Origin of the sequence: Paenibacillus cymbidii, assembly GCF_004764705.1 — a bacterium.
GTDB lineage: Bacteria > Bacillota > Bacilli > Paenibacillales > NBRC-103111 > Paenibacillus_AN > Paenibacillus_AN cymbidii.
Genome location: NZ_SHLX01000002.1, coordinates 461,370 through 519,040 on the forward strand (window position 1 = coordinate 461,370; position 57,671 = coordinate 519,040).

The 57,671-nt window shown below is 50.0% G+C and carries 47 protein-coding genes, 4 pseudogenes and 1 riboswitch (1 of these 52 only partly in view); of the genes and pseudogenes, 9 read left to right on the forward strand and 42 right to left on the reverse strand.

Going from position 1 to position 57,671, the window contains the following annotated elements:
- The 12 genes and pseudogenes from EXY20_RS05120 to EXY20_RS05175 form a co-directional block, all read right to left on the reverse strand.
- Window positions 1–1,660: the start of an S-layer homology domain-containing protein gene (locus tag EXY20_RS05120; protein WP_167858998.1), read on the reverse strand. 2,642 nt of this gene lie to the left of the window's left edge; the window shows 1,660 of its 4,302 coding nt (coding positions 1–1,660); the start codon lies at window positions 1,658–1,660; the stop codon falls past the left edge of the window.
- 161 nt (window positions 1,661–1,821) lie between these two features.
- The gene (locus EXY20_RS05125) at window positions 1,822–2,787 is read right to left on the reverse strand and encodes an alpha-L-fucosidase (RefSeq protein ID WP_135548323.1); all 966 of its coding nucleotides are present in this window, start codon (window positions 2,785–2,787) and stop codon (window positions 1,822–1,824) included.
- A gap of 20 nt (window positions 2,788–2,807) precedes the next feature.
- Entirely contained in the window at window positions 2,808–4,925 is a 2,118-nt protein-coding gene (locus EXY20_RS05130) for a hypothetical protein (protein ID WP_135548325.1), read from the reverse strand.
- A gap of 83 nt (window positions 4,926–5,008) precedes the next feature.
- Entirely contained in the window at window positions 5,009–6,727 is a 1,719-nt protein-coding gene (locus EXY20_RS05135; RefSeq protein ID WP_135548328.1) for a type 2 periplasmic-binding domain-containing protein, read from the reverse strand.
- 73 nt (window positions 6,728–6,800) lie between these two features.
- Complete coding sequence (locus EXY20_RS05140; RefSeq protein ID WP_235885359.1) at window positions 6,801–7,694, reverse strand: carbohydrate ABC transporter permease; 894 nt, start codon at window positions 7,692–7,694, stop codon at window positions 6,801–6,803.
- A gap of 35 nt (window positions 7,695–7,729) precedes the next feature.
- Window positions 7,730–8,641, reverse strand: coding sequence for an ABC transporter permease subunit (locus tag EXY20_RS05145; protein WP_135548332.1), 912 nt, complete (start codon window positions 8,639–8,641; stop codon window positions 7,730–7,732).
- Window positions 8,642–8,840: 199 nt separating this feature from the next.
- Window positions 8,841–11,000, reverse strand: coding sequence for a hypothetical protein (locus EXY20_RS05150; RefSeq protein ID WP_135548334.1), 2,160 nt, complete (start codon window positions 10,998–11,000; stop codon window positions 8,841–8,843).
- A 15-nt stretch (window positions 11,001–11,015) separates the two neighbouring features.
- Complete coding sequence (locus EXY20_RS05155) at window positions 11,016–12,590, reverse strand: helix-turn-helix domain-containing protein (protein WP_135548336.1); 1,575 nt, start codon at window positions 12,588–12,590, stop codon at window positions 11,016–11,018.
- Between the two features lie 25 nt (window positions 12,591–12,615).
- Window positions 12,616–14,277, reverse strand: a complete 1,662-nt coding sequence (locus EXY20_RS05160; protein WP_135548338.1) for an extracellular solute-binding protein — start codon at window positions 14,275–14,277, stop codon at window positions 12,616–12,618.
- Between the two features lie 299 nt (window positions 14,278–14,576).
- Complete coding sequence (locus EXY20_RS05165; RefSeq protein ID WP_135548340.1) at window positions 14,577–16,388, reverse strand: cache domain-containing sensor histidine kinase; 1,812 nt, start codon at window positions 16,386–16,388, stop codon at window positions 14,577–14,579.
- The gene (locus EXY20_RS05170) at window positions 16,385–17,893 is read right to left on the reverse strand and encodes a helix-turn-helix domain-containing protein (protein WP_235885369.1); all 1,509 of its coding nucleotides are present in this window, start codon (window positions 17,891–17,893) and stop codon (window positions 16,385–16,387) included. The genes EXY20_RS05165 and EXY20_RS05170 overlap by 4 nt, the downstream gene beginning before the upstream one ends.
- Window positions 17,894–18,380: 487 nt before the next feature.
- A pseudogene (locus EXY20_RS05175) lies at window positions 18,381–18,932 on the reverse strand (IS4 family transposase); the annotation flags it as partial.
- A gap of 59 nt (window positions 18,933–18,991) precedes the next feature.
- On the opposite strand from EXY20_RS05175, the gene EXY20_RS05180 reads away from it, so the two are divergent.
- Window positions 18,992–19,189: a hypothetical protein gene (locus tag EXY20_RS05180; RefSeq protein WP_135548345.1), complete on the forward strand. Its 198-nt coding sequence runs from the start codon at window positions 18,992–18,994 to the stop codon at window positions 19,187–19,189.
- Window positions 19,190–19,480: 291 nt separating this feature from the next.
- A complete protein-coding gene (locus EXY20_RS38790) occupies window positions 19,481–19,651 on the forward strand; it encodes a hypothetical protein (protein WP_167858999.1) in 171 nt (56 codons plus the stop codon).
- Between the two features lie 375 nt (window positions 19,652–20,026).
- A riboswitch (cyclic di-GMP riboswitch) is annotated at window positions 20,027–20,082 on the reverse strand.
- A 123-nt stretch (window positions 20,083–20,205) separates the two neighbouring features.
- On the opposite strand, the gene EXY20_RS05185 is transcribed toward EXY20_RS38790, so the two are convergent.
- The 9 genes and pseudogenes from EXY20_RS05185 to fni form a co-directional block, all read right to left on the reverse strand.
- Entirely contained in the window at window positions 20,206–22,428 is a 2,223-nt protein-coding gene (locus tag EXY20_RS05185; RefSeq protein ID WP_135548347.1) for an MMPL family transporter, read from the reverse strand.
- 20 nt (window positions 22,429–22,448) lie between these two features.
- Complete coding sequence (locus EXY20_RS05190) at window positions 22,449–23,564, reverse strand: glycosyltransferase family A protein (RefSeq protein WP_135548349.1); 1,116 nt, start codon at window positions 23,562–23,564, stop codon at window positions 22,449–22,451.
- Between the two features lie 46 nt (window positions 23,565–23,610).
- The gene (locus tag EXY20_RS05195) at window positions 23,611–25,137 is read right to left on the reverse strand and encodes a phytoene desaturase family protein (RefSeq protein ID WP_135548351.1); all 1,527 of its coding nucleotides are present in this window, start codon (window positions 25,135–25,137) and stop codon (window positions 23,611–23,613) included.
- Between the two features lie 17 nt (window positions 25,138–25,154).
- A complete protein-coding gene (locus EXY20_RS05200) occupies window positions 25,155–25,640 on the reverse strand; it encodes a glycosyl-4,4'-diaponeurosporenoate acyltransferase CrtO family protein (RefSeq protein ID WP_235885360.1) in 486 nt (161 codons plus the stop codon).
- 34 nt (window positions 25,641–25,674) lie between these two features.
- Complete coding sequence (locus EXY20_RS05205) at window positions 25,675–27,072, reverse strand: aldehyde dehydrogenase family protein (protein ID WP_135548353.1); 1,398 nt, start codon at window positions 27,070–27,072, stop codon at window positions 25,675–25,677.
- Window positions 27,065–28,561, reverse strand: a complete 1,497-nt coding sequence (locus EXY20_RS05210) for a phytoene desaturase family protein (RefSeq protein WP_135548355.1) — start codon at window positions 28,559–28,561, stop codon at window positions 27,065–27,067. The genes EXY20_RS05205 and EXY20_RS05210 overlap by 8 nt, the downstream gene beginning before the upstream one ends.
- Window positions 28,562–28,584: 23 nt before the next feature.
- Window positions 28,585–29,445: a phytoene/squalene synthase family protein gene (locus tag EXY20_RS05215; protein WP_135548463.1), complete on the reverse strand. Its 861-nt coding sequence runs from the start codon at window positions 29,443–29,445 to the stop codon at window positions 28,585–28,587.
- 48 nt (window positions 29,446–29,493) lie between these two features.
- Window positions 29,494–29,865 (reverse strand): annotated as a pseudogene (locus EXY20_RS05220) (TIGR02328 family protein); the annotation flags it as partial.
- 2 nt (window positions 29,866–29,867) lie between these two features.
- Window positions 29,868–30,935 (reverse strand): type 2 isopentenyl-diphosphate Delta-isomerase, encoded by a 1,068-nt coding sequence (fni, locus tag EXY20_RS05225; protein ID WP_135548357.1) that lies wholly within the window; start codon window positions 30,933–30,935, stop codon window positions 29,868–29,870.
- A gap of 257 nt (window positions 30,936–31,192) precedes the next feature.
- Here fni and EXY20_RS05230 point away from each other — a divergent pair, with 257 nt between their 5' ends.
- The 4 genes from EXY20_RS05230 to EXY20_RS05240 all read left to right on the forward strand — a co-directional run bounded on the left by EXY20_RS05230 (window position 31,193) and on the right by EXY20_RS05240 (window position 33,677).
- Window positions 31,193–31,780: a hypothetical protein gene (locus EXY20_RS05230; RefSeq protein ID WP_135548359.1), complete on the forward strand. Its 588-nt coding sequence runs from the start codon at window positions 31,193–31,195 to the stop codon at window positions 31,778–31,780.
- 193 nt (window positions 31,781–31,973) lie between these two features.
- On the forward strand, window positions 31,974–32,219 hold the full coding sequence (locus tag EXY20_RS38795) for a hypothetical protein (protein WP_167859000.1): 246 nt from the start codon (window positions 31,974–31,976) through the stop codon (window positions 32,217–32,219).
- A 43-nt stretch (window positions 32,220–32,262) separates the two neighbouring features.
- Window positions 32,263–32,640 carry a DMT family transporter gene (locus EXY20_RS05235; RefSeq protein ID WP_135548361.1) on the forward strand — a complete coding sequence of 126 codons (378 nt, stop codon included), beginning with the start codon at window positions 32,263–32,265 and terminating at the stop codon, window positions 32,638–32,640.
- 131 nt (window positions 32,641–32,771) lie between these two features.
- The gene (locus tag EXY20_RS05240) at window positions 32,772–33,677 is read left to right on the forward strand and encodes a MerR family transcriptional regulator (RefSeq protein WP_135548363.1); all 906 of its coding nucleotides are present in this window, start codon (window positions 32,772–32,774) and stop codon (window positions 33,675–33,677) included.
- A gap of 66 nt (window positions 33,678–33,743) precedes the next feature.
- Here the strand turns inward: EXY20_RS05240 and EXY20_RS05245 are convergent, their stop codons facing one another.
- The gene (locus tag EXY20_RS05245; protein WP_407944893.1) at window positions 33,744–34,250 is read right to left on the reverse strand and encodes a TspO/MBR family protein; all 507 of its coding nucleotides are present in this window, start codon (window positions 34,248–34,250) and stop codon (window positions 33,744–33,746) included.
- Window positions 34,251–34,394: 144 nt separating this feature from the next.
- On the reverse strand, window positions 34,395–34,988 hold the full coding sequence (locus tag EXY20_RS05250; protein WP_135548367.1) for a sensor domain-containing diguanylate cyclase: 594 nt from the start codon (window positions 34,986–34,988) through the stop codon (window positions 34,395–34,397).
- A gap of 39 nt (window positions 34,989–35,027) precedes the next feature.
- Here EXY20_RS05250 and EXY20_RS05255 point away from each other — a divergent pair, with 39 nt between their 5' ends.
- The gene (locus EXY20_RS05255) at window positions 35,028–35,408 is read left to right on the forward strand and encodes a hypothetical protein (protein WP_135548369.1); all 381 of its coding nucleotides are present in this window, start codon (window positions 35,028–35,030) and stop codon (window positions 35,406–35,408) included.
- Here the strand turns inward: EXY20_RS05255 and EXY20_RS05260 are convergent.
- The 16 genes from EXY20_RS05260 to EXY20_RS05335 all read right to left on the reverse strand — a co-directional run bounded on the left by EXY20_RS05260 (window position 35,362) and on the right by EXY20_RS05335 (window position 53,349).
- Window positions 35,362–36,147 carry an enoyl-CoA hydratase-related protein gene (locus EXY20_RS05260; RefSeq protein WP_135548371.1) on the reverse strand — a complete coding sequence of 262 codons (786 nt, stop codon included), beginning with the start codon at window positions 36,145–36,147 and terminating at the stop codon, window positions 35,362–35,364. The genes EXY20_RS05255 and EXY20_RS05260 overlap by 47 nt on opposite strands.
- Before the next feature lie 33 nt (window positions 36,148–36,180).
- Window positions 36,181–37,362: an acetyl-CoA C-acyltransferase gene (locus EXY20_RS05265; protein WP_135548373.1), complete on the reverse strand. Its 1,182-nt coding sequence runs from the start codon at window positions 37,360–37,362 to the stop codon at window positions 36,181–36,183.
- A 43-nt stretch (window positions 37,363–37,405) separates the two neighbouring features.
- A complete protein-coding gene (locus tag EXY20_RS05270; protein WP_135548375.1) occupies window positions 37,406–38,995 on the reverse strand; it encodes a class I adenylate-forming enzyme family protein in 1,590 nt (529 codons plus the stop codon).
- Between the two features lie 11 nt (window positions 38,996–39,006).
- Window positions 39,007–39,849, reverse strand: coding sequence for a 3-hydroxyacyl-CoA dehydrogenase family protein (locus EXY20_RS05275; protein WP_135548377.1), 843 nt, complete (start codon window positions 39,847–39,849; stop codon window positions 39,007–39,009).
- Window positions 39,850–39,871: 22 nt separating this feature from the next.
- Entirely contained in the window at window positions 39,872–40,636 is a 765-nt protein-coding gene (locus tag EXY20_RS05280; protein ID WP_135548379.1) for an SDR family NAD(P)-dependent oxidoreductase, read from the reverse strand.
- A complete protein-coding gene (locus tag EXY20_RS05285; protein WP_135548381.1) occupies window positions 40,633–42,099 on the reverse strand; it encodes a 4-hydroxyphenylacetate 3-hydroxylase family protein in 1,467 nt (488 codons plus the stop codon). Before EXY20_RS05285 ends, EXY20_RS05280 begins: the two co-directional genes overlap by 4 nt.
- Window positions 42,096–43,019: a methylisocitrate lyase gene (gene prpB, locus EXY20_RS05290; protein ID WP_135548382.1), complete on the reverse strand. Its 924-nt coding sequence runs from the start codon at window positions 43,017–43,019 to the stop codon at window positions 42,096–42,098. Before prpB ends, EXY20_RS05285 begins: the two co-directional genes overlap by 4 nt.
- Before the next feature lie 32 nt (window positions 43,020–43,051).
- Window positions 43,052–44,497, reverse strand: a complete 1,446-nt coding sequence (locus EXY20_RS05295) for a bifunctional 2-methylcitrate dehydratase/aconitate hydratase (RefSeq protein ID WP_135548384.1) — start codon at window positions 44,495–44,497, stop codon at window positions 43,052–43,054.
- Between the two features lie 31 nt (window positions 44,498–44,528).
- Window positions 44,529–45,638 (reverse strand): citrate synthase, encoded by a 1,110-nt coding sequence (mmgD, locus tag EXY20_RS05300; protein ID WP_135548386.1) that lies wholly within the window; start codon window positions 45,636–45,638, stop codon window positions 44,529–44,531.
- Window positions 45,639–45,645: 7 nt separating this feature from the next.
- Window positions 45,646–46,653, reverse strand: coding sequence for a zinc-dependent alcohol dehydrogenase (locus EXY20_RS05305; RefSeq protein ID WP_135548388.1), 1,008 nt, complete (start codon window positions 46,651–46,653; stop codon window positions 45,646–45,648).
- Entirely contained in the window at window positions 46,650–47,669 is a 1,020-nt protein-coding gene (locus tag EXY20_RS05310) for an NAD-dependent epimerase/dehydratase family protein (RefSeq protein ID WP_167859001.1), read from the reverse strand. The genes EXY20_RS05305 and EXY20_RS05310 overlap by 4 nt, the downstream gene beginning before the upstream one ends.
- Before the next feature lie 17 nt (window positions 47,670–47,686).
- The gene (locus EXY20_RS05315) at window positions 47,687–48,688 is read right to left on the reverse strand and encodes a Gfo/Idh/MocA family protein (protein WP_167859002.1); all 1,002 of its coding nucleotides are present in this window, start codon (window positions 48,686–48,688) and stop codon (window positions 47,687–47,689) included.
- A 14-nt stretch (window positions 48,689–48,702) separates the two neighbouring features.
- The gene (locus tag EXY20_RS05320; protein WP_135548396.1) at window positions 48,703–49,686 is read right to left on the reverse strand and encodes an NAD(P)H-quinone oxidoreductase; all 984 of its coding nucleotides are present in this window, start codon (window positions 49,684–49,686) and stop codon (window positions 48,703–48,705) included.
- A 143-nt stretch (window positions 49,687–49,829) separates the two neighbouring features.
- Window positions 49,830–51,395 (reverse strand): extracellular solute-binding protein, encoded by a 1,566-nt coding sequence (locus EXY20_RS05325; RefSeq protein ID WP_167859003.1) that lies wholly within the window; start codon window positions 51,393–51,395, stop codon window positions 49,830–49,832.
- Window positions 51,396–51,518: 123 nt separating this feature from the next.
- Complete coding sequence (locus tag EXY20_RS05330) at window positions 51,519–52,394, reverse strand: carbohydrate ABC transporter permease (protein ID WP_235885361.1); 876 nt, start codon at window positions 52,392–52,394, stop codon at window positions 51,519–51,521.
- A 31-nt stretch (window positions 52,395–52,425) separates the two neighbouring features.
- Entirely contained in the window at window positions 52,426–53,349 is a 924-nt protein-coding gene (locus EXY20_RS05335) for an ABC transporter permease (protein ID WP_135548400.1), read from the reverse strand.
- Between the two features lie 150 nt (window positions 53,350–53,499).
- Here EXY20_RS05335 and EXY20_RS05340 point away from each other — a divergent pair, with 150 nt between their 5' ends.
- Together EXY20_RS05340 and EXY20_RS39700 are read left to right on the forward strand one after the other, a co-directional pair.
- Complete coding sequence (locus EXY20_RS05340) at window positions 53,500–54,423, forward strand: LysR family transcriptional regulator (RefSeq protein WP_135548402.1); 924 nt, start codon at window positions 53,500–53,502, stop codon at window positions 54,421–54,423.
- Window positions 54,424–54,756: 333 nt separating this feature from the next.
- A pseudogene (locus EXY20_RS39700) lies at window positions 54,757–54,906 on the forward strand (IS630 family transposase); the annotation flags it as partial.
- Here EXY20_RS39700 and EXY20_RS05345 read toward each other — a convergent pair.
- The 3 genes and pseudogenes from EXY20_RS05345 to EXY20_RS39710 form a co-directional block, all read right to left on the reverse strand.
- Entirely contained in the window at window positions 54,881–55,699 is an 819-nt protein-coding gene (locus EXY20_RS05345; protein WP_135548404.1) for an ExeA family protein, read from the reverse strand. The pseudogene EXY20_RS39700 and the gene EXY20_RS05345 overlap by 26 nt on opposite strands.
- 42 nt (window positions 55,700–55,741) lie before the next feature.
- Window positions 55,742–56,746: pseudogene (locus EXY20_RS40780) on the reverse strand (DDE-type integrase/transposase/recombinase); the annotation flags it as partial.
- A gap of 11 nt (window positions 56,747–56,757) precedes the next feature.
- A complete protein-coding gene (locus tag EXY20_RS39710; protein ID WP_328592491.1) occupies window positions 56,758–57,198 on the reverse strand; it encodes a DUF6431 domain-containing protein in 441 nt (146 codons plus the stop codon).
- Window positions 57,199–57,671: the final 473 nt, after the last annotated feature.

A 57,671-nucleotide genomic window follows, 5' to 3' on the forward strand; every position in this document is an offset into this window, starting at 1 on the left:
TTGAATAAGCCGTCTTCCCGAAAAGCCCTACATTCGTGGCAGTTGGCCTGTTAATGGTTACATTCGTGATGGCAAATCCATTGCCGTTTATGGTCCCATTAAAAAGCGAACTGTCCTCGCCGATTGGCAGCCAGCCGGCTCCGCTGCTATAGCTGCTCAAATCAATGTCTGCCGTAAGCTTGAAATAAATGCCGGCGCCAAAATAATTCCTGACCTGATCCAACTGATCGGCGGTTGCAACCTGATAGGGATCTCTGACCGTACCCATGCCCCCTGCGAAATTTGCATTGGCCGCGCCGCCGCCGGGCGAAATGTCCGTCAGACTGACCGTCAATGTTACAGCCGGGGATGCAGGTTGTTCTGCGGTTTCTTTCACTCGGATCAATAAGGCATTTCCGGCATTCATAACCAAATTATCGACAGAGGTACCGGCAATCGCCATGTAGATCCCGCCTTGTACCTTATACTCCATCGCGCTCGTCACATGGATGATCTTCGTTGTCCCCGCGGTTGTTCCGGCAGCCAATGCCGCTGCGGGTGCTGCCGGCGGCTGGATGTCTGCTAAACCGACATCCAAAATCTTTTTGCTTGTTGGAGTTGCCGCTACCCGGACAGTGATTGTATCCCCGGCATTCACAGCAATGTTGTCCACAGAAGTGCCCGTGATCGCCGTATAATGATTGCCGTCAAGTGAATACTCCATACCCGCCGCTACATTCATTAGCTTCGTTGTTCCGAATCCCGTCCCTTGTGCCAAAGCAGTAAGCGCCCATAATTGAGGATATTGATCCGGAAGCATATACCAATCCGAGTTGAAATTCCAACCGCTGAATGTGGCGAGGTCTTTCATCTCTGCAGTTGATTTGCCCTCCCCTTTGCCTGTGTCCACTCGGGTCGTTGTATTCTTGTCGTAATAACTCGTGCTGATCATTCCATTGTTGTACCCAACCACGCCGCCAAGATTGAAACTTGTTCCGCTCACCATTCCTGCGGCATAGCTGTTGCTGATTGTGTTAGTAAAGGTGGCGTTATAATTTTGACCCACCAAGCCGCCTACAGTGCTTGTCCCGCTCACGTTTGCCAAGGAGTAGCTGCCGCTGATGGTTCCATAAGCGTGGTGTCCTACCAAGCCGCCTACCGAGGTTGTACCGCTTACACTTCCTGTAGTGTAGCTGCTGCTGATGGTTCCGCTATTCTTTCCTGCCAAGCCGCCTACATTATCCTTCCCGAGCACGGCCATATTTTTCACCATCATATTGGTTATTACACTTGAATTAGCCGTTTTCCCGAAAAGTCCTACGTTGACAGATGTGGGTCTATTGATGGTTAGATTGGCAATTGTAAATCCGTTCCCGTTGATGTTTCCTTGAAATAAACCGCTATCATCACCGATCGGCAGCCAGCCGGCTCCGCTGCTGAAGCTGCTCAAATCAATATTTGCCGTCAACTTGAAATAAGTGCCCGCAGCATAATTATTCCTAACTTCACTCAACTGATCGGCAGTTGAAATCTGATAAGGATCATCGGCCGTACCCGTTCCTCCGGCGAACTTTGTTGCAGCGCTTGCTTTTCCTCCAAGTACAATAAGTCCCGCCAATCCTCCCACGACCATCAACATCACAAGGATCCCGGGAATTCCTTTTTTATATAGGATGCTCATTTCACGTCCTCCTGGATTCCCTCGTCTTGTTACGGATGCGATCACTCCACATGCAAGAATAATTCTAAAACAACGAGACTCCCTTTCCCATGAACAAATTATCGATTTTTGTTCCTTCATGTCGACATAGTTGGTCTTTCATGATCGAATTTGTTCCGATTCTACGATTTTTGGACCAGAAATTTAGCCAGTCTCTCCAACTGTTGGATACTTTTTTCGGGCATGGTGCCGTCTTGATAGATGCCAACATTTAAGGTGACCGCACCGCCTTTTTCCTTGCACCTGCCCACGTAGGCAAACAATTCCTCATCCGTATAAATGGGATCGGGAATCACTCCCGCTTCCTTCACATGTCCCCAGATGCAATCGATATAAGTGAGTACATGCCATTGGCTATAACCAACGCAAGCTTCTGCAGGATAGTAGGAAAGATCCGTTGCCTCACCTGCTACATAATCCTGTTCTCTGCAGATCGGCAGAAAGCTGCCGACGCCATTATTATAGGCGATCAAGGTTTGCTCGTTCCCTTTCCTGCAAGCCCGGGCCCAGGCCGGAAAATCAAAGCGGGCGTTGCTCCATTCCTGCGTCAATGACCAGGGATGCTGATCGTAACAGCCATCGAACCACCAGCCTTTGATCAGACGGCCGAATTTAACCGACCACGCTTCGATAAATGGTAGATAACGCGCTTGAAACACCGTTTTATCAACCGGATCGAGATCCCAGCCAAATGCATCACGCAGCTCACGATCCGGACAGCTATCCACCTCGGATGATAAATAAGCGATAAAACCGATCCCCTTCTGCTCCAGGTTTCTGGCAATTTCCAGAGCCAAATCAAACCCGGAGCACCTTCCCGGAAGAATCTGTTCGAGATAGGAATTGGGTGAACAGTATAAGCCCGTGCTTTGCCCGAATGGAAAGATGACATAGTCTGCACCGGCAGCTTGCACCTGCTGACAGAATGCTTCTATTTTAAATTGGTTGACCATTTCATTGTAATCTGCAATTGCCTCCTCCTCCTCTTTAGGCTTGGTGATGGATAACCAGTGAACCATGATGCCGAATTTCGCATCCCGCAACCATTTTGTTTTCTGCATAGCCTGTTCAACGATTTCTCTGTTCACAGATCCCTCATTCCTTTCGTTCAGAATATAGCCGGAGGCGGGGGGTCACCCGCACTTCCTCTATGCTTGGCCGTTTCTTCCGTCTGTTCGCTTGTTCCATATTCCTTTCTGATCTTCTTGACGACAACGGGCAAGGTGTGGAAATAACTGATGAGTGTCCCTTCGCAGCCGCGGTCCGGCAGATCCGCTGCATGCAATTGCATGTACAGTTCAATCTTTTCGCTGGCCCTGTCACAAGCCTTTCTCACAACGCTTTGATCCTCTTCGTTTAGCGAGTAAGGCGATTTGCCGGAACAAATCACAGCTAGCGGCACCAACGATTCAATCGCCTCCAAATGATGGACGGTACACATGATTCGATTGAGAAGAAACTTGATCAGACTCGTTCCGGAGGACGAACTCCTCCCTTCGAGACAAGCAGATAGCTGCTTGTGAATGCGATGATATTCCAGCTTAATCTCAATCACCTTATTCAGGCTCCACCAATGAATACTGCCCAAACCTGCGGAGAACCAGCAGGCAACAAAACAAAAGCCCACATTAGGCAGCTCTTTCCGTACGCGATGGTCTACGTCGTCAAGGTCTTTTATGGCACGAATGAACGATTCGGCAGCTTCCATTCCCATGGATTGCGTAAAGGCTGCATAGAAGCGATCGGGTGTCAGCGTATGGTCGTTACAGAGTGCTGCGGCATAGTTGATCGCTATTCGATTCTCGGCGGTTCTCCAATGATTGAAGACAACCCCTGCCACACGCCCCTTGGAACCGCTGAGCTGAATCAGTTCAATTAACCGATAAATGCCGGTTAACGGATTCTGCTGCAGATACATATTGCCATCGAATTCACACCAGCTATAGATCATCATTCTTTGTAAATGCTCAGGCTCCAGCGCCATTTGTTCAAGAGATTCAACAACCTCTCGCGCCCCATGCGCAGGTAAAAAGGCAAAGCTGATTTCGGGTGGAGCCAGCCTTGTCAAGAGCTTGTGGGCAACCCGGAGGGCGGCATGTTCTGTAGCATATACACCAAGCGCAATCAGCGGCAGACGCTCCAGCCCGGCGTTCAACAATTTCTCCGTGATTTTTAAAGCAAGCGAGATTTGGCTCATAATACCAGGTGTTTGCACATAAGCATCCTTCAGGTCAGAGGCAAGCTCCAACTCGTCAACCAAATAGCTGCCAAATAGCTGGTTGGCCAGCTCCCGCACCTTGGCAACGGAAGCGGCATATTCCAGGTATTCATTCCCGCCGCACTCCGATGTGATGATTTCGAACACGTCAATCAGCGGGTATTGCGCAAGCGCCGCCAGACACTTGGCATAACAATCTGCAAACAGCAGATCCCCCGGCTTCTCCCGCCTCAGCTCTATGGAGAATTGAACTTGCATGCCCGTCTTCTTGGCTTCCTCCATCACCTGCTGCAGCCAGTGAATGGCCGCTTGGCTTAAAGCTGCGCCTGTATGTTCGTCGCTTCGCCCGATAAACAAGGATTCCAATTCCGGTATACAATACATGCTTTCATTCCGAATCGAATTCCGGATCGGATGCGCCGCTGGAATAGCATGCTCCTGGCCATAAAAGAATTGACCGGCTTTCACGTCATCTCCCCTGTCCACAAATTCATACCATTGCCCGGGATAGCTGTGAAAGGTAATATGGTTATATTTCAAACGAGCCAATTGGCGAATGTACCGTTTCGCTTCTGCCAATGGATACGAGGAAATATCCATCGGGAAATTAATATGCTGCCGAATGCCTCTTCTTTGTACGGACGGATTCACGAGGATGGAGAACCCCAGCAGGTTGTTCAATGAGAAATGCGCGGAGATCATCGTATCCGAGATATCATAGCAAATGCCGGCCTGTTCAAACATCGTATACACGGCATGCAATACACAGGCTCCGTCTGCCCCCGTAAGCTGAACCCGAAAGGTGCGATCGTTCTCCAACTGTGTAGTTACAGCAAAGCTAAAGGGCTCCATATAAGCGTCAATCTTCAGCTCAAAAACCCATTCATCCGACTCCACATCACTTAATAACGCTTCCTGCTCCAAACGATCCCATGTTTCGATTAATTCCTGTTCTGCATAACGCAGAACGATGGATGCAGCAGCGAACTCATTCCGAACCCGAACCATAATGATGCCTCCAACTGTTAAAATGAGAAGGCCGGGATCGACCCGGCCTTTCGGAGTAAACCAGCTTGCAGGGCTGAAGCTTCCTACGGTTTAAAGGAGGCTTTCGTTCTGGTGAATACGTCCGTCCAATATGCGTTTGATTGATCCAGCCCCATCTTGACCATTTCAGCAATAACACTCTTCATCTGCGTCGTAAACTCCGCATCCGTCTTGGCCATGATCACCTTCGGCACATTGGTGCTGATGAATGTCATTAAATTATCATCGATTCGTTTTATATCATCCGGCACAGTGCCTGTCGCCACTTGGAAATCAGTATTGATTTCCAGAAATTTGAGCTTCTTCTCTGCTACCAGCTTGTCATAATACTGGCCTGGATAGACCACATTGTAATGGCTGCTGAAGTCCTTATCCAGCGGATTGCTTCGTTTAACGAAGACCTCCGGAGCCAATGCCAAATCCATTCTCTGCCCGTCGGCATGCACCTTGGCTGCATTGAATCCTGCCATTTTCTGATACTTGGTGATTCCGGACAAGTTGACGAATGCATTGTTGGCTGTATCATAGTTTGCTACGATATCCGGTTTCAGTTTGGATACGCCGCCTTCTTTCATCCAATGCTCGCCTTCGATCCCGCTCCAGAGAATCCTCGAACCCTCTTCGGAAAAAGCGAAATCCAGCAATTCCATCGCTCTTTGCGGATTTTTGTTGTTTTTCGTTATCACCAGCAGATAATCCTGATTGCCGTTATTGGAATATCCCCCATGGAATACATACGGGTACATTCCAGGCACCGGCATAAATCCGGCTGTATCCTTGCCTTGTTTGGCCAGTTCGGCATTCAGCTGTGTAGTCCATGCTGCATAGGTGGACAGAATTTGGCCGTTATTCCCTTTGGCCTGCATATTGTCAAATTTCTGCACGAATGATTCCGGATCGAGCAGTCCCATTTGATTGGCTTTGTTGTAAAACTTAATCCCCGCCCACCAACTGCTGCTTTCATCCATCAAAAAGTTTTTGGCGGCAAAATCGCTGTTGTATTCCATCGTGCCCATTTGTTCAACGCCGCTCCCATACGTTTGATACAGCTTATAGGGCCATGTTCCCCAATCATTCCACAAGGAAAATGCATACACTTTTTTGCCATCTGCCGTCTTGGGATGTTTATCTTGCATTTGTTTCATTACATTGAGAAAGTCATCCGGATTGTTCATCGCCGGATACCCGAGCTCCTTATAATAGTCCCATCTGATATTGGGGCCAACATCATACATATACTGCATGGCAACAGGGCCGCCGCCTGCCGATAACGCATACAGATTTCCTTTATTCTCGCTTAAATATTGTTTGGAAAACTTAATGCGATCCGCCTGTTTCTTGATATTCGGCGCGTTCGCGACGAGATCGTCCAGCGGGATGATCTTGTTGCCGTCTACCAGCACCTTCAACCATTTGCGCTGGGCCAGCACAATCTCCGGCAAATCCCCGCTTGCCGCCAGCACCTTAAACTGATCTTCATTCATCGATTTAAAATCCAATTGAATGCCCAGGCGTCTCTCGATTTCCTTGGCTACCGGATCGGACTGGACGCCTTCATACAAGCTGCCTTGTTGCAAGGAAATCGTCATCCGGATTACGGGCTTGGGCGTTGGAGTCGAGGCTTGAGTTGCAGCCGGAGTGCTTGCCGGGCTACTGCTCGCTTGCTCCTTGCTTGTTTCCTTCTTGGAGCTGCATGCCGATAACACCGTACTGATGCTGAGCGTTAGAACCGCGACCACAACCATCGTCTTTTTCAATTTCACGCTTACTTCGCTCCTTTTTATGAATAAATTTCGACTTATAGCAACCGATTGCCCCGTTAAAGAGGAATCGAGTTTACCCTTTGACAGCGCCCAGCATGATCCCTTTGACAAAGTAACCTTGCAGGATGGGATAGACGAATATGATGGGCAATGTGACAATGATCGTCATGGTCATTCGAATGGACTGGGGGCTAATTGCCGAAACCGGCCGCGAAATCGATGTTTGCGTTTGTGCCTCCCGCATTTTTCTCGCCAGCATTTCCGATTGATTCAAAACGTCATAGAGTACCATTTGCAAGGTTCTTAATTTCTGCCCGGACACCAGAAAATAATTGTCCACCCAAGTGTTCCATTGATTTACCGCGCTGAACACAGCAATCGTCGCAAGAATCGGCAGCGATAATGGAAGGATGATTTTGAAGACAATCGTATAATATCCCGCTCCATCGACCGTTGCACATTCCTCCAACGCAGGCGGAATTTGCTCGAAGAAGGTTTTCAAGAGGATCACATAGAATCCAACAATGGCGGTAGGCAGAATGTATAACATAAAATTATTGCCCAGCCCCAAGCCTTTCATCGTTAAATACCAAGGGATAAGCCCTGCGTTAAAATACATCGTCATAATGACGAACCGATAAGCCCACTTGCGCAGCGGCAGCTCATTTTTGGTCAAGGTAAAAGCAAATAAAGAGCAGCTTAGAACGGTAACGAACGTGCCGATGATTGTTCGGGAAACGGAAATGAAAATGGCTTGCCCAATCATTTGTTGATTTAATATTTGCGTGTAATTGGATAAGGTCACCTCCTTGGGCAGAAGAATCAGCCCCTGGGAAGCCTGGATGGGGTCGCTGATGGAATAAATAAAGATATAGAAAAAGGGATACATGCACACGATCATTAACAGGGTCAAGAGGACTGCATTAATCATGTTGAATGTATGCCCGGCAAATGAATGTTTTTTCATTTGAACTCCTTTCTGCATGCCGCATCATCACTTCACTAAACGATGGCTTCTCCGCGCACTTTTTTGGCAATCTGATTGATCGTGAACAGCAACGCCAAACTAACGATCGTTTTGAATACGCCTATCGTGGTTGCATAAGCATAGTCTCCTTGCAGAATGCCGACTCTGTAAATGTAGTAGTCCAACACATTGAGCTTGTCGGCGACCAACGGATTGTAGAAAACAAAAAATTGTTCGAAGCCGTTGGATAACAGGTTGCTGACGGAAAGCAGCAGCAGCACAATAAAGGTAGGCATAATGCCCGGAACGGTAATATGCCAGATCGTCTGCAGCCGGTTGGCTCCGTCCACCCTGGCCGCATCGAATTGTTCGAGGTCAATTCCGCTGATGGCCGCCAAGTAAATGATGGCGTTGAAGCCAATCGTTTTCCATAAATGAAAGGCGGTTTGAATATACCAGGCTCCCGCATTATTCCCCAATACATTTAACGGGGCATCGCTTATATTCAGCATGCCGAGAATCCGATTGACCAACCCGTCTATAGAAAACATGGAGAAAGCCAACGAGAAAACGATAATCCAGCTGATAAAATAAGGTAATGTCGTTGTCGTTTGCACCAGCTTCTTGAATCGATGATTTTTCAACTCTGACAGCATAATCGCCAGCATGACTGGAAGCGGTGCGGTCAAGAGCGCCAGAAAGCTTAGGACGAACGTATTCTTCAGCACTTTATATAAATCACTGCCGGGACCTAGCGCCAGCTCGAAAAACTTGAGACCCACATAGGGCGTATTTCCAAGTGGAATTCCCGGCTTATAATCAAAAAAAACATAAACCCAACCGAATAAAGGAATATAATAAAAGATAAAAGTGATGATCATGAAGGGGGCCGCCATGGAGACCAGCATCGTTCGATTTCTGCTCCAGCCCGCTTTTTTACTAAACATGTATGGCAATCCTCCTCAGGGCTTGCTTTAGCAAATCGGCTTCACAAGCATAATCTGCGTTTTCTCCTACATGACAGATTGTAATCAGAAACGGCCCCCGTTCCCAGAAACAAAACAACGAAATTTGTTGTTTTGAAACGGGAATGAAAGAGCCGTTTATTCGATCCTTTTGTATCGTGATGGCCTATTTATTGTGCAGTTACGAATTTTGTACGGATGAGGGATGGCCCAGCGAGTCAGATGGCCATATTTCTAATAGATCCGCCCCCAGAGGCGGCAGGAAACGAGTCCATTTCAATTTCCCATCGATCATAGCAACATTGGGTTGCGGAACAAAGTACCACAGATCGGGATCAAGCCCCAATACCGCCACGTCTATTTCACCCTTAATATCCCGAAACGCCGTAGTTAAATTAAATAAATTAATAACCAAAGCATTCTCATGCGGCAACACGTGAAAATGAGCTTCCTCGGGACAGGTTGCCGATCCGTAAAATTCACCTTGTGTATAAAACTTTTTGAGCCGCTTGTATTGCTTCATCCACATCTTTTGCGATTCCGCGATAACCGGATGACGGTGAGTGCCCCCTATTCCCAGATGTCTGCAGGTTGAAGCATACCACCAAAAAACAATGCCGTGTTCATTATCTTGTTTGAGATCAATGTGCAAATAAAGCGGAACATTACAAGCCAAATTATAATAAAACAAGGCTAATGATCGACCTTCGAGCAGATCCTCCAGCGGATTCCACATTAACTCATAGCCCCAACGCATATCGTAGCTGTGTTCCATTCCATATTGATAATAAACCGGGGTATACCGGGTTCGACTTCCTCCACTGATCATATCATGCATTTCAATCCATACTTCCGGATACTTCATCTTCACTCGCCGGGTCAGTTCCATACAGGCTTCCATATGATCATTTTTTTCATAGGGCACCGGATGTCCATGGGTTTCATTCCAGCACCCTCCGTTCCAGTTATTCCCGTCAAACATAATAAAGCCGGCTCCCTTGGCGCAATGGTCAAGCAACCGGCCGGCCGCCTCGTCCAGATACGATGTTGAGCCGAGACACAAGGAGCCTTCGAGGATCGCCCCCGTCCGATCTTTCCGATAGGCCTCTTTCGACCAACTGGAAACAAAGCCGGCCTGGCTGGTCCAGGGAGCTACCGGAGCGTGCAGGGAAACTTGCAAACCGTATTTATCCTTCATTTCATCCATAAAGGCTTGCTCTGATCCTAACCACGCTTCTCCCCAAAGAAAGGAGCCAAATTCCGTGTCCCAGCCTGGATCCAGGTATAGCGCTTCTGCCCCGTATTGCGCTGCCTTAATAGCCTCCTGTTCAATCCAAGCTTTGGTATAGGTGAAGGAACGTGTCGTTTTGGATTGAAAGTCTCGCGTCGGACAATTCATGTTCCATTCCGGATTGTCATACAATTCGTTCCAATGAATCGGAGGATTGAAGGATGCGGGAAATCTGCAGCCCTGATGATCCAGGAAAGCACGGAATGCATAAGCGGTTTCATAATACTTCCCGGCCACCTGCTCGAATCTTGTCAAACCGAGTTGAACCGTTTCTCCCTTGCCAATCCGTTTCAGAATAGCAGGTTCGCCGTCCACCATGGCTGCACCTCCAAACCGGAGCGCTGCCCGATCCGGATAAGCTTCCACCGCGATAACGCTATACATCATATGTACACTCGAAAAATGAAAGATGCCCAGGGTAAATAGCTCGTACTCCCAAGCCCAACCCTCCGAAGCACGATGCAGCGCCGGAAAATACATACAGCCGAGGTTCTCGGCAGTGCGAACCTCTTCTCCCGGCCTCGCCAACAAATCCATGAAGGTGTAAGAGCGATCCATTCCCTTTAAATCATCCGCGGCATGTTTAAAGGGCAGGGCGGTCAGCCTTTGATTTCTCAATTCCGGCAGGATGACTGCATCCGGTTTTCCGTGCCATCCCGGATCTTGTGTAAAGGTTTTTTGCAGCCCCATTTCGATGTGCTTGAGTGAAATGGTTTCCTCCGTAGTGTTGACGAGTTGTATACTTTCTTCCATAACAGGTTGATTACAGGACATTGTAAAATGATGAATGATTTCCAGTCCCGCCGCTTTCCCACGAATCTCGATGGTCTGTTCATTCAGCAAGCGGCAAACCAGATGCTCCAATTGATCAATCACTCTATAGCCGTGCAGGGATGGAATCGTAAACCGATATAGATACCCATCATCCGCCATCCGGGTTCCCGTTGATCGTTCCGTCCACGAAACTTTTAATTGATTGGATACGACATTTACTTTTAATTCCCATGCCGCGTTGACGAGCCGACAACCCTCATGTTGATTTATTTCCATGGCCTATTCCCCCCTTCATACCTCTTTAGCCCATGATTTCTTAAATTCGCTGGGCCTTACCCCCACTACCTTCTTAAACAAGCGACTGAAATAGCTTTGATCGGTAAATCCGGCCTCTTCCATGATATCGTATAGCTTTTTATCCGATTTCAAGAGAAGCTCCTTTGCTTTTTCAATGCGAATCTGCTGCAAATAATCACTAAAGCTGATTCCGGCTTCCTTCTTGAATAGCATGCTTAAATGATTGTAAGACAGATTCACTTTTTCCGCCGCTTGATGCAAATCCACGCTTTCCTTGTAATGTTCTTCCATCCACTCCATAACCCGCGATACTTCCTTGCTCATCTGGTTTCGCGACCTCAATCGGTGGATTTCCTCTACAAAAGCTTCAAAGAATGCAAACAACTCCTCCAACGTTTCACTCTTGGCCATGAGCTCTGTATAGGTATACACCAGCTCTGACACAGCATCGCCTGTTAACCGCAGCGAATATGTTATCCTGTGCAGGCCCTGCATGAACAACCAGATGACTTGCTGCCTCTCCTCTGAACGGAACCCGCCTATCTGCCGTAGCTTGTCATACAAGATCTTTCGACGGGAATCACTTGTAAGCCAATCTTGATCGCCTCCGTTCAGCAAATAAGATGACAAGTGAGAATCTTTGGAATCACTCGTTTTATATTCATTTAATGTGCCTAAACCTCGAAAAAACTTTTGCTCCAAAGCGGTTGAGCATTCCGTGTAAACGGATTTCAGCCTTTCAAAGCCAATATGCAAGGAACTGATGCCGAACGTGACTGTCATGTTAAAATAGGTTTTCATGACCTTTTTAATATGCTCCAACAGTGGAAACAACTCCTCCACCTTCGCACAGTTTGCTAGGATAAAATAACGGGAATCACTGTCATGGATGGATTCCCCGCGACGGAAGCCTGACATGATTTCCTCCAACACATTTAATAGCGACATTTTGATAATCTGGCCCTTAAGATCTTTGAATTTTTCCTGAAGCAGCTCGAAGTGATCAATCTCCATCATCACTCCCGCTATACCTTTCGATGGTTGTAATCTAAGCTGCAGTTCCTCCGCTTTACCGGTAAATTCCTCGACGAAATATCGCCTGCGAAATAAATAATCTTTGATCAGGATTTCCTTTTGCACATCCCGATCCCATTCCATTTGAGCATCCGTTTGAATGGTTCTGCCTTCTTTTTCAAGCTCTTTCACAAGTCTGTTCAGCACGCTATCAATTTCATCGGGAGTCATCGTTAGCTTCAAGATATAATCCGATACGCCATATTTCAACGCCGTACGAACCATGTCAAAATCGTCCAAACAAGTTAAAACGACAATTTTGGACTGTTGCTCGTCGGATTCGCGAATTTTGACGATGAAATCCAAACCATCCATGACCGGCATACGAAGGTCCGTAATGACGATATCAGGTTTGACTTGTTGGTATGCGGTCCAGCCATCTGCACCATTGGATACATCGGATACGACCTTCATATTCAGCTTGGCCCAATTCACCGTGCTTTTCAGCATCATTCTAAACATCATTTCATCTTCGGCAATTAGTACATGATACAAAATGACCCCCTCCAACCGGATTGGACTATTTCGTGAATAAACCTTTTGTTTTGGAAAATATACCCTGCCAGTATCGATTCGATTGGTCTAATCCCATGCGAAGCATTTCGTCAATAGCCCCCTTCCTCAGAGCATTGAACTCGTCATTCGAATTCGCCATAATGATTTTAGGCACATTTTTCCCGATATATTCCAATAACTGGCCATCGATCCGCTTGATCTCATCAGGAACGGAGCCAGTAGCAACCTGGAAATCCGTATTAATGGCAAGAAACTTGATTTTGTTTGCTTCAGCCAACTGATCATATAGCTGCCCTGGATACTGCACTTGATAATGATCGCTGTAATCCCGATCCAGTTTATTGCTATATTTGATAAATAATTCAGGCGACATGGCCAAATTCATCATCTGCCCGTCGGCATGCACCGTTGCATCATTAAAACCAGCCAGCTTATGATATTTGGTAATTCCGGTTGTATTGGCAAAGTCAGTATTGACGATATCGTATTGAGCGATTAATTCGTCCCGAAACTGCGCTTTCCCGCTCTCTCTTGTCCAATGCGTCCCCTCCAAACCGCTCCAGAGTATTCTCGAGCCTTCTTCGGAGAAAACAAAATCAATCAATTCCATGGCTCTTTCCGGATGTTGATTATTGTTCGTGATCACGAGGAGCTGGTCTTGACTTCCGTTATTGGAATAACCGCCATGAAATACATAGGGAAAAATACCGGGCACGGGCATAAAACCGCTGGTTTTTAATCCCTTTTTGGCGAGTTCAGTATTCAACTGCGTTGTCCATGAGGCATAGGTAGCCAGGATTTGACCGTTTGCCGCCTTGGCTTGCATGTTATCAAACTTCTGTACGAACGATTCCGGATCAAGCAGTCCCATTTGATTCGCTTTATAATAAAATTTGACGCCTTCCCACCATGCGCTGGTCTCATCCAGCAAGAAGTTTTTGGCATTAAAATCACTATCGTATTCCATCGTGCCTAATTGCTCCAAGCCGTTTCCATACGTGTGATATATTTTATAGGGCCATATCCCCCAATCATTCCATAATGAAAATCCATATACTTGTTTCCCATTCTCCACCTTTGGATGAATTTGTTGCATTCGTTTTAACACTTGAAGGAATTCATCGGCATCCTTCATCTCCGGGTATCCAAGCTCTCTATAATAGTCCCATCTTATGGTTGGTCCGACATCATACATATATTGATGGGTGACCGGTCCTCCTAAGGTGGATAACGCAAACAGCTTTCCCTTGCCTTCACTCAAGTGTTTCTTGGCAAATTCGATTCGTGCGGATTGACTGTTCACATGAGGCGCCTGCTTGATTAACTCATCCAATGGAATAATGTTGTTGCCATTGATCAATATCTTTAGCCAGCTGCGCTGAGCCAAAACGATATCCGGCAATTCTCCGCTCGCGGCCTGCAGCATAAACTGGTCTTCATTAAGTTGCTTGAAATCCAACTGGATGCCAAAACGGCGTTCGATTTCCAATGCAACGGGATCGGTCTGGACGCCTTCGTACGCACTGCCCTGTTGCAAAGAAATACTCATCTTCACCAATTTTTTTGGTTCTACGGACACGTCCTGTTTGGCTTTACATCCTGTCAACACTATACTGATGCCAAGCATGAAGCTCACTATATATACCATCATCTTTTTGCCATTCATCGCTTCAATCCCTCGCCATTCTTCACCTATTAAATTGTAATCCCAAAAGGCCCTGCTTCACAGAAACAGATCAACGATTTTTGTTGATTGATGCCGGATCGGATGCGCCGCAGCAATGACCCTTATTCTTATTTTACGATAATTGGACTAAGGCGTGTCTGAATACTCCGAGGGGAACAGATTGTGCCGAATTTTCGTCCCATGCAAGGAAGTTTTGCGCAGGCTTACCGGGGGTAAGTCAAGCAAAACTGACGCAGCAGGGGGCGAAAAGGCGGTGCAAGATGACCTCGAGCGGGTTTTCAGACACGCCCTAATGGCATAACAATGGTGATCGTCGTCCCGTTTGCGGGCGAAGCTTCTATATGAAGGCTGCAAGCCCCTTTGAAATGGAGTCTCATTCTGTGGTATACATTCCTTAATCCAATTCCCTTGCCTGAATGAACCATCCCTATATTTTCTTCTGCCACTCGCGCTCTTACGCTGTTCAGTTCTGCGTCGTTCATTCCTTTGCCGGTATCCGAAACGAGAATGACCAGATTTCCCTCATCTGCATGCGCTTCTAATCGTATAACCCCTGTATAAAACTCCTCTGTAAAACCGTGCAGAAAGGCGTTTTCGAGAATGGGCTGCAACAAAAATCTTACTACCTTGCTCGAAAGGAGCGCCTCCGGCACATCAACCACATAGGTTACTCGCTCTCCAAACCTGTAATTCATAATTTTCACATAGTTCTGTGTAAACTCAACCTCCTCCCCCAACGAACAGAGCGGCCCATCCGCTTTAAAAATCCCTTTGAGAATGACACCGAGGGTAGTAATGCCTTCTGCTACATGAGATGCCTGTACCATCTGCGCCATCATCTTTAAAGAGTTCAAAGTATTGTACAAAAAGTGGGGATTAATCTGAGCTTGCAAGGCATTCATTTCCTGCTGGCTCTTTTCATTCTCGATTCGTTTGTTATCCTCCACCAGTTTGAGTATACTGGCGGACATTCGATTGAAATGTCGCCCCAGCCTGCCAAATTCATTGTTCGGCAAGGAGTAAATCGTACTCCCCAGCTCGCCTTTTTCCAACAAAATCATCGCATTCGAAAGCTCTCGCAGCGGACTGGTTAACGCTTTAATTAAATAGAACGCAAGTATAAACGAAACAAGGGTGCTGACAATGATTAAGCCAAGCACACTCCATTGAATCATTCTCGTGTCCTTCAGAAACTCTTCAAAGGGGATTTCCTTAATCAGTGTCCATCCCGAATTGCTAACAGCATAATAGACAATTTGTTTCTTCGTGCCATCTGCTTCCGAGGTAAAGCTGCCGTGGCTTTGATTAGCGGGTATATCGTGGAAATATAAACTGGTTGTTCCTAAATTTGTCTTGTTGCGATCCGATATAATCACACCATCCGTATTGGTGATATAAATATTAGACTTCGGCGAAGTATACAGCGTTCCGAAAATATTCGCCAACACCTGTTCATTCAGATTCAGAACAAGGGTTCCGGATTGCTCCTTGCCATTCAACGATTTAATCCCGCGGATTGCTGACAGGATTGTGGGCGTAGTCATCGCGGTGTCCGAGTATGCATAAATCGAGAATAAGGATGCCGGATTAGCCCCCGTCCACTCCAGCCTTGGATAATTTTCTTTGCCCAGCATATATAACGAACTGCCGAAGAACTTATCGTCTTCCGTGACCAGCTCGCGATTTTTCATAATTTCTATCACCTTGCCTGCATCGTGATTATACAGGTATATCGAATCAAGAAAGGTATAGTTATTCAGTATTTGGGATAGCCTTCGACTAACCGTAACCTCAAGCTCCATAAGACTGAACCCCTGCAGCTCGGGAAATTCCTCCAAATAATTCTGAACCGCCGGTTCCACCTGGATCAGCTTCGACAGCTTCTCCATCTCGGAACGAAACTGCACGATACTGTATTCCGCCTGATTAAACAAGAGCACGGTAGAATCCTCGGAGCGTTTCTGCAGAATATCGAGCACCAGAAAATAAAATATACCCAAGCTTGCTGTTACAATGAGTACAGTCAATAAGAGAAAGCTTGCCACTAATTGCGTTTTTACATTTCCAACCGGCCTTAACCACCGTTTCATTGCGTTTCCTCCATCTCAACGAGTACACCCCTTAACCACATCCTCTTAAATTCGCTGGGTCTTACGCCCACCGCCTTCTTGAACGTACGGCTGAAATAGCTTTGATCTGTAAATCCAACCTCATCCATGATTTCGTAAAGCTTTTTGTTCGTTTTTAACAAAAGACCTTTCGCTTTTTCTATACGAACCTGCTGCAAATAATCAATAAAACTAAGACCCGCTTCCCGCTTGAACAGCATGCTAAAATAATTGTATGACATCTCAACCATCTCGGCGCCTTGCTGTAAACTCAGGTTTTCCCGATAATGCTTTTCAATCCATCCCATTACTTGCGAGACTTCCTTGCTTATATGGTGTTGTGATCGCAGGTGTTTGATTTCACTCATATAAGCTTCAAAGCATGCGATAGTTTCCTCTAAAGTTTCACTTTCCGTTAATCGTTTTGAATAGGTATAAACAAGCTCCCTCAGTGTGTCATCCGTTAGGCGAAAAGAAAACGTAACCCAGTGCAGTCCTTGCAGAAAAAACCAAATGACCTGCTGCTTCGCATCCGGGGGCAATCTTGTTAATTTCCTAAGCTTGTCAAACATCAGCGATCGATCAGATTCATTGAGCAGCCATTCTCTTTCGCCATGATGCAATAGAGGGATCGACGCTTCCGGCGATCCATTCACTCCATACTGGATAAACGAACCCGCGCCTCGAAAAAACTTATGCTCCAGCGCAGAAACGGCTTCCGTGTATACAACACTCAGTTCTTTAAGATCCAAGTGAGCATGGCTGATCCCAAATGTGACGTTGGCGTTAAAGTAGGTATGCATCACTTTTTTTATATGCTCGAGCAAGGGCAGCATACCATCTGCATGCTCTAGGTTTGCTACTAGAAAATAACGGAAATCATGGTCAAAAAACGGTTCCCCCAAACGAAAACCGGACATAATTTCATCCAACACGTTCAATACCGACTGCTTGAAAATGGGGCCCTTAGCATCGATCTCCATCAATGCGCCGACCACTTTTTTAGACGGATCCAATCTTAGCTGCAGCTCTGCGGCCCTTTTAATAAATTCGGCGGATGAAAATGACTTGCGATCCCCTTCGACTTGGGCTTCATTTGTGACCATTCTTCCTTCTTGCTCTAATTCATTCACCAGCTTGATCAGAATGGCTTCCATTTCCTCCGGCGTCATTGTCAGCTTCAAAATATAATCAGATACGCCATATTTCAATGCCTTGCGTACCATGTCGAAATCATCCAAACAAGACAAAATCACGATTTTGGGCGCAGTCTCGGCGGATTCGCGAATTTTGCCGATCAGCTCCATGCCGTCCATGACCGGCATACGAAGATCCGTAATGACGATATCGGGCATGACCTGTTGGTACATCGCCCATCCATCGGCACCATTGGATACATCGGAAACGACCTTCATCATATGCTTGCTCCAGTTTACAGAGCTTTTCAACATCATTCTAAACATCATTTCATCTTCAACAATCAACACTTTGTACAAAGTGACCCCTCCAAGCAAGGAATACACCTTTTGAATCTATCTCTGACAAGGTGCTTTCAAAATAACATAATTCGTTATTTTCGGCTAGTATCCTGCTTACAGGTTTACCATGTAGTTGATTACAGGTTCCAATGATATTCAGGGACTTGTAAGCTTCGAAGTCGCACCTTGGTATATCGGGGCGGAGCACGTCGCGTTCTGCTTTCACACCGGCGGCGACCACGGCTTTAAGCTGCGGCTTAAACGAGGCGGGGGCTCGGCAGTCGCAGCTCCTTCTCGGACACTCGCCGCGCTGCTCGAAGGCGGCGCCGCGCAGAGCGTCCGAGCGGCAGCGTTCCGCAGCGCAGGCGCATGGAAGGTTTGGCATGTATTCAGAACAGCGGAAGATCGTCGCCCACTGTGGTGTTTTCTTCATATGGCACCCTGCCTTCGGCTTGTCATACGCCAATAAATAATAAAAACCTTTAGCTCAATTAACTCAACTTTCGCAGCTTAATTTCGGCAGATAAGCCTTGATGTAACTGGGCAAACCGGCAATCCATTGTTGAAGTTGTGTTTGGATGAGTGTTGTGATTTTCTTGCTCGCTTTCTTAACCACATCTTCAAGAATTTCAATTAGCTGCTTCAGAGCAACCGCCCAATCCAATTGATTGACTTCATCGCAGAGCAGATGAAATAAGCCGCCGAGCGTACGGTTGTCGGTGCTTTGTCGATGCTGCCATGCCAGCAATATGTAACGAGAGAAGACAATCGTCGTGTGACTGATTAGCAGATCGTAAGAACGACCCTGAAACTCCTTCTGCAGACGCAACAACGATTTGGCGCATTTAAAAAACACTTCGATGTCCCAGCGGATTCCGTAGATTCGGATGATCTCTTCTTCGGGCAGTGTGAGATCGGTGCATAGCATGGCGAGCCATTCTTTCTTGTTCGAGCGGTGGCGCACAAAGACGATAGTGACGGGTATCCCCGGAGACAGCTTCGTACGGATGGAGCGCAAAATCCCCTTGTTCCTTTCACTTGCTGCCGCATTTGCTTTCAGCTCCGAATGCAGTTTTTATGTTAAAATAAATCATGGAGGATGCAATGATGAATCGTAACGAAATCGAAGTTGTAATTGACGAACTGACCCCGTGTTTGATTCATCGGGAATCCGGGGAAGAATATACGACAATCATCGAAACCTTGAAGAAATCCGACCTGAATCGATTGACAAAGGAGCAAGGTGGGGCAATTTCGATTGGAAAAAGGAATTCTCTTCACCCAATCGTCGCGTATACAGGCTGATGGTTGTAGGTTCCGATGGTATTCAGGGACTTATCAGCTTCGAGGTCGCACAAGGATATGTCGACGTTTTCTTGGTCGAAAGTGCTCCTTGGAATGTTGGGTCAGCTTCCCAAGTTTTCGTCGGGGTCGGTGCCCATTTATTTGCAATTGCTTGTATAGTCAGTTTTGATCTCGGATTTGAGGGAATAATCGCAAATTAGGCGCAGTTAGGATCGGCGGACATTTAATGACTATCGAGACCAGCGCGGCTAAAAAATTGGTTAACCGATACTTCAGAGAGGGTGAAGCCTAATGACCAACGAAAAAGAAATGGTGGACGCATTTGAAAAATTGTCTGAAGCCGGCAATGGCGTTCTTGCAATCCCTCCACAAAACGAAGCAGAACGGAAAGAGCGCGATCGACTTATGCAGGAGTATTTACTCCAACGCAAATCGAAAGAGGTCGCTGCGCCGCGGGAATAGTACCTTTTGTACCTCCTGGTCGGCGGAATCGCTTCGACTTATCTAGCAGGAGGTCCTTCAACGAGTGGTCCCATTCTTGCGTTCATGGGTAACGCGGGTTGCTCAAGGGTTTGAAGGCACGTTCGAGCAACTTGACAATTACCTGGCCAGTCAGTCAACGGTAAGCCGTATAAATAGGTGAAAACGAGGCCGCGGAGCCTGATATTCCGCGGCTTATTTCATTACCTCAGTCTATCAACGAGCGTGTAAAATCAATCTGGTTGCAAGAAAACGATCATTCACAACGTGAGGGTGTGGTAAAGCTCGAGGAAGCCGTCGTACAAGAGCCTGAGCAGACGCTCGATTATGGCGGGAATGCCTCCCGGACTTGAACAGTGAGAAGACCCGTGGCTTTGCGTCACTGCCTTTCGACAGTTTTGCCGTTTTCCATATGTTGTTGCCATTCAACAGAAATTCAAATCAAATTGTGAATGCTGGAATAGCAGCCTTCTATTACTTTACTGTCTGATCTAGCGGAAGTCAGCTTCAAATCTAGCAAAAAAAGCCACCGTTGTTTACGCCTCTGCGCGTTCTACGATTTCTTTGTGCTCGCCTGGCCAGAAGGACCAGCGGCCAAGAATCATCGTTATCGCGGGTACAAGGAAGGGCCGGACGATAAAGGTATCAAGCAAAACGCCAATAGCCGTTACAGTGCCGAATTGCACAAGCACCTGAATCGGCAGTGTGGCTAGTACCGCAAAGGTGCCCGCAAGGATAAGACCTGCCGATGTAATGACGGATCCGGTCTCCCCGACACCATCGCGAATCGCTTGCTTGAGTGGCATCGTTCTGCGCTTCTGCCAAATACTCGAAATCATGAATATATTATAATCCTCTCCAAGTGCGACAATAAAGACGAACGCGTATAGCGGTATTGCCCCCTGTATGGCATCGGCTCCAAACCCGTAATGCAAAACAAGCCATCCCAGACCGAGTGCTGAAAAATAGGACAAAATAACGGTCAGTACCAAGTATAGCATCGCGACAATTGAGCGCAAGTAGAGCAGCAGCAACAGCGCGATCATACCGATGACAATGGGAATGATGACCCGCGTGTCGCGATCGCCGGTAACCTTCGTATCATATTGTTCTGCTGTTTGCCCGCCAACCCAGATCCTTGTCCCGGGATTGTCAACGCCTGCCATGCTTAGCGAACGTTCCGCCGCGGCACGTAATTCAGGCACGCGCTTCATCGCGTCGATGGAATACGGATTCAAGTTCAGCGTGACTTCATAGGCAAGAATGTCAGCATTGACGCGGCCTATTTTCGGTTCTGCAACAGCAGTTACGTATGGCAACAGCTTCACATCTTCCGCAAGCGAAGTCGGTTTGCCCTGCGTATCTACGATCAATTGAACCGGCGCAAGCTCTCCCTCGGAAAACTGTTCGCCGATCAGCCGAAACCCTTCGCGGGATGCCATATCCTTCGGAAATGAGGACAAGATGTCGTACGTATACCGAATCTGACTTGTAAACGCTGCAAGAGTGCCAAGAAGGATCATACTGACGATGATGATCAGTATCGGGCGCTTTACGACAAAGTTGCCGATTCGGTAGCGCGGTGCTGACACTCGCCTTCCCGATATGATCGGTTTGCCTTTGCGTTTCATCCATTCTTCCTGTTCTTCATCCGTCCTGGGAATAAAGGGCCAAAAGGAGGCGCGGCCGATGATCGCAAGCAGGGCCGGCACTAGCGTTAAGCTGGCGAGCACCATAACCAGAATCGCGATGCTGAATGGAGCGGCAAATCGGTGGAACGCTCCGTATTCGGCTGTGAGCAGAGCAAGCATGGAAAGGACAACGGTAAGACCGCTCATGGCGATGGCGCCCGCCGCGCCTGAAAATGCGCTGCGAAGCGCGCGAATCTTGCCGCCTTCCGTTTTCAGCAAATGCCGAAACCGGGCAATCAGGAACAAACAGTAATCGGTTCCCGCCCCGAATAGCAGCACGGTCATAATGGAAATGCCCTGCGAATCCACTTTGATCCATCCTGTGTGTGCCAACCAGCCCAGCAGCGGCCCGATGACACTATAGGCAAAACCAACCCCGACAAGCGGAATCAAAGCCAGGATCGGCGACCTGTAAATGCATAGCAGCAGTAAAAGTACGAGCAGTACCGTGGCAAGCAGCAGCGTAACATCCGCGTTCTGGAATAATCCGGTCGCGTCGATCTGAATGCCGACCGGCCCGGTCATGCGCGCACTCAGTTCTTCCGCTCGACCCATAGGCACAGCAAACGGATCGGCGCCAAACAACTCCCTCACCTCTTTTTTTAACTGCTCCGTGCCTGTTTTTAATTGTTCCGTATCGGCGTTTTTATCAAAAAAGACAGGCGTCACGAGCGTGCTTCCATCTTTGGACAGTTGGCTTTTCAAGCCAGCCAATGGCATTTGATGCAAGGGGGGGATATTAGTTTGGTGGAGTACGGGCGTTTTCGTGAGCCTGTAAGAAAGTTCCTGCACGCGCGACAGATCGTTGTCAAGAAGACCCCCGCTACGGTGCCAAACAAGGAGGGCGGGAACATCTCCCCCTGCGGGAAATTCACGGTTTGCTATGGCTTCCGCAACGACAGACGGCTTGCTGTCCGCCAGGTTGGGTGCGTTATTTGTTTCCTCATTGTTTACTGACGGTAGCAGCACATTCATCAGTGCAGCGGTCGTTAACCAGACTAATAACGTAGCCCACCGACTCCATTTGCCTGTAAACCATCGTGAAATCGTTAGCATGTTTTCCGTCATTCTTCTATTATCCTCCTTCATTACACGTCTATTTTACGGCCCTTCCATTTTACAGAACGCAGGATGTACGTTCGGAATAAAGAATAAGCGTATATGGCTGTGAAAAATAAAAACAAAATCGGATGCAGCAAAAAGATACCCCAACTGAAATTGCCGCATCTGCGGGCAAATAGCAGAGTTTGCACGGCATATGCCATATACAATATACCGCTGAATATGATGGCTGCAGGAGGATTTGCCGTCATGGAAGATAGGAGTGCCCCGGTACTGATAAAACTTCCGGAAATCCAAATGATGGTCATCATCATCACGATCGGATGAGTTGATTTTGATCCGACAGCAAAGCTTTTGCACCAACCTTCTACAAGACTTTTCATTCCTTCCGGGTACATGCGAAAAGTGATTACCCCTTTCCCCCCCATACAATGAACAGGAAGGTTTTTATCAAGGAAGGCCTGTCCGAGTGCCAGGTCATCCATTACGGCACCTAGAATTTTTTGATTCCCCCCTGTCAAAAAATAATCGTCTTTATCGGATAATAGGCACGGACCAAAAGAGCCTGCGGTTTTGAACCTGGGCCCCCAGAAAGTAAATACATTCATTCCAACAATGACAATAATGTTAAAAATCGCCGATAGATTTTCATATAATCGACGCATTGTATGATAGGGCTGCAAAGATAAAATCCCTTTAGCACCTTTTTGTTGATAGAAATTGAGTAAATTAAATAGGCTGTGCGTACTTGTGAAAGATGTATCTGCATCTAAAAACAAGAGCCATTTTCCTTTAGCGTGCTGCGCTCCGTGCCAACAAGCCATAGATTTCCCTGACCCTGAGTCTACTGCTCTGTTCTGTAGAACCTTTGCACCGAAGCTTTCTGCAACAGTTGCAGTATGATCGGTAGAATGATCGTCAACAACCAGAACCTCAAATGACCGGAAGGTTTGCTCTTGCAAGGATTGCAGCAGAGGAGAAATCCGGCCTGATTCGTTTCTGGCAGGTATAATGATGGATACATACGGTAAACGATTATTTTTATCCGTGGCTTGAAGAAGCGGCAAAGACCGGAACATCATGAATCCGACCAGAACAGCCAGAAAACCGATCATGAGATTGATTCCTTCTGAGCCTGGCATAGAATTTCCTCCTCCATGTTAGAACATGATTCTACTCGTCCATTCTTCACTTCCCGGAATAGTCGTATACAATCCCCTGGTCGTCATGAATCAGTTCCTGTGCGGTAATTCTGGCTGACAACAGCACAATCGGAACTCCTGCGCCCGGATGTGTGCTGCTTCCGGTAAAGTACAGCTGCTCACAATCTTTGGCTTTGCTTTGCGGGCGCATATGGTTGCTTTGAGCCAAGACTGGCATCAGACCGAAAGTGGCGCCATTATAAGCATTGAACTTCGACTCGAAGTCGAGCGGTGTAATGCAAGTTTCCGTGACAATCTCTTGGTCGATATGTTCAAACCCGCGTATTTTTTTTAACGTATTTAAAATATAGGATCGGTACTCACGAATCGTTTCCTCATTCCAGGGATACTTAGCCGTGGCTAGATTGGAAACCGGCATCAATATGTATAATCCATCTTTTCCATCGGGAGTAAGCGAAGCATCCATCTTCGATGCGATATATACATAAAACGAAGCATTCGTCAGTTTATTCCCGGCAAAAATATCATGCAGATTTTTTCTAAGATCTTCATTAAAAATAAAATGATGAACGTGCTCTATTTCCTCATATTTTCTGTTCATGCCCAGATACAAAAGAAAACAAGAGCAGGAGTATTTCATTTTATCGATCTTTTTGTCCGTGTACTTACCTTTAGCTGTATGGTCTTTCACCAGGTTTTTCATGGCATAGGGGAAGTCCGCGTTGCATACCACAAAATCCGCAGAGACATTCTGCCCGTCTACGATAATGCCAGTCGCTTTTCGGTTCTGAATACATATTTCCTGCACGCTTTTGTTGTAGAGAATGGTACCGCCCAGTTCTTTGAAAAGCTTCTCCATAGACTGAGCCATCGTATACATACCGCCTTTAATAAACCATACGCCATATAAAAATTGTAACATGGGAATCATGGTGTAAAACGAAGGACTTTTAAAAGGTGAAATGCCAATGTACAAGGTCTGGAAGCTGATCATCTGCTTTAGCCGTTCATTTTTTATATATTTGCTCATAAAATGATCTGCAGTGTCCAACGTCTTCAGTTTTAGAGCTTTCTTTAACATGGCCACGTTATAGAAATCGCGAGATTTACGAAAGGGTCTTTGAATAATGCTGTTCTTGGCAACCATAAAGCGTTTATAAATTTCGTTCAGATAGAGAAAGAACCCCTCCATGTCCTCTTCGCTAATTCTTTCAATCGTCTTTGCCAATTCCACAAGATCGGAGGAAATATCAAAAGGTTCTTCGGGAATATCACTGTAGTAAACCCGATACATCGGGTCCAATCTCTCCATGGGAATATAATCGTCCGGATTGCGGCCGCAAAGCTCAAAAATCTCCCTGTACAATTCCGGCATCATGACGATCGTTGGCCCTAAATCAAATTTGTAGCCACCCGTTTCAATTCGATTCATTTTCCCTCCTGGCAAGGATTCTTTCTCATAGATTTCGACCTGATATCCGTCATGCTGTAATCTTATTGCAGCAGCAAGTCCGGCGACACCTGCACCGATAACAATGACTTTTTTGCCCATCTGAAATGTTCCCCTCCCTATCTATTAGTCGATAATGTAATCGCATCAATGCGTCCGCGGTTGTACCGCTGTACAATGATGAATGGCAAGTTGAACATCACTGCGTAGAGGATCATGACCCAACCTGCCCATACGGGGTTCCATATGAAAAACAAGGGAGCGGGCACGATAGAAAGCCAGTGAGTCAGCTCCGCCCGTTTGGTTTCCGCAGCGAACACTTTCAAGTCACTTATGCCGGTGCCGTGCAATTTCTTTTTACCGTATCCTTTTTTCAATATCACAGTCCCGTCGATGAGACGTCCTTTCCATCTTTTAACGCGAAATAACCGTTGCCATAACTTCCCGGATTTTTCCCAGACGAACAGTCTAAACCAGATCCTATCCTTTAAAAAGAACGCCAGAGGCAGTTTCAAGCACAAAACAGCCACGACTACATGAAAAAAAGCCCAGGCGAAGATGTCAATGCATACCGTCCATATGACCGGTAACGATATAGGCGGCACGGCAATCCTCCTGTAATCATTCGATATTCTTTTCTTATAAAAGCCATTTTCTAAACTTCTTCACAATTTGCAGGTTCCGATCGGAATAAGGCGGAAATTTGCCGGGTACATGCAAGTAGCGATACACTTTGTACGCTGTCTTTTCGTAGCTGAAAGCTTGAAAACCCGCCTTGCCGTGATAACTGCCATGTCCGCTACGCCCAACGCCGCCAAAAGCAACATGAGGATTAGCACCATGCTGGATGACTTGATTGACGCTGATGGTTGTCGATCGCATATGTTTTTCGACTAGCCGGATGTGTTGCTTGTTCTTGCTAAAGATATATGCAACCAATGCATCACGCTGAATCGCCTGTTGATTTAATAAAGATTCCAGGCTGGCATAGGAAATGACAGGGAGTATGGGACCGAAAATTTCATCAAGCAAAATGGAGCTCCCGGAAGGTATATCTGTTAATACTGTAGGGGCAATGAATAAATTTTCCGCATCGCATTCGCCCCCAAACCTGATTTTTCCCTGTGTGATGACATGAAGCAGTTTTTGAAAGTGTCCTGGATTGCAAATCCTGCCATAGTCTTTACTTTCCTTAGCATGCTCCCCGTAAAACGACAAAAGGGCTGCTGAAATTTCCGAAAGTGTTTTTTCGTATATCGATTCGTGTACAAATAGCGTATCGGGTGCAATGCAGGTTTGTCCTGCGTTGAGAAATTTACCCCAGACGATTTCTCGAATGGCCCCAGGCGAGTACCCAGTTTCATCCAATATACAGAGATTTTTTCCGCCTAGCTCTGCTATTACAGGGGTAAGCCGTTTGGCAGCCTGCTCGGATACTGCCTTTCCAGTCTCTTGACTCCCTGTAAAAAAAATCAGATCAAATGGCAGTGAAGTTAATTGTTTTGCAGTATGGATATCTCCGGTAACAACGGTAAGTACTTCAGGTGCAAAGGTTTGACTGATCACCTTTTTTAGCAGCTCGCTTGTTGCCGGTGCGTACTCCGACGGTTTGATCACGCAACGGTTTCCGGCTGCGATCGCGCTGATGGCTGGCATTAATGCGAGCTGGAGCGGATAATTCCATGGACTGATGATGAGTACACTTCCGTAAGGGCTCCGCTTTTTGCGAATAGCTTCGATGTACCCGAATTTGATATGACCGGAACGCTCTGACCGCATCCAACCTTTCAAAGACCGAGATACATAATCAATCTCATTCAACAGGAGTGCTATTTCGAATGAGAAGGCTTCAAATGCTGGCCTTCGCATATCAGAGACTAGCGCTTTGATCCATGCAGCTTCATGGTCTACAAGCATCCGTTTCAACTGCAGAAGCGTTTTCTTTCTCTCTCTCACTGTAGGGACGGCGTTTTGGAGAATATCTTCTTGCTGCTTTTCCAATAATGCCTGCAGCACAGTACTACCCTGTTCAGCCATTGTCCGCATCCCTTCGCACGATGATATCCCGTACTTGCTGGCCGCTTAATGCAACCATGGGCATTCCGCTTCCCGGGTTTACCGTTCCGCCGACAAAGTAAAGATTGTCATAGCGCGTGCTTTGCTTTGGATGCTTGAATCCTTTATTTTTTTTGCGATCCGATAAAGTGCCGTAAATGGCACCACGGTCGGAACCATAAACCCGTTTAATGTCTTCCGGTGTCCATACGTCCTTTGTCACAATGTGATTACGCAAACCATCAAGCCCCATTTTTTCTAATTTAATTAACACCCGTTCTGCAAAACGATCGTAGTCTTGCTGTGTAAACGGCTTATCCTGAATGTATGGAATATGGGGCAATACTTTTACATTCTCATGCCCTGTAGGCGCTTGCGAAGGGTCCGTTTTATTGACATTCACCAGATAAATGACCGGGTCATCCGGTAATTCATGACGGTGAAATATTTTATCCATTTGCTTTTTCATATTTTCTGCAAAGAAAAAATTGTGGTGAGCAAGCTGCGGGTACATTTTCTTGACACCCAGGTGTATGACAAGCCCTGAGCTTGCTGGTTCGTACTTCGTTTTCAACTTATGGATAAAACGCTTTTCTTCCTGCAACAGTTGCTCATAAAACGGAATGACTTCCATATTGGAAATGTAGTAATCTGCCGACAATTTCGTCCCGTCTTCTAGCACTGCACCGGTAATGTTGCCTTCCTTCTTGTCGAGCTGAACAATTCGTTTTCCTGTATGAATCGACACGCCTATTTCCTTCGCCAACTGCACCAACCCGCGCGCGAGCAGATGCATCCCGCCAGGGACATACCATACGCCTTGATGATGCTGCATGTAGATCATCATATTCAATACAGCCGGTGCATCATATGGCGAAGAACCGACGTATTTGGTGAAATAGGAGAGCATGACCCGCAGCTCCCGATCGCTTATCCGTTTCGCAATGGACTTATGTACGGTAGAAAACAAGTCAAAGTTTTTCAGCGCATTAAGCACTCCATTATATCGTGCGATATCTTTCGTATTGTCGGCACCATGCTTAAAGTACCCGAGCTCCGTCATATCGTAAAGCTTTTTTGAGTATTCAAGTACATTCTTGTACTCGATAATATCCCGCTCATTCAATGATGGATTCTTCGCTTTCATTTCTCCAATATCTTCATGCAAATCGATGATATTGCCACTTGGAAAAAAAGATCGCCATTGATGATTCAGTTTCACCGTGGGGACGTAATCGTTCATATTTTTACCGCTGGCAGCGAACAGTTTTTGAAAGATTTGCGGCATCGTCAGAATGGAGGGGCCGAGGTCAAAGCCGAAGCCATCCTGCTCGAGCCGATTCAATCGACCTCCAATATGCTTGTTCTGTTCGTATAAAGAAACGCTATATCCGCTTTGCCTCAGAGATATGGCAGCCGACAAGCCGCCAAGCCCGCCTCCGATGATCAACACGCTCTTATTTTTCGACAATTCACACAACACCTTTCAGCCATTTAGGAGCAATTGGAAACAGCAGCGCTGATTTTATTCCTATTTTCCTTGCTTACAAAGTTGCGCTTGGAGAAACAGTCATAATCATTGCTTCTGACTGCGTCCAATATGCCTCTATACACGCCAGCGGACAGTAAGAGCGGCATCTTGCTGTCATCGTCATAGAGATCTATGCTACTGTAGAAAAGGTCGTATAAAGATTCTGCGCGTTTGGCGAGTTTCTCCCATAGGTGAACAAAATTCTCATTAATGAAGCCATGTCTCAAATCCTCCGGGGTATATCGGAATCGCTCCATTTCTTCTTTGGGCAAATAGATCCGCTGCTTGGTATGGAAATCTTCGCCGATGTCGCGCAGGATATTCGTTATTTGCATCGCGGTTCCCAAATGAATCGCTGATGGACGCAAATCGGCAACAGCTTTTGAAGCCAGGACTGGCAGCAGCATCAAGCCTACTGAGCCAGCTACATAATAACTGTAGCTTTCAAGCTCACTTATGGTTTTCGGAATGGCAAAATTCATATCCATCCATTGCCCGGTCAGTTGATCGTAAAAGGGTTGGATGTCCATATCATATGTAGTAAAAACTTGCCTAAGCGCACGCCATAGTGGAAGATCCACTTCTGCATGATCCCTGAATAAATCGAGTTCTTTCTTTAATCGATGCAGAGACGCCAGCTTCTCAAGATGCGGTTGGCTTGAGTCTGCACAATCATCTGCCGTTCTGCAAAAAGCGTAAATGGCATAGACAGCATTTGCTTTTTCCACGGGGAGTTGTGAAAAAGCGTAGTAAAAGCTTTTGGAATGTTTCTTAATAATGGCTTCACAATAAGCAAAATCGGCTTGCATAGGCTCTGTATCCATATTGACCACCTCCCAACCCTGTGGGTACCCGATGGAAATCCCCTCCAACTCGATCTGAATCCCTTTAGAAAGGAGATTGTCCAAACATTCCACCAAATACGCCCGATTATGTTCAGGATAAATAGGACCGTCCCATTGCGTGAACTCGTTGGAGTGGTTAGCGTTATAAGGCTCGCATTGCTTGCCGCGATAAAGGGGATTCTCCCACAGTTTATCTACGGAAAATCCGCGTCTCTTCATTTCGGCCATCACCACAGCATGGTAAGAAAAAAGTCGTTCAGGCGCATACGCAAAAACATAATTCACCGTAGAATGAGACTTTCCCCACCCCTTTCCACGTAAAGCGCAGCACTCCCGATGCTGTCCAAGCAATTGTTGTCTCGGCAATAATGGAATCAGCGATTCGTGCCATAATCTCATCGTTAACTCCTAACCGGCACCAGGCGGTCGGTACCCCTAAGCTCTTGGATATTTGCAGCACCTATCCCAAACATGGCGATCCTTAACTCCAATTCGGCTTGTTCGAAAACAAGCGCCAGGCTTTCCTCAGATTCATGAGCCGCCTCAAGCAAACTGCGTCCGAAGCCAGCGAGATTCGCCCCCAGTGCCAACGCCTTGGATGCCTGCAGTCCGTTGGTTATGCCTCCGCTGCCAATCATAAAAATATCAGACAAGGCGGATCGAACCTCCTTAATGCTTTCGGCAGTTGGAATCCCCCACTGGGCAAATAGTTCCGCCGCCGCTTTTTTCATCGGGTCAGAGGAACGCAGCTTTTCTACCTGACTCCAAGAGGTACCTCCCGCACCTGCAACGTCAATATATTGCACGCCGGCATCAACCAGCAGTCGAGCTGTCTTCCCGTCGATTCCCCAGCCTACCTCTTTCACTCCGACCGGGACAGTCAACAATCGACACACTCTCTCTATATGTAACAATAATCCGTTAAAGTTTGTATTACCGCCGGTTTGAATAACTTCTTGAAGCGAATTCAAGTGAAGGACAAGGCCGTCCGCTTCTGCTATATCAACTGCGCGGCTGCATGTCTCCGCATTGAAGCCATAGTTAAGCTGCACCGCGCCAATATTGGCAATGATAGGGATATCCGGAGCCAGCTTCCGAACGCGGAAAGTCATCGCAGCTTCAACATTTTCTATTGCGGCTCTTAGCGATCCAAGCCCTAACGCCCATCCCTTGGCTTGGGCAACAACAGCCAGCCGACGGTTGATTTCACCTGCTCTGAGCGTCCCGCCGGTCATGGAACTGACGATAAATGGTACCCGTAATTTCCGTCCCAGAAATTGCGTAGATGTGTCAATTGCGGAATAGTCCAGTTCAGGAAGGGCATTATGGCGAAAGCGGTAACGGTCTAAGCCTGTTCCATCTCCTAATCCCTGAACATCTTCATGCAAGCAAATATCCAGATGTTCATCTTTTCGTTTGAGCGTGTCTGATTCTGTTTCTCTTTCATAGGTTTCAGGATCTGTTGTCATCTTACCCCCCCTGGAACGGCCCAATATGCTATACAATAATTATACATACCCTCATTAGGTCTGTCTATCTGTCTATCTGTCTATCATTGTTTTCCCCTAAATCACGGTCATGAACCACAATAACAAATGATATTTTTCGAGTAGTTTACAAAATCCAATCGCATTTGCTATATTATATCTAAACAAAAACTATACATACGCGTTCCGGACGCGAAGAGTGAATCACGGAAACGTTCAGCTAAGAATTGAGGTGAAGGATGAGGAATCGATTATTAAAGCATCGCGTTCCGCTAGCGATTTTTGCAGTTGGTTGCGCCTTAATTGGTATTTGCAGTACCTGGCCAACACTTTTGATTTACATCATCTTCTCTGCAGCAATCTTTGTGTACGATTACAAAAGTAAATTACAGATTGATCCAGACACTCTTAACGATAAGTCTTCCCCCAATTCTCAAACCGAATACCTTCAATCGGAGCTGTTCGGTAAGCTTTCGTCCATTATCCGGCACACGGATGCTGCGGTAGAGTCCATTGCCGGGAATGCCGCCGAGGTTGAGTCAAGAGCTGAAAATATCGCCGAGATCTCGTCCAAAATATTATTGGACTTGGAGACTCAAGTTTCACAAGCTCGTGAAACGTTGCAAAATTCCAATCAAGTGGAAGAGCAATTTGTCGATACCAAGATGGCAGTCCAAAGCAAGTTGCAAAAGACAGAACATTTAACGCAAATCATGTCCGAAGGCACGAATACGATTGATAAGCTGTTAAACGGCATTTATCGGATTGAAGGAGCATCTAGGCAAACACAGCAACAATTTAAAGAATTCAGCATTAGTTACTCATGAAATACGTAAACTTTCCGACCAATCCAAGAAGCTATCGTCAGAACTTGGCAATCTCACTCTACAACTCATGTCGCAATCCGAGAAGACAACTGCCGAGCTCGACAACCAACTGAAGGTTATTTCCGACAGCTCTCAAATGACTTCCTCTGTTAAACATGTACTATCCGAAATCGGTGAATCAGCAAACGAGGTTATGTCAATTGAAGCCAGTATGGAGCAACAGGTCAACGATTGGGAGCGTCTGTATGATCAATTATCCTCTAGATTCGAAGCGGTTACGCTCTTGTCAGAACAGATGGCTTCCAAGGTAGAGGGCTCATCGGAAGCAACGCAAATTCAGCTTGTAGCGATGATGGAGCTAACATCGCCTATTGATGTAATTAAGAGTTTGACCTCTCATTTCCATGAAGAATTCTCAATGTTAAATATTAGCCTCTGACCGCTAAGCTCATGTTGAGCGAGAAGCTTCCGAAGCTTTATTTATTCGTGTTGCCTGTGGCATTAATAGGAGCATATCTATTGTCATTCGGTCTGGAGCTCCTTTTATGCGTGTTCCTTATGAGGATTGGATAGGGTCCGGATGTTCATTCTTAACGTTCATCCCAGGGATGACCGGCATGCTGCTCTATTACCGCGGACTTCGCGAGACGAAAGCTTCATACGCCACAATCGCCGAGCTCTTCTTCCCGGCGACTGCCGTATTTCTTAACTGGGTATTTCTCGATAAGGCGATCACGCTTACCCAAATCTTCGGAGCGTTCATGATCTATGCTACCGTGCTGATTCTATCCTTTCCGTTTAAGCCTTCTGCTAGAACGCAAACCAGGCTCCGAACATCAGGTTCTGGAGGCTTTGATTAGGCAGTGCTTGCAGCTAATTGACGAACAATCACCGCATATAGCTGCAAATTCAGGCTAGATATGATATATTGATTTACTGGTTCCACTTAATAATTTGAAGCAGAGAATAGTGAGTGGAGGGCAAGAACGAGATGTATAGTATTAAAAAGGTTTCAGAATTATTAAATATTCCTGTAGTTACAGTGAGGGCGTGGGAAAAACGGTATCATATTATATCGCCTACTCGAACAGACGGGGGGCATCGCAGTTACAGCGATGCTGATATTGAGGTATTACAATGGCTGAAAAATGAGATGAACAACAAGCATATTAAAATAGGGGAAGCTGTTCGCATATTAAAACAAAGACAGAACTCAATTGCGAAGGGCGGGAAAGATACCTCGATAAACAAGTTTAGTTATCAAGATGACCTCATAGATAAACTTTACCAAAATCTAATAGAATTAGATGGAGAAAAGGCGAATGCACTTATTGATCTCGCCTTTTCATTGTTTCCCTTCGAAACGGTGTTTCATAATATATTAACTCCGGTACTTTGCCGAATAGGTGAACAGTGGGAGAATGGGATAGTAAACGTTGCACAAGAGCACTTCGCATCAGAACTGGTGCTCACAAGATTTCAACAGTTCTTTAGAATATTGCCTATTCGATTTTCCCATCCTAAAGCGATTGCTTTCTGCCCTGAAGGAGAACTACATCATATCGGTCTGATGTTGTTTTGTTTGTTTTTGCGCCACAAAGGTCTGGAGGTGATCTATTTCGGTCCCAATACACCTTATTCGGGACTTACGGATATTATTGAAATGAAAAAAATCTCGATTGTTGCCGTTTCTTTATCTAATCCGGCTCTTGTTGCAGAACTGAGTGCTTGGATTAAAATATGCCAGGAACAATTCCCCACGATCAAATTCGTACTTGGCGGGCGCAATTTAGGTTTATTTCCTCCTTCGTTATCGTCATATGTTATAACCGGAAATTATGACGACTGGGAGATTTGGTTTTCGTCAATAATCAATCATTCTGAAAATCTAACGTAGCGTATCCCGATGAGCAAGACACTGCATTGCGAGAGTGTAGTAAGGAGAAGATTATTTTGCGTATATCTATTTGTTTAGGCGAAATATGATCCAGGCCAAGTAAGTGGCAAAAGCTGTCCAAAGCATATAAGGGATTAACAAGACGGCTGCAAGAATTGAATACTCCCAAGTTCCTGCAACGAGCAGTAAAGACGTAAAAAATACGATAGACGTGTCAATTACCGACAGATCCAGTCTTTTCGCCTTAAATAAAAAGAAGCTGAAAGCTTGATTTGTGATGTAGTTTATAACCCACAACGAAATGAAAGTTGAATTTGTATTTTTTAGGCCGATTTTAAATTGGACAATAGCAAGCGACAATGAAATTAGGACATATAACCCCCCCCAGACAAGGCCTATGGTTTTACCTGAGGGAGCCCAATTCGGTTTTGTTAAGGCAGCGTACCATTTCCTGTCAACGGGAAACAAAATACCGGAAAGTGAAAATAACAAATAAACGAAAAGGAAAACGACCAGACTTAGAATCATTTGGCATGTCCACCTCCAAATAGTTTTACCTCTATGTGTATGCATTAAAAAAACAACCAAGAACCTTACCCTGGCCGTTTGTGTTGGAAGGACTAACCTTAGCTTTTGTGTTTTTGATTAACGTTACTCCTTGAACGCTCTCTTGAAGCGGATGAAACAAGGCTTGCATACTTGTTGAGTACGCCCCTGTCATACTTTAGCGGCGCCGCCGCGGGGCGGCCAGTTCGTCTTCCGATAGTGCCACTGCCAGTTCCCGGGGTCGCTATCGATCGTAATCATGTCACCGTCCCGCAAGCCAACAATCAGTTCGCGTGCCTGCCTCCGAAGACACAGCCCCGACTTTAGCTTCTGATCAAAAAATCTTCGGTTATATAGCGAGGTTAATGGATCTGTCACGGCATATTCTTTCAATTTCATTTCAAGTAACTTCTTCTCCGTAATGTCGACATGCCAAATAACAGCCCCTTCAAAACTATTGCGATCAACATTGCAAGGTGTAGCTTGCATATAAAACCATTTATTTGTTGTTGGAGTATGACAAGGGTATTCACAAGAAAAATAGTCCACTTTATTTGATAGTATTGAAGAAATACCACTATAAATCTCCTTTTCTTCTTTACAAGCCTCCAAGTAATTTGCGCCTACTCCACAGCGTTGAATATCTCCGCCATTGCTCAGGGCAGCGTTAATCCATGCTTGATTCGCAAATACTATGTTTCCGAATTTATCAATCAAGCACAGCTGATCGCGGAGAGAGTCCAAGATGACTGTCGGCTGCGCCAAGCTGTTCATCCGCGAGCTGGAGGCCGACAGCGTGCCGATGTGGATTTCCGGCTGCCGACGAAGGAAGGCGAGCCGCGCGATACGTCGGCCGGTTCTATCGCCGCGGCCGGCTTGCTGAAGCTGGCGGAGCCGGATGATGCGGCTCTGTTCCGCGCCGCGGCGAAGCGCATCGTCGGCAGCTTGTTTGCGCATTACGCCACCGTCGGCTCGCCGGAGGAGCAAGGGCTGCTGCGCGAAGCGGCAGGCTTCCGGTCGCGCCATGTGGAAGTGAACGTGTATTTCGCGAAGCGGTCGCACGGTGAGCGCAGCTGCAGTGCGAATGTAGGCGCGCCAAGCACTCACGTGCAGTTGTGCATGGCTTCCGTTCAGTTGGTCAACAATCCCGAAACACAGCCTTGCGCTTCTCCAGGAATGCCTTAATGCCTTCTTTGGCGTCCCCGGACAGGAACAGATCGGCAAAATAGTTTGCTTCCAGCGCCAGTCCTTCACCGACCGACAGCTTCATGCCCTTCAGGACGGCATCCATGGCCGCCTGCACCGGTACCGCGCTTCGCTCCAGGGCAATCGTTTCCGCCATCTCGATGGCCCTGGGCATCACTTCCCTTGCCGGACAGGAACGATTGACCAAGCCAACCCGCTCCGCCTCCTTCCCGTCTATGGATTCCCCGGTTAAAGTGAGCTCCAGAGCTTTGGCTTGATCGGTCAATTTCGAGAGCCGCTGCGTGCCGCCGTATCCCGGGATAATACCCAATTTGATTTCCGGCAATCCGAGCATCGCTTCATCCGCGGCGATTCGTATGTGGCAGCTCATCGCTAGCTCAAGCCCGCCGCCAAGACATGCGCCATTGATAGCGGCGATCACCGGTTTTGTCAAATTCTCGATCTTGTCGCAAAGACGTTGGCCCTCTTCCGAGGTTTTCAAAGCTTTACGTCGATCATCGAGCAGCTCAACCAGTTCGTTCAAATCCGCTCCGGCGACGAAGCATTTGCCTTCTCCAGTTATCACAACCGCTTTAATTTCGGGGTTTGCGGCGACGGCATCCAACGTTTGGCTCAATTCCGAGATCACGAGACGGCTCAATGCATTCACCGGGGGGCGATCGATCGTAATGCAGGCGACCTTCTTCTCCACCTTCACGCGCAATGCGGTTGGCACCATATGCAGCCCCTCCTCAAATACCATATTATCCCATCACCTACAAGCCTCGATTATGATGGCGATGCCTTGCCCGCCTCCGATGCAGAGGGAAACGACGCCGTACCTCAATCTTCGTCTCACAAGCTCCATGGCGAGGGACAGCAGCAGTCTGGCGCCGCTTGCTCCAACCGGATGTCCCAGCGCAATCGCACCTCCGTGAACATTCGTTTTCCCCCGGTCCAGCCCGAGTATCTTCTCCACGGATAAATATTGGGCGGCGAACGCTTCGTTCACTTCGAACAGATCGATCTCATGAAGCGCCAAATTTGCCTTGGCAAGCGCGGAAGGAATCGCCGTCGCCGGACCGATGCCCATCAGGGAGGGCTCGACACCGGTAACCGCCCAGGACACGATGCGAGCCAGCGGCTTGCTGTTGTGTCCGGCAACGAATGAACCGCCGGCAACGACGAGCGCTGCGGCGCCGTCGTTAATACCGCTGGCATTGCCCGAGGTTACGGTGCCCTCCGTCTTGAATGCCGGTCGGAGCGCGCCTAACGCTTCCCGACTCGCATCTTCGCGAATATGCTCATCCGCATCAACGAGCACTTTTCCTTTTTTGCCCATCGATTCAACGGAAACGATTTCGTCGGCGAAGATACCGTTGCGTCTTGCCGCAGCGGCTCTTTGATGGCTCAACCAAGCCACTTCATCCTGTTCCTCGCGGGAAATGCGATACGCTTCGGCCAGATTCTCCGCCGTTATCCCCATGGCCGAACCGCAGCGCTCGTCGGTCAATGTCGCCTGCAGCATGTCGTCCAGCTTCGGACTTCCCATCCTTGCGCCGAATCGCGCTCCGCGCAGGACATAGGGAGCCATGCTCATATTCTCGGTTCCGCAAGCCAGACCGACTTTGCCCTCCCCGAGCATAATAGACTGTGCAGCCGATATTGCCGCTTGCAGGCCCGATCCGCACAAGCGGTTTACCGTTAGCGCCGTGCTTGCGACCGGAAGTCCGGCCTCCAGAGCGATATGTCTGCTGATGTAAGCGGCATTGGCGGACGTATGAATCACATTGCCCACGACCGCAAGATCGACTTCACCGGGCTCCACACCGCTCCGTCTGATCGCTTCCCTGCTTGCGACGGCTCCGAGCTTCGCCGCGCCGACATCCTTCAAAGCGCCGCCGAAGGAACCGAACGGGGTCCTCGCGCCTCCGAGAATATAGATTTCCTCCATGACGACGTCCTCCCTGTCTTCTGTCTCCCTGCATCACACCGAATTATGTTTGTTGAACCGAGTCCCTCAACAGGCTTTTCAGCACTTTGCCTCCCGGATTCCGCGGCAATTCCGAACGGACTTCCACCATCCGGGGGACTTTGTAATCCGCCAGATGCAGCCTGACAAATGCCTGAATCGCCGCGGCTTCGATTGCGCTTCCCGGTTTCGGCACGATGACGGCCTTCACCGATTCGCCGAACACACGGTCGGGTATGCCAATGACAGCCGCCTCCAGCACGTCGGGATGACGAAGCAATATATTTTCCACCTCGATGGAATATATTTTCTCCCCGCCCCGGTTGATCATATCCTTGGCCCGATCCAGAATACAGATGAACCCTTGCTCGTCCATCATCGCGATATCGCCCGAGCGCCAGTAGTCTCCTTCGAAGGATGTCTCGTTGGCGTCCTTGTTGTCCCAGTATCCTTGCACGACATTGGGTCCTTTGATCAGCAGTTCTCCCTCCTGCAAGGGTCCGCAAATTTCTCCGTCATGATTGACAATCTTCACTTCGATGACGGGAATCGGCAAGCCGACGGACAGCAGCTTCCGTTCCTGATATCCCGCAGGCATGACGGTTGCAGGCGATGTCGTTTCCGTCGCGCCGTATGCGTTGTACAGCTGAACGCCGGGAAATGTCCGCTTCAGCTGCTCGATCGTTTGCGGCGACATCGCCGCGCCGCCGTAAGCCAGAATGCGGACTGCATCATAGCGGAATCGCGCGAAGGACTCGTCGCACAGCATCATCGTGTACACAGCGGGAACATTGAAGGTAAACGTGATCCGCGCTTCCGACAATACCCGGACGAACTCGGCCGCACGGAATCTGCGGACGAGGACGCTGGCGCCGCCGATGTATACCATATGGAGCATTTGCCCGACGAGGCCTGTAACGTGAAACAGCGGCACGGCGTTAAGCGATCGGTCCGCTTCCGTCGTCCTCATAATGCGATGGTAGCTGATTACGGCATGAATGACTCCCGCATGACTCCCGACAGCCCCCTTGGGCAGCCCGGTCGTTCCGGAAGTGTACATGATATACAGCGGCTCCCCTTCTCCGATATCCACTGCCGGAGCAGGTTCGGCCGACGCACACAAGCTTTCGAAGGAGACAAACCCTTGCCGCTCCCCGCCCACCAGAAAGGCTACGGGTGCCTGTCCGAAATCCTCCACCTTCGCCGCAAATTCCGTATCCGCAACGACCGCACTGCTTCCGGATTGTTCCAGCATAAATTGGAGTTCCCCGGACGTGAGCCGGGTATTCAGCAGAACGGAGATCGCGCCAATACGCGAGCAGGCAAAGAAGATAAGCGCGTATTCGATGCAATTGCCCAGCAATACAGCCACGCGATCGCCCTTTCTGATCCCGTAATCCCGGTAAAGCCGGCTTGCGATATGCTCGACGAAACCATGCATCTCCTTATAGGTTATGCTCCTGTTGTCCATAACCAGCGCTTCCCTCTCGGGAAATCGGGAAACGGTGCGCCGCAGAAGCACATTCACATTCGCGGGGCGCCCGGCATACGCCAGCACATCCCGCTCGAACAGACGTTCCCTGCCGATCCCCGCGGTCTCCGCTTCGCTCCACATGGGATGTCCTCCTACTGATAGGAATAAAAGCCCATCTTCGACTTCCTGCCCAGCATGCCGCCCCTGACCATCCGCTTCAACAACGGCGCCGGCCGGTATTTGCTATCGGCAAATTCCCGATAAAGCGTTTCCATGACATGCAAAACTACATCCAGGCCGATCAGATCGGCCAAGGCCAAAGGCCCCATCGGATGATTGGCACCGAGCCTCATAGCCTCGTCGATATCTTCAGCCGACGCGACCCCCTCCATGTAGACGAAAATCGCTTCATTGAGCATCGGCACGAGCATCCGGTTGACGACGAATCCAGGGGCCTCCTTGACCTCGACGGGTTTTTTGCCGATCGAGAGAACGAATTGCTTGCTGGTCTCCACAATATCGCTTCGCGTATGAATGCCCTTCACGATTTCCACCAAATTCATGACGCCCGGCGGATTGAAGAAATGAATGCCGATGACCTGGTCGGGACATTGCACGGACGAGGCAATCTGGCTGATTCCAAGCGACGAGGTATTGCTGGCCAATACCGTTTGGACCGTCGACAGCGCCTCCATCTGCCGGAACACCTGTTGCTTGACTTCCATATTTTCCGCAACCGCCTCGATCATGATGTCGAACGGTTCCTCGGGCCAATGCGACACCGCCCGAATGCCGCTTACCAGTTGCGCTTTCTCCATTTCCCCGAGCTTCCCTTGGTCAACCAGCTTGTCGAATTGCTCGCGAATGGCAGCCATGCTCTTGCTCGCCTGCTCCGCGGAGCTGTCCATGATCGTGACGTCATGCCGATGCTGAGCGACGACCCGGGCAATCCCCGTCCCCATCGTTCCCGCGCCTGCAACCAACACTTTTGCCATATTACTCCTTTCCTTACCCGCTTTATTGGGCCAGCCAACCGCCATCGACATGCAAAATATGACCCGTCACATAGGTCGAAGCGGTGGAAGCCAGGAATACAATTGGACCCGCAAGCTCGGATACGTCTCCCACTCTTCCCAGCAGCGTACGGCCGACAATCTCTTGATAGCGGACGGGATCCTCCAGCCACATCTCCGTCATCGGCGTCCTGATATAGGCCGGAGCAATCGCGTTGACGTTGATATTGAAGCGCGCCAGCTCTGCCGCCCATACCTTCGTCAACTGGTTGATGCCGCCCTTGGAAGCGGCATAGCTCGTTTGATGCGGCATGCCGATGCTGCCCAGGACCGAAGAAACATTGATGATGCGCCCCGATTTTTGCACCATCATGCGCTTGGCCACCGATTGTCCCACCAGAAAGACACCCTTCAGGTTCGTCGACAAGACGGCATCCCAATCGTTCTCCTCCACCTCCGGAAGAGGCTTGCGGATGTTCATCCCGGCATTGTTGACCAGAATGTCGATCCGTCCGTAACGCTGCGCCACGGCGCCGACCATCCCGTCGACTTGCGCTTTATGGGCCACATCCGCCCGGAAGAAGTCGGCTTCTCCGCCTAGTTCGCCGATTTGCCGAACCGCCTCCCGTCCATCCGTTTCATTCCTTCCCGCAATCGCCACCTTCGCGCCGGCATGCGCCAACGCCAGGGCCATTCCCAGACCGATCCCCTTGCTTCCCCCGGTTACAAGCGCGACGCTTCCCTGCAAATCGAACAGCGACGCGTTCATCCCGTATGCCCTCCCGAAGCCGAAGGTATTTCGGCTCCTTCCACGATGCTGCGGGCCAACTGCTTCTTCCCATTCCAATCGATCGAACGCTGCACCACTACCCGCTGCGCCTGCGGAGATCCCGCGCCATGCATGCATTCCACGATGGGCGTCGCCCCGGTCATATTCTCGATCAGACGCCCCAGCTTGATGCGTTCTACCGGATCGACCGACTCGCCTGTCTTGTAGAACTTCCGGATGTAGGCGGCAACTCTTGGATTATCCAGTTCTTGCTCGGAAGGGATCGTCGCGATGAAGCCGCCGGCGACATCCTGCGCCAGGCGGGTGACCTCCGGATAATAACGCGCCGTATTGTATTTGGATGTATTGGCAATGATCGGGTCGACGAAAGCGACGCCCGACTCCAGTATCGAGCAATGGTAAGAGCAGGCCAGCGCGCCGCTGTACATCGTTTCCACCAGATGGGCCATCTCGGCCAGCTTATCCCTAACGTGTCCGGCCTTCAGCACACCGTGCATCTCGGAAACCGAGGTGCTGGCGCCGATCAGGACATCCAGATTGCCGGCCTTGCACGCCCCGTAGTTTTGCCGGTGGTACGAGGCGAACCGGTCGACCAGTACGCCGGAAAACTCCGTTTCCCCGCACATGAATACACGCTCCCACGGAACGAACACATCCTCGAATATGATCAGCGCTTCTCCGCCGACGACGCCATAAGCCGGATTGCCCTGATCCAGCTTCCCTTCCCACTTCCGGCTGTCGTTCACCTGTCTGCCGAAGACATACACGATTCCGGGCGCATCTGCCGGCACAGCGAACGAAACGGCGTATTCCCGCTCCTCAGACGACATCCCCGTTCCCGGCATGACCAATATTTGATGGGAGTTGACCGCTCCCGTCTGATGCATCTTGGCTCCGCGCACGACAATTCCTTTCTCGTCCTTGCCGACCACTCTGACGTACAGATCGGGATCGTGCTGCTGGGACGGACGCTTGGAACGGTCTCCCTTGGGGTCTGTCATCGCACCGACGGTCATATAGTCGCGATCCTGGGTGTCGATCAGAAAGGCTCGAAATCTGTCATGGTACCGGGTCGCCAGCTTGCGATCCATATCCCACGTGATCGTGTACAGCGTGATGAGCGCATCCATCCCGACGCAGCGCTGGAAGCAGGTGCCCGTTATTTGTCCGGCGACCCGCAGCATCTGCGCCTTCTTCACCAGATCCTCCTGATTCTGAGGAATGTGGGTCCAGCGATTGATCGGCCTTCCCGTCAGGTGGGACCGGGCTTCCCCCAGGTGCACAAACTCCGGATCGGTACCCAGCCTGTAGGTCACGGATGCGGCATGGATATGCGGACGAATCGCGGGATGATCGACGATGTTCTCCACGCGATTGCCCATGAAATAAACTTCCTTCTTCAGTGATCGCAGGCTATCCATATATTGCTCCGGCGTCATCATGGGAACTTCCTCCCTTCCTGCTCCGGCAACACCGTTCTGGCAATCGTGGCATCCAGCGCTTCATAGTCGTCATACCGAATCGTATCGTACAGCTGTTCCCGCGTCTGCATCTCCTCAAGGCAAGCGAGCTGGGTCCCCTTCTCGAAGATCTCCCGGAATACATGCTCGACTGCGCGGGCGGCAACGCGCAACGAACTGACCGGGTAGATCACCATGCGGTACCCCCAGGCTTCGAATTGCTTGGCGGTAAAATAGGGGGTTCTGCCGAATTCCGTCATATTGGCCAGCAGCGGCGACTCGATCTGTCTGCCGAAGCGGACGAACTCCTCCTCGGTGACGAGCGCCTCCGGAAATATGCCGTCCGCTCCGGCCTCCGCATATATGGCCGCTCTCTCCATGGCGGCCTCGATTCCTTCGACCCCTCTGGCATCGGTGCGGGCAATAACAATCAACGAGGGCGCGGCCATCTTGATCGCCCGGATCTTCTGCGCCATTTCTGCGGCAGGAATCAACTTCTTGCCGTTCAGATGCCCGCACTTTTTGGGAAGCTCCTGATCCTCGATTTGCACCGCAGCGACTTTCGCCTCGACCATTTCCCTCGCCGTGCGGGCAACGTTCAGCACGCCTCCGTAGCCGGTATCGATATCCACGAGCAGCGGGAGCTGTGTCGCGCGAATCAAGTCGCGGGCGCGGCGAACCATTTCCTCCGAATACACGATGCCAAGATCGGGAAGTCCGCGGCTGGCCGTGTAGGCAGCTCCGGATAAATACAGCGCTTCAAACCCCGTGCGTTTGGCGATGCGAGCGGACAACCCGTCGTGCGCGCCGGGAATTTTCACTATTTCCGGCGCGTGGATACGCTTCAGAAATTGTTGGGACAGCTCCAACTGGGACTTTTCTTCCTCTGCAAGCCATGCCATGCGCTACACCTCCTTCATTGGTATGAACGCCTTCAGATCGCCAGCAGCTTCATAAAATCGGGAACCGGCGTGTTCTCCAATCGCTCCTGATCCAGACACAATTCCATGATGCGCGCAGCTTGCTTGTACGGATAGCGGGTTCTGAGGCCGGCTTCGAATTTCTCCAGCAGCAGCGGAATCCCTTCCTGACGCCGCCGGGGATGGCCAAGCGGATACTCGACAACCACCTTCTCCGTCAGGCTCCCGTCCATGAAGCGTATTTGCACCGCATTCGCAATCGACCTTTTGTCCGGATCCAGATAGTCCTGGCTGAATTGCCGTTCCTCCGTTACCGTCATTCTCTCCCGCAAGTGATCGATCCGCCGATCCTGCGCAGCCGCGTCTTCGTAATGCTCCGCCGTCAGCCGGCCGTGAAGCAATCCGATCGCCACCATATATTGCAAGCAATGATCCCTGTCGGCAGGATTATGCAGCGGACCTTGCTTGCTGATAATCCGAATCGCCGCTTCATGCGTGCTCAGCGTGATTTCCGCAATCTCATCCAGTCGGTTCTTCACCTGCTCGTGCAATTGAAAGGCGCACTCCACGGCAGTCTGGGCATGGAATTCCGCCGGGAACGAAATCTTGAACAAGACGTTCTCCATCACATAGGAGCCCAGCTCACGGCCAAGCTTCAGCTCTTGCCCCTTGAACAACACATCCTGAAACCCCCAGGTCGGAGCCGACAAAGCCGAGGCATATCCCATCTCCCCCTTGACCGCCATCAGGGAAAGACGGACCGCGCGGCTCGTCGCATCGCCGGCGGCCCATGATTTGCGCGAACCGGTGTTGGGCGCATGGCGATAGGTTCTCAGGCTGGCGTTATCGATCCAGGCATTGGACAGCGCATGGATCACTTCCTGCTTGCTTCCCCCGAGCAGGGCGGTTGCCACCGCAGTGGACGCCACCTTGACCAGCAGGACATGATCGAGACCGACACGGTTAAAGCTGTTCTCGAGCGCCAGCACCCCTTGAATTTCATGCGCCTTGATCGATGCGGCAAGCACCTCCCTCATGGCAAGCGGAGCGCGCCCTTCGGCGATGCTGCTTCTTCCGACATAGTCGGCGATGGCCAATATGGCCCCCAGATTGTCCGACGGGTGCCCCCATTCCTTGGCCAGCCAGGTATCGTTGAAATCAAGCCAACGGATGAGACAGCCGATGTTGAAGGCGCCCTGGACCGGGTCCAGTTCATAAGCGGTTCCTGGCACCCGAACGCCGTTCGGCACAATCGTGCCGGGAACAATCGGGCCGAGATGCTTCGTGCATTCCGGATATTGCAAGGCCAGCAGACCGGAAGCTAGCGAATCCATCAGCACCAGACGCGCAGTCTCGTAGGCGCGTTTGCTGCGGATTTCGTACGCCGCGACGTAAGCCGCGAGTTCTTCAAGCAATCCGTCGGTTTCTTGCCGCATATTATCGTCATAGTTGCCGGACATCTTCGATATCGCCTCCAGAATGGATTGCCGTCTACAGGTGAAGGCCGCGCGGCCCCAAATAATGCACGCGCGGACGAAACAAACGATTGTTCGCATGCTGCTCCATCACGTGGGAACAGATGCCGATCGTGCGGGCAGCAAGAAAGATGGGCGTATACAGTTCAATGGGAATTCCCAACAAGTAATAGACAGGAGCGGCATAATAATCCAGGTTCGGATAAAGCCCCTTTTCCCGCTTCATCACCTCTTCGCCGATGACGCACATCTCGTACAGCTGGCGATTGCCCTTCTCTTCGATGAGCGCCAGCAGCGCCTCCTTCATCAGCAAGGCCCGGGGATCCGCCTTCTTCATGTACACCCGGTGCCCGAAGCCCATAATCCGCTCTTTATTCTTCAGCTTGCTCATGATCAATCGCTCCATGTTGTCCGGCGTCCCCGCCTCCAGAAGCATTTCCATAACAGCCTCGTTCGCGCCGCCGTGAAGCTTCCCTTTCAACGAAGCGACAGCGCCTGTCAGCGCGCCGTACATATCCGCCGTCGTTGAAGCGATCACCCTGGCCGTGAAAGTGGAATTCGGCATCTCATGCTCGGCGTATACCATCAGGGTCTGATCGAATGCGGCTTCTTCGGAGGGAGACGGCGCCTCGCCCGTAATCATATACAGGAAGTTGGCGCTGTAGCCAAGATCCTTGCGCGCGGGAACCATGGGTTTCTTGTTCATGGCGCGATAACCGCCCGCCACGATGGATGGCACTTTGCCGAGCAAGCGAATCGTCTTTCGGCGGTTGGCGTCCGGAGACAAATTGTCCAGCTCGGGATCGAAGCCGGCCAGGACAGAAATTCCCGTGCGCAGCGCATCCATGCTGTCCGTTGCGGGAGGAACGAGCTTGAATACGGACAATACCTCCTCCGGCAGCCCGTATGCATCCCTCAACTCCTGTTCAAGCTCCGCCCGTTCCTCCGGAAGCGGAAGATTTTCATTCAGGAGAAGATAGACCAGGTCGACGTATTTCATTTTCCTGGACAGCTCGATCAAGTCATATCCTCGAATCACAATCTCTTCATGCTCCACATCCAGATAAGAGAGGCGGGTTTCGCAAGCGATCACCCCGTCCAATCCGGGAAAAAAGTGTTGCGTCATGCTCCGGTCACTCCTCCCGTTTCGTCCAGTGAAATGCAATGCCGAGCGGAGCGTGCTCCTCCTCGATCAACCGTTTGTATACCATAGGGGCGTTCTCCGGAGCCGTCACTTCGGAAATCATCGGCGCAAGCTTCAATTTGCCGGCGGACAGCAGCCTGTGCAAGGTCCGAAATTCGTCTTGGCGCGTCCAGTAACCCGGATGCGAATCGCGATCGGGGCGGACGAATTGGTGAGCGCCGATCAGTGAAATGCCCGGCAGATGAACGTCCTTGTAGAAGTCCACGAAGGCGTCGTTAATTCGGGTGCAGCCGAGGAGAATGACCCTCCCCTGACGAGCGGTGCAGGCAAGCGCCTGTTTCAACGCTACAGCGACTCCGGTGACTTCGATTACGGCGTTCGCCTTGCGGCCTTGCGTCAATTCCTCCACGGCCTCCCGAAAATACTCATCCATCGGGCTAAGCGCGTGGTCTGCGCCAAGCTGCACCGACAATTGACGTCTCGCTTCATTCAAGTCAGCGGCGATGACAGGCAATCCGCCGCTCAGCTGCGCGAATTGCACGGCTAACAAACCAAGCAGCCCTTGCCCCATCACCAGAACGGATTCCCCCAATTCCAATCTGGCTTTGCGGACCCCCTGCATGGCGATGCTGGCAATTTCAAAGAAAGCGGCCTCCAGCGAAGACACTGCGGGATCCTCAATCTTGACCAAACCTTCCGCGGGCTTGACGGCATGGCTGGCATGCCCGGTATAGTAGCATATCACCCTGTCGCCCGCCTTGAGTCCTTCGACATCGGAGCCGGCTTCAAGAATGCGGCCCGAGGCGCTGTAGCCCGGGTATTGCGGGAATTTCCCGGAAGTATTGGGCATGCCCTTAAGCCACGCCTTCTCCGTACCGGCGCTGATTGCGCTGTATTCCGTCTCGATCAGGACATCTCCCGGCTTCAGCGCAGGGAGCGTGAAGTCGGCCAATTCGATCCGGCCTGCCGCAGGCCATACAACGCGATAGCCTTTCATTGAAGCACCCCTTCGACATACTTATTCATTCTTTCGTTTACACGGCTGTCTTCCCACACGGCATTGTCCGGCAGAGCGGACACCTCTTGCCTGAGACCGCCTTGAATCGTGGCAAAGTCATCTTGCTTCAATCCGGTTGCCTGCAGCACCTTGGAATTATCAACCACTCTGTTGAAGCATCTGTCGTACAACAGCTGATACCTTGCCGCTTTTGCCACAGCCGGGTCGAAAAATGACAAATACGTTTCCGTATCGACCGTGATGTAATCAAGACCGATGATTGCTTTATAATAGCCGGCGATTTCTCCCCAAGTCCGGTGTTCGGAAGTGGCAAGCGTAAAGATGTCCCTGTACGCTGCAGGGTTCAGAACGAGGCGGGACATCAGCCGGGCGACGTCGCCCGCCCAGCTCATGGTTGCCTGAACCGGCATTGCTTCCTGCGGCAGCACGATCGGCAAGTTATTTCTGGCTCTATGGACAACCGTATTCGCTTCCAGCGTGACAAGCTGGTAGCGGAGTTTCGAATACGTGATCGCCGGACGAACGATCGTCCAATTGGCAAACCTGGAGTATTGGAGCATATTTTCTTGCCGCGCCTTGTTCAGGGCGTAATCCTCCGTCGCAAGAAACTCCATATCGTCAGATACGTCAACAAGCCGATACGAAGTCTCCTTGATCGGAGAATCGCTGTTTGCGTAGACGCGATAAGAGGACAAATAAATATAATGACTCGTATTGTCCAGCAACAGCTCATATCGGTTTAGAAACTCTTTGCGGGAGTAATACATGAAGTCGACAATGGCATCGTACTTATTGGCCAGTAATTTGCGTAAAAAAGAATCATCCTTGGCGTTGGCCTGGATATAAGCAATATTCGAATTGCCGCTGATCACCTGATCCAGCGACACGACGTCTACCCGATAACCCAGTGCCGCGAGCTCCGGAACCAGGTACACGCCCATCGCGCCGGTTCCTCCCATTACCAATACTTTTTTAACCTGCCCGGTAGGCGTCATGCTCCGCATCCTCCCGTCTATAGCGCAACATCGAATCCGCAAGACTTGAGACAGGCCCGGTGGACCAACAATTCATATTCATACGTGAATGGATTTTCTTTATTCCCTCGCACCATTTCCGCGAAATCAAGCATCATCGTATCGTATCTGCCCGCCAGTTCCGGAACGACAACCTCGCGGCTGTTGTCTCTGTAATGGTTCCCATCAATATCCTCGATATAAGTCTCCCGGATTCGCGTCGGATTTTCCAACGGCTTGATCTCGATGGTTCCCTTGCTTCCGATTACCACCAGTTGACGTCTCGCATATCCGTTGCGCTCGATCGATGTGGCCTCTGCGGTGGAAATGCCGTTTTTATACCGAAATACCGCGAACCCCCGATCAACGGCATCCACTCCGTCCGCATGCGTTTTGTCGCAAAAGGAGATAATCTCCTCCGGTTTCCCCATGATGTTGATTAGGCAATCGACCATGTGGCAGCCGAGGTAATGCATAATGCCGCCTTTGAAATGGGCGAGCCATTCTCTCTTTTCCCTGGAATGATACGTATTCATAACCGCGTTGACTTCGTGGATTTCCCCGAGCTTCCCGCTTCTGACCGCCTCCATCGCGTACATAATCGCCGGATTGTACCGGTACATGTACCCGAGCTGCACAACAAGATTTCGCTGCCGGGCAACAGCCATCAGCGTCTCATATTGTTCCACGCTTTCACCGGATGGCTTGTCGAGATGGAGATGCTTGCCTGCCTGGACGCACGCAAGTCCGTAAGGGACGAGCTTCCAGTCATCCGTTTCGACGAGCACGGCATCGATCGAATCGTCCCCCAGGATGTCTTCCACCGTCAACCATTTCAAACTCCCGTAGACGGCGTTGCCGCCGAATTTGAGCTTGTTGGCTTCATCCGGCTCGGCGACCCCGACGACTTCAAACACATCCGCCAGCCGCCTTACGCTCTCCATGAATCCGCTGGCGTGATCGTGCGCAACGCCGATCTGCGCGACTCTGACCTTGGCCATCCTCTTCATCCTTTCTAAACGCCCTGTACCTTGAGCACGATCTTCCCGATGTTCTGATTGTTGGCCATGTATTCGTGCGCAGCCATCGCCTCCGTCCAATCGAACACTTTGTCCAGTACGGGCGTCAGCACGCCGGAAGCGAATTTCTCCGCAGCGAAGCGCACGAACTGCTCGGTCAAGGCGATCTTGTCCGTATAAGGGCGCGAACGCAGCGTAGAGAATATCACCTTGACTCGTTTGGACATGAAGGAGGCAATGTTCAGCTGCTCGACCTTGTTGCCTCCGAGCCCCCCGATGAGCACCCACCTGCCGTCCGAACGGATGCAGCGGAAATTTTGCTTCCAATAAGAGGCTCCGATCGGATCGAGGATGACCTCGGTTCCGCGGCCGCTCGTATACTCCAGCACCTTGTCTGCGAAGTCTTGTTCCTTGTATGGGATCAAGCACTGTGCCCCCAGCGACTTGCATACGTCCAGCTTGTTATCGGAGCCCGCAGTCGCGATCGGAATCGCCCCCGCTTCCCTGGCCAGTTGGATGGCGGCTGTCCCGACTCCGCTGGCGGCGGCGTGAATGAGCACATGCTCTCCTGCCGCCAGTCCGCCCAGAACGAACAGATTCAAGTAGGCGGTCAAAAAAACTTCCGGGATCGCAGCGGCTTCTTCGAAGGACAGTCGGTCCGGAATCGCCATGGCCATACGTGCGGGAATGACCGCCTTTTGCGCGTAGCCGCCCCCCGGCAGCAGCGCGCACACCCTGTCTCCCGCCTTCCAGCCTGTCACATGTCGTCCCGCTCGCTCCACGACACCGGCCATTTCCAATCCGATGATGTCCGACGCTCCCGGAGGAGGCGGATATTGGCCGATGCGCTGGAGCAGATCGGCACGATTCAACGCCGTCGCCCGCACGGCAACGAGTAAGTCGTCATCTCCCGGGACAGGCTCTTGCGTATGGCCCAGATACAGTCGCTGCGCCGATTCATTCAGCAAAATCGCTTTCATCCCTCTGTCCATTCCTTTCGTCGTTCTCGACGTTCCTCATCTCTGCCTTGCCGCGCTTTGCCGGGGAAGTCCCAAGACGGCATCCCCGGCAAAGATCAGCTCTTCCAAGGTCGGTCAAGATTTCCAACACCGGAACGGCCGGTTTATTTCCTCGCCGCCTGTTCGTCGTTGTAAATCTTGGTCGCTTGCGTAATCCATTCATTTCCGCCGCCATCCAGGTACTTCTTCTTGAAATCGGCGTACATCTGATCGATGGCGCCGCTGTCGGCAAGCATGGCCTTGGTCCTGAATTCTTTCTCCATGTCGCTCAGGATCTTGCCTTTCTCGACCTGTACCTGGGGAACCCCGAAAATATAAGCGCTTTTGATCGGATTATCCGTCACCAGCTTTATACCTTGCTTGGTGGCGTCATTTAACAGCGATTCTTTCATGCCATTGGTGCGATTTAACAGCACCGAATACATATAGCCGCCAAAATCCCTCAGTTTGACCGCATCATCGTAAGGAGGAATCCATTGGAACGCGCCATTCACGTATTGATAGGACGTCCCTTCGATCCCCGCCCATGTCATCGCGTCCCCTTCCTTGCTGACCAGGAAGTCCAGCATTTTCATAACCGCTGCGGGGTCCTTGGCTTTGCTGGATACGACCGCATAGGAGCCTGCATCGGCAGCGACTACTTTCGGATACCCGCCGAAGCCTTGAGGTCCTTTCAGGACGACATACACAAACTGCGGTTTCGGATTTTCCACGTATCGGGTCAACCAGTTTTGCGTCGTACCTTCGGCATTGAAATTATAGGCCCCGACTTTGCCGTTGAAAAACTTGGTAACGGATTGAAGGTAGGGGATGGTGGCCACTTCCGGCTCTATCAGCCCTGCATGAAACAATTTGTTCAAATATTTTACCGCATCCACATACCCCGGGCTCAGCATCCAGGGGGTCACTTTGCCATCCACGAGCATGGCCTGCCCCAGAGGGACATTAAAGGCTCCGAATATGCCCGTAAAGTTGGAATCGGTATCCATGGCCGCTCCCAAACCGATGGTATCTTTTTTTCCATTGCCGTCCGGGTCGTCATTCACGAATCCTTGCAGCACTTTCTCGAATTCATCCAGTGTAGTCGGTACCGGCAATTTCAATTTATCCAGCCAATCCTTGCGGATCGCCAAGGCGTTGCCGAGAACGGAGATACTCGGAATTCCGTAAACTTTGCCGCCTACAAAGGCGGTGCCACGCAAATCCGGTCCTTTGTTCTCCTTGATATTCGGACCGTATTTGGCGATCAAATCATCCAAAGGCATAATCACGCCGTTAGCGACCAATTCCTGAATCTTGGTTTTGCTGACACTGAAGATGTCCGGCGCCTGTCCCGAAACAAGCAGTGTATTCAGCCGCTTCTCATAATCGGCGCTCGCAACGGATTCCACCTGGAAATCGACGCCCGATTTTTGCCGGATGGCTTTGATAACCGGATTCTCCGTGGGAAAGTTGGTCGCGGTGTTTAATAATGCCGTAACGACCGGCATCTTGCCGTTAGCCGCAGGAGCCGAAGTACTGGGCGCAGGTTGCTTGGAACCGGCGGCCGGCTCCGGGCTCGTGCCCCCCGTTGCCGACTTCCCTCCACTGCTGCATGCAGCTACCAACAGCGTGCAGACAATTAAAACCGCAGTAGTTCCAGTGAAACTATACTTTGCTTTTTTTTGCATATTTACCCTCCTCCTTTTGGCGTACATAGCATCCAGTCATTCGCCGAGGCAGATGGGAATTCCGCGATGCTATTTTGAAAAAAGCGCTTGCATAAACCGATGTGCACTTCCAGCTTGCCGCCATCATCCTTTCACCGAGCCGATCAACACCCCCTTCACGTAATATTTCTGCAGGAATGGATAGAGGAGCAGCATCGGAATCATAGCGGCCACAATCGTCGCCATCTTCACAGACTCTTCCGATACCTTCGCCGTACTCGCGGTATCCTCCATCGACCGGGTCGATTCCATTGCGCTGAAGTTCATCATATTTCGCAAGAATACCGTCAGCACCTGTTTCTCCTGGGTGTGGATGTACAGCACCGCATCGAAGTATGCATTCCAGTGATACACGCCATAGAACAGTGTAATCGCCGCCAGAACCGGGAGAGACACCGGAATGATGATCCAGAACAGCGTGCGCATGGGCGTCGCGCCGTCTATGTTGGCCGATTCCTCCAATTCCGGCGGGATGCTCTGGAAGTAGTTCTTCATAATGAAGAAATTCCACGCGCTGATCGCCGACGGAACGATAAGCGCCCACAGGGTATCCACCATGCCAAGCGAGTTGACCAGCAAATAGGTCGGGATCATCCCGCCGCTGAACAGCATCGTAAAAAAGATTAGGAGCGTGATCGGCGTTCGCCAGATGAATCGGCGAACCGACAGCGGGTAAGCCAGCAGGGCGGTAAAAAACAGGTTGACGCTCGTTCCCGCAGCCAGACGGAACAAGGAATTGCCATAGGCGTGGAAGATGCTGGAGTTGCGGAACAGCAGTTTATAGGAATCCAGGGAATAACCCTTGGGATAGAGGAACAAGCCTCCGCCCATCGCCTTCGGCGGATCGCTGAACGAATACATCAACACATGCCAGAAGGGATACAGGGTAATGATCATGATCAGGAGCAGAATGGCGCACAAGACCCATTGCCCCCATCGAATATCGTTGTTGCGTCCCAATGCCGTTCGCCTCCCAGGAGTGATGCTTCCATCAGATAAGGCCGCTGTCCGGATCGATTTTTTTGGCGATGTAGTTCGTCGTGATCACGAGGATCAATCCGACGACCGATTTGAACACGCCGGAAGCGGTGGCCAAATCGTACTTGGCGCTTTCGAATGCCAGCTTATACAGGAAAGTATCGAGAATTTCACTGACGGAGTACACTGCCGGATTGTACAAGGCGTACACCTGCTCCAGGCCAACATTCAAGAAATTGCCGACATGGAAGATCAGCAGGATGACGATCGTGGTGCGCAGGCCGGGCAGCGTGATATGCCAGATCTGCCGCCACTTTCTGGCCCCGTCGACCTCCGCCGCCTCATAGAGATGGGGATCGATCGTAACGATCGTGGCCAGGTACAGCACCGTGCCGAAGCCCGCCTCCTTCCAGATGCTCGACGCGATCAGCACCGAGCGAAAGTAATCCGCGCTGGCCATCAGGTTGATCACGCTGTCGTGATAGCCGAACCATACGGCCACCTCCTTCACGACCCCGGTCGTGGGCGAGAGAATGGCATACATGATGCCTCCGATGACAATCCACGAAACGAAGTGAGGCAGGTAAATAGCCGTTTGGACCAATTTCTTGTAGGCAACATGCCGAAGCTCATTAATCAGCAAGGACAGAATGATCGGCGCCGGGAAGACGAAGAGCAATTGATAACACCCGAGGATGACTGTATTCCACAGTGCGCGTCGGAAGCCGGACATCCCGAACAGCGTATGAAAGTTGTCGAGCCCGATCCAGGGGCTCGCAAACACACCCTTGTAAATGTTGTAATGCTTGAACGCCACCACGATGCCGTACATCGGACCGTAATGGAATAAGGCGAAGTACAGAATGCCCGGCAGGGCGATGAAATAGAGCCATTTGTCTTTTTTGATCCGGCTTGCTATTTCCGCAGAATGCTTCATGTCAAATTGGTATCCCCTTCCGGCATGGCTTATTAAAACGCTTTCTTGAATAGAGTGTACTTCATAATGCCAATCAGATAAAATAGATATTATTCATACCGATATGAATGGAAGTCATACCCTGCAGATCATCAGACCGGAGGGAACCCCATGCAAATAGAACAATTGCGCTATTTGGTTGAAATCGCGCGATCCGGCTCCGTTTCGGCTGCCGCTCGCAATCTGCACGTGTCCCAATCCGCGATCAGCAAGTCCTTGCTGCGATTTGAAGACCATCTGGGTTCCCCCCTGTTTATTCGCTTGCAATCCGGCGTCACACCAACCGAAACGGGAAAGCGTATCATTGCGAAAGCAGATGAAATCTTGGAACAACTGCAGGAGTTCGATGAATGGATCGAGGAGTGCAAAGGAGCCGCCAGCAACAAAATATCGCTTGCCTGCGTTCCGTTATTCACCCCGATCCTGTCGGAGTCGCTGGAATTATTGATGCAGAATAATCCGAAATTGCAAATAGACATCACGGAGAAAAAGTCGAAGGAAATTATGCAAGACGTTATGCAGCATGTCATTCATGTCGGCTTTATGGTTGTCAATCCGAATCTGACGAAGGAGCCAGATTTGAAATGCAATGTATTGCTCGAAAGCAATATGTATGTATGCGTCAACAAACGTAATCTTCTCGCGGATCGGGAACAGTTATACCCGGAGGATCTGCTGAATTTGAGTCTCATCAGCTACAACTGCAATATGGTCGATTGGCTGAATTATTATTTCAATGATGACTCTTTCCAATATTCCGTCGTAACCAACAACCTGGATTACATTAAACGCAAGGTAGCGCAAGATGCGGCGATCAGCATAATACCCGAGCTTGTTATTCGCAACCATAACTTCCTGGAGAACGGCAACATTGCTGCTGTCAAACTGATGTTGAACGATCAGCCCTTCAAAATGCAGGTCGCCTCGGTGCGACTGAAAAAGTACGCACTGCCCAGAATCGTTCGAGATCTGCTTCAAAACATGAAAGCCCCGGATCCATCCGGTTCCGGGGCTTCTGTCCTTGCTCCACTTTAATTTCGCCTGCTTGGTGCAGCCGTTCTCAAGCGTATGTGTCCATTTCCCATCGTTATCCGCTTACCGATCAGCCGGATAAACCGCCCCCCCTTGCACGTGCGCGGCGTTTCAAGCGTCTGCATAATGGCCAGTGTTGCGTTCAGAGGTATACCCGCGCTATCTACCTTCATACAGAATACAGACACTGCATGGCTTCTCTAACTTCGCATCCTCCAAAGCTATGACCGGACGATGGCAGTTTTCGAATCTTTCGGCGCGCCTGCAAAGGCGCCGATTTGGGTTTGGCTGCTCCACTCACAAGAGTTACTGCGGTTAAACAACAAAACATATATAGTCAACACGCATTCCACCGCTTCGCTCTACCAAGCCTTCGAGCCTGAAACCGCTTAGCCAAGCGATTGGAGGATACACTACACACCCAAGCATGGGAGTTGGCTGAATATTGCAGAAATTAAACTTAGTGTGATGACCAGCCAATGCCTGGGTTGACGCATTCCTTCGATTTCCGAAATAGTTCAGGAACTGTCGGCGTGGGAACGTACTCCCCGTAGATCAAGCTGTTTGTACACACTTTGTTGATCAACCGGGCCGCGCCGCCCGAGAACTGGCAGATGACGTCGATCGCACCATCGGAGAACATGTCGTGCTCACTTCCCGCATAGGCCAGATGTCTGGCCATATACGCACCCGTCTGCGCCCGATCATAATAGTGAAGCTTGCACTGCAGGTCAATCCGCTGCCGGATCGCCGTGTACGCCTGCATTCTGAGGCGGTCCCACAACTCACTTTGTCCCACCAGCATTAGCGTCATTGGGCTTTCCGAGTCCATCCTGACGTTAAGCAGAAACCGGACCTCCTCCAGCATCTCCCGATCGAGCAGATGCACCTCATCGACAATGACACACGGTTTGACGTGGTGCATCCCGCGCAACAGTTCAATTTCGCGGTGCAGTTGCCGTTTCGCGTCGCCGCGGTAAAACTTCAATTCACAGCCCAACTGTTCCAGCACACCCTTGTAGAAATGGCGAGGTGTGAGCTTGGAGTCCGACACATACAGCACTTTGTACTTCGCCGCATCCAACGCCGCCGTAATCCGGCGGATCGCGGTCGTTTTTCCCGTTCCGCAGTCTCCCGTAACAATAGCAAACCACTGGCGCTGCGCCGCGTAGGTCAGGCGCTCCAGCGTTTCTTCCAGCATCACCGGCATATACAGTTCATCGGTCGGTATATCCCGTGTAAACGGCGTATGGCGAAGGCCGTAGAACGCTTCAAACATCGCGCTTCCCCTCCTTGTGAATGGCGCGGAAGGAGATGGCGGGCGTTTGTCGTTCCTGACGCTGGGCCTGCTGCTTCTGGGCTCCGCGCAACAAGCGCGAGGCTTCTGCCGCTTTCGGCTGCAGGTGCTCCGGGAGAGCGGGTCGCTGAGCCACACCCCAAACAGCCCATTCAGTTGCTCCAACGTCTTCGATTTTTCCAGGGCCACTTCATTTAAAAAGGAATCGATGACGCCGTTCAGTCGCTCAATTTTTCCTTTTGATTCCGGAGACAGCGGTTGGCAAAAAGAAGGCGAATCCCCAGCTTGGAACAGGTGCGTGTCATCCACTTTGTTTTATATTGTTTCCCCTGATCGAAGTAGACCGCCTGAGGTGCACCGTACTTCTGAATCGTTTTGCGAAAGCAATCTTCCACGATCGTCTGGTCGAACAACGCGAAAAATTCCCATGTAGCACCAGCCGTGAGGCATCATCCTCAAACAGAACGAGATAGACTTGCTTCTTTTCGCCGCTGGGCCCGATGGGCAGGTAGGGTCCATATTTGATGTCCGACTGCGCCAGCGCCATGCGGCAACGCTTCTGAAAACGCCTTGCGGCCACCCCCTTGCTTTCATAGAGTCGCATTTGCCGGGAACTGTACCCGCTCTGGGTGAGCTTCTCCTGCAGGGTGCTGCGCTTCACTTCACCCGGTTTGACGCGTCCTTCCCACTCCAGTATCTGAATGATCTGCCGCACACTGCGGCTGGGCACCTCGCGACGGAGCAAGATCGCTTGTTCCAATACGGCCGGGACGATCACGGCATCTACGCGCTGCCGACCTCGGGGGTTAGGCTTCAATCCGGCAAAGCCTCCCACCTGATACTGCGCAAATACCGGCGCAAGGTACGCTCGGATACCCCCGTCTGTTCACAAAGAGAGGCCTTGATTTGACTCGCCTTGGCTGAATCCAGCCCTTCCGCTAACAACGGCGACAGCAACTGAACGCGCTGTGCGGCGATTTCTTCCGCTTTCTTCTGATCCTTCCTGTCTGATGCCCCTTTCTCTCGGATTGTGGATGAGTTTACTCCGAAAGGGGCCGGACAGAAAGGCAGAACGGGTCTGTGACCCACAAATGCGAATTGGCGATCGGCCGGACAGCTCGTTTCAGCCATCCGGCAGCATCGCCTACAAATGGTCCGAGTAAGGCGCGTGCAGATTGAGGTCGAATGGACGGTTCAACCACAGGGAGCTCAAAACGCTTGGCAATGGCTTGCAGGCAGCCTGCCGCGATGTCGATCCAGGCCGGCACTGAGACCGCTCTCTCGATGCTTTCCGCATCGTACCGTTTGTAGGGCACAAGCATGTCCGGCAACTCATGGTGAATTCGCTCACATGCCTTGCAGTAAAGCCTGCGAATGATAAGCGTTCGCTTCTCTCCCGAGCTCACGTAACATACTCTCGGACGACTACCCACCGCGCCTAAGCATCCGCCACAACAGGGCGTAGCCACCTGCCCGCACACTTAAAAAAACGCCGCTTCACGGCTCCTTTTCAAGTAACGTATATGTTGATACAATAACCATACTCGTAGTGAAAAACGCCGCTTGTGATACTGTTCCCGCAGTATCCATCCCATAGCGGCGTTTTTTCTTTTCCCCCTTGCTATTCTTCTTGGTCATTATATCGGTCAACCGCCGGACAGGCATTAACGTCAGCTTTCGGACTTTTTCATTCAGCGGAAACAGTATACGGCAACAAATACTGTTCATAAAGTTCTTGTAGGACCTGCAAACTAATGTCTGTAATTAACGGTTTGGTTGTCCGGGCCATTAGTTGTTCAAGTGTAAGCACCATTATTCAGCGTCTCCTTGCACGAAAAAAGCCCTGATGCTTTCGACATCAGAGCTGTTCTTGTTGGGTAGTAAAAGCGTTCGGTAAACTCGGAGATTATGGTCCCCCCGGCAGGGAACACCACGTTGCCAATGGTGCGAGCAG

Bases quoted from the DNA above. Each gene is read 5' to 3' on its own strand.
- EXY20_RS05130 (WP_135548325.1), bottom strand. From the start codon at position 4,925: ATGGTTCGGGTTCGGAATGAGTTCGCTGCTGCATCCATCGTTCTGCGT.
- EXY20_RS05140 (WP_235885359.1), bottom strand. From the start codon at position 7,694: ATGAAAAAACATTCATTTGCCGGGCATACATTCAACATGATTAATGCA.
- EXY20_RS05145 (WP_135548332.1), bottom strand. From the start codon at position 8,641: ATGTTTAGTAAAAAAGCGGGCTGGAGCAGAAATCGAACGATGCTGGTC.
- EXY20_RS05150 (WP_135548334.1), bottom strand. From the start codon at position 11,000: ATGGAAATAAATCAACATGAGGGTTGTCGGCTCGTCAACGCGGCATGG.
- EXY20_RS05160 (WP_135548338.1), bottom strand. From the start codon at position 14,277: ATGAATGGCAAAAAGATGATGGTATATATAGTGAGCTTCATGCTTGGC.
- EXY20_RS05165 (WP_135548340.1), bottom strand. From the start codon at position 16,388: ATGAAACGGTGGTTAAGGCCGGTTGGAAATGTAAAAACGCAATTAGTG.
- EXY20_RS05180 (WP_135548345.1), top strand. From the start codon at position 18,992: ATGAATCGTAACGAAATCGAAGTTGTAATTGACGAACTGACCCCGTGT.
- EXY20_RS38790 (WP_167858999.1), top strand. From the start codon at position 19,481: ATGACCAACGAAAAAGAAATGGTGGACGCATTTGAAAAATTGTCTGAA.
- EXY20_RS05185 (WP_135548347.1), bottom strand. From the start codon at position 22,428: ATGACGGAAAACATGCTAACGATTTCACGATGGTTTACAGGCAAATGG.
- EXY20_RS05190 (WP_135548349.1), bottom strand. From the start codon at position 23,564: ATGCCAGGCTCAGAAGGAATCAATCTCATGATCGGTTTTCTGGCTGTT.
- EXY20_RS05195 (WP_135548351.1), bottom strand. From the start codon at position 25,137: ATGGGCAAAAAAGTCATTGTTATCGGTGCAGGTGTCGCCGGACTTGCT.
- EXY20_RS05205 (WP_135548353.1), bottom strand. From the start codon at position 27,072: ATGGCTGAACAGGGTAGTACTGTGCTGCAGGCATTATTGGAAAAGCAG.
- EXY20_RS05215 (WP_135548463.1), bottom strand. From the start codon at position 29,445: ATGGATACAGAGCCTATGCAAGCCGATTTTGCTTATTGTGAAGCCATT.
- fni (WP_135548357.1), bottom strand. From the start codon at position 30,935: ATGACAACAGATCCTGAAACCTATGAAAGAGAAACAGAATCAGACACG.
- EXY20_RS05230 (WP_135548359.1), top strand. From the start codon at position 31,193: ATGAGGAATCGATTATTAAAGCATCGCGTTCCGCTAGCGATTTTTGCA.
- EXY20_RS38795 (WP_167859000.1), top strand. From the start codon at position 31,974: ATGTCAATTGAAGCCAGTATGGAGCAACAGGTCAACGATTGGGAGCGT.
- EXY20_RS05240 (WP_135548363.1), top strand. From the start codon at position 32,772: ATGTATAGTATTAAAAAGGTTTCAGAATTATTAAATATTCCTGTAGTT.
- EXY20_RS05245 (WP_407944893.1), bottom strand. From the start codon at position 34,250: ATGCATACACATAGAGGTAAAACTATTTGGAGGTGGACATGCCAAATG.
- EXY20_RS05260 (WP_135548371.1), bottom strand. From the start codon at position 36,147: ATGGTGCCAACCGCATTGCGCGTGAAGGTGGAGAAGAAGGTCGCCTGC.
- EXY20_RS05265 (WP_135548373.1), bottom strand. From the start codon at position 37,362: ATGGAGGAAATCTATATTCTCGGAGGCGCGAGGACCCCGTTCGGTTCC.
- EXY20_RS05270 (WP_135548375.1), bottom strand. From the start codon at position 38,995: ATGTGGAGCGAAGCGGAGACCGCGGGGATCGGCAGGGAACGTCTGTTC.
- EXY20_RS05275 (WP_135548377.1), bottom strand. From the start codon at position 39,849: ATGGCAAAAGTGTTGGTTGCAGGCGCGGGAACGATGGGGACGGGGATT.
- EXY20_RS05280 (WP_135548379.1), bottom strand. From the start codon at position 40,636: ATGAACGCGTCGCTGTTCGATTTGCAGGGAAGCGTCGCGCTTGTAACC.
- EXY20_RS05285 (WP_135548381.1), bottom strand. From the start codon at position 42,099: ATGATGACGCCGGAGCAATATATGGATAGCCTGCGATCACTGAAGAAG.
- prpB (WP_135548382.1), bottom strand. From the start codon at position 43,019: ATGGCATGGCTTGCAGAGGAAGAAAAGTCCCAGTTGGAGCTGTCCCAA.
- EXY20_RS05295 (WP_135548384.1), bottom strand. From the start codon at position 44,497: ATGTCCGGCAACTATGACGATAATATGCGGCAAGAAACCGACGGATTG.
- mmgD (WP_135548386.1), bottom strand. From the start codon at position 45,638: ATGACGCAACACTTTTTTCCCGGATTGGACGGGGTGATCGCTTGCGAA.
- EXY20_RS05305 (WP_135548388.1), bottom strand. From the start codon at position 46,653: ATGAAAGGCTATCGCGTTGTATGGCCTGCGGCAGGCCGGATCGAATTG.
- EXY20_RS05310 (WP_167859001.1), bottom strand. From the start codon at position 47,669: ATGACGCCTACCGGGCAGGTTAAAAAAGTATTGGTAATGGGAGGAACC.
- EXY20_RS05315 (WP_167859002.1), bottom strand. From the start codon at position 48,688: ATGGCCAAGGTCAGAGTCGCGCAGATCGGCGTTGCGCACGATCACGCC.
- EXY20_RS05320 (WP_135548396.1), bottom strand. From the start codon at position 49,686: ATGAAAGCGATTTTGCTGAATGAATCGGCGCAGCGACTGTATCTGGGC.
- EXY20_RS05325 (WP_167859003.1), bottom strand. From the start codon at position 51,395: ATGCAAAAAAAAGCAAAGTATAGTTTCACTGGAACTACTGCGGTTTTA.
- EXY20_RS05335 (WP_135548400.1), bottom strand. From the start codon at position 53,349: ATGAAGCATTCTGCGGAAATAGCAAGCCGGATCAAAAAAGACAAATGG.
- EXY20_RS05340 (WP_135548402.1), top strand. From the start codon at position 53,500: ATGCAAATAGAACAATTGCGCTATTTGGTTGAAATCGCGCGATCCGGC.
- EXY20_RS05345 (WP_135548404.1), bottom strand. From the start codon at position 55,699: ATGTTTGAAGCGTTCTACGGCCTTCGCCATACGCCGTTTACACGGGAT.